Origin of the sequence: Psychrobacter sp. FME5 (genome assembly GCF_014861375.1) — a bacterium.
GTDB lineage: Bacteria > Pseudomonadota > Gammaproteobacteria > Pseudomonadales > Moraxellaceae > Psychrobacter.
Window position 1 is genome coordinate 1 of the sequence record NZ_RRYX01000017.1, and the last position, 43,107, is coordinate 43,107.

A 43,107-nucleotide genomic window follows, 5' to 3' on the forward strand; every position below is an offset into this window, starting at 1 on the left:
CTATAAATTTAATACTATGTTTTGCCCCTTTAAGGGCATAAATCTGGTATCGTTCACCTAGGCTTAGATGTGTATAGTTCATGGTTGCAATCTCACTTTGGTCGGTGGATAAAAACTTTGATGCTAGCGCATCTAGGTCTTTTTTTCACCTCGCATTTGATATTGCACTTCATGTGTTAATCTAAGAAGTATTTTAATTATAGTCTCAGCTAAAAAATAATCAGCAACGCAAAAAGCCTTGGCAATCACCAAGGCTTTTTTAGTATTTTGAGAGCTTATAAAGCGGCCATTAACGAAAGCAGCTATTCATAAAAGCAACTATCAACTCTAATCACTCAAGTTGTATCTCAATCGAGAGTACCCCAATAGATTAGTCATTGAACGGCTTAGTACTGTTGTTCTGCTTCTACTGCGTTTTCACTGGCTTTGTCCTCAACGGCCGATGCCCCATCAGCAACCACTTCCGCGGTATTGGCAACGGCTTCATTTGCACCTACTACAACCGCTTCGCCCGTGTTTTCTAGCGCATCTGTGGCGGCAGCACCAGCTGTTTCAGCGCCTTCAGCAACTTCAGTACCAGCATTCTGTGCAGCAACTTCTGCATCAGCAGCAGCGGCTTCAGTTTCAGCAGCAGCTTCTTCAGTGTTGGCAGCAGCATCATCGCCAGCCGACTCAGCAGCAGCTTCCGTTTTATCTTGTGTTTCTTGGCTACATGCGGTGATTGCAAAAGTACCAGCAAGTACGCTAGCAAGTAACAAATGACGTTTTAACATAATAAACCTCTCGTAAATAATGCATGTCAAAATAAATGGTTGCGCTATTTTATAGTGCGCAAGTGGGACATACAATAACAATTTTCAGTATATAGACAAATAATGATTACTTAACAATAAAGCAACCACTTGATAATAATAGTTGGCTATCAACACTTAATTAATCCGTATAAAAACGGACAAGAGTGATGACCAAAATATTATTTTCACAGACTACCCTAGATGCCCATCATTAGTTGTATGCCTAATGTTACTTAACTTCTGAGTATCGTTAAGCGCTTAAGCATCAATCTGTAATGCAGCAACAGCGGGAAGCACCTTGCCTTCTACAAACTCCAAAAATGCGCCGCCACCTGTTGACATATAGCTGACACCATCAGCGATTTGATATTTATCGATTGCAGCTAACGTATCACCGCCGCCAGCGATTGAAAAACCAGCGCTAGCCTTAACCGCAGATGCCAATATTTGCGTGCCATTACCAAAAGCATCGACTTCAAAAACGCCGACGGGACCATTCCATAAGATAGTTTTTGCATTGATAATGGCATCAGCCAACTGCTTTGCACTATCTGGTGCGATATCTAAAATCATGTCATTGTCACCAATGGCATCGACAGACTTAATGGTGGCAGTAGCCTGTTGTAAAGAGCCCATAAAATCATCAAAGTTAATGTCGTTCTTATCGGCAACCACGACATATTCAGGCAGTAGTATCTCAGTTTTACTCATAATGTCACGAGCAGTATCGACCAAGTCTGCTTCGTATAGCGAGGCACCAACGCTATGGCCTTGCGCGGCTAAGAAAGTATTGGCAATGCCACCACCCACGATAATTTGTGAGCACACTGTCGCCAAACTGTGTAAAACCTCTAACTTAGTCGACACTTTCGAACCACCAACGATGGCCAGCATCGGCTGCGCGGGTGTTTCAAGTGCTAAGCTTAGAGCATCAAGCTCAGCTGCCAATAAAGGTCCTGCGCAAACCGTTTTATTCGCTTGACGCATAGCTTGAGTGACGCCTTCCGTAGACGCTTGCGCTCGATGTGCCGTACCAAAGGCATCCATGACAAATACATCGCACAAATCGGCGTATTTCTGTGCTAAATCCACGTTATTTTTCTTCTCACCTTTATTGAAGCGCACGTTTTCTAATAAAACTACCTCACCGGCTTTAATTGACACACCTTGAGTCAAATAATCAGTATTAAGGCTCACTGGTGACTCTAGTTTATCGCTTAAATAATCAGCCACTGGCGCCAGTGAGTAGACCGCCTCAGGACTGCCTTCAGTTGGACGCCCTAAATGTGAGCAAACAATAACCGCAGCACCCTTTTCTAGCGCCATTTTTATAGTAGGTAAACTGGCTTGCAGACGAGCATCACTCGTGACTTTACCGCCTTTAATAGGTACGTTGAGATCCTCTCGAATCAACACTACTTTGTCGGTCAAGCTCAGCTCACTCATACGCAAAAAATTCATTACCTGCTCCTATTTAGCATCTATTATTAATCTACAATGTGACGGTTGACTGCCTGTTCTTAAATAATGGTTATCAAATCTATTTAATCTGTTTAATCGATTTATCTTACCGTTGGTTTTTTATAGTCAGCTCACTTAAAAAGAACGATAGCACAGCTGACCCAGCAAGAATTTAAGGCGGTGTATTCTAGCAGTTTTCTCTCAAAAACTCATAAATATCCATCGGCTCGATAAAACGATCAGTAACATTTCGTGGTGGTACTCAAAAATTATGACCTCTATGATAGAGGGACTCTTTATCACAAACCTTACTTATCATAAAAAAATCATCATAAAGAAGACAAACAATAAAAATAATCCACTAGGAGCATACGATGAGCATCGATTTAAATACTGCCAAGCAGAATCTACTAAAACTAAAAGATGAATATGAAAATCGAATCAGAAAAATCGAAGATCACATCCAAAACCCACAAGATGACCTTAATGAACACTGGGAAGACCAAGCGATTTCTTATCGTCAAAATGATATGCGCAAAAACCTAATGGGCGAAGCACGTCAAAGCTTAGTCTATGTCGAAAATGCCTTAAGCCGTATAGAGAACGGTACTTATGGAGAATGTGAGGTGTGCGGCAAGCAAATCGAAGAGCAACGCTTAGAAGCATTGCCCTACGCTACCCTATGTATGGAGCATGCTGAGTAAAGAGGCGCTTTTATAAAAGATAGTAGCTATCAAGCAGGGTTTTTTATTCAGAAGACCACTTAGAAAAGGTTGACTTAGAAAACACCTGCTGCCATTGCTGACAACGCTTAGCAATGCTTTTTACAGGCAAATCCATAATATCACCCACTACCGCTACATAGCTAATAGGCAAGCCTGCCAGCTCTGAGACGTTCTCTGCCGTTAGTCCCCCTATCACGCAAATATTGATACCTTGCTGACAGCCATTAATAAGCTGCTGACGCGAAATAGTATCAGCGTTTGGTTTGGTATTTGAGGCAAAAACAGCGCCCATTGCCGCGTAACTCGCCCCTTCATCTTGCGCCTTTTTGACCAACGTCACGCCGCCATGACAGGTACGACCAATAATCTGATTGGCTGCTATACGCTGCTTGGCGGCGTGAATACTGCCATCTTCTTGACCAAGATGAACCCCGATGCCAAGTTTTACAGCCAAATCGATATCATCATTCATGACAACTGGTACATTGTGCGCTTTAGCCAAATCTACTATTTTCAGTGCTTCCTTGTAAAGCCTGGACTCACCATCAGCTAGCGCCAAGGTTTGTTTTCGCCGGATTTGTAATAGCGCGATTAACCCTGTCCCCAGTGCTGCCTCTAATTTCTTATATAGAAGCGCAAACTCGTCGTCATTGGTCAACAGATACAGTTTTGGCACTCGAGAAGTTGATGTCTGAACCATTTAACGCTCCTTGCTCTCAATACATTACTCAGCACAATACATTTCTCCGTACAATGGCGCCACACAATAAAAAGGCTGTTATGTGAGATAACAGCCTTTTTATAAATGCTTACGCAATAACCTTACACCGTACGGCGTGTCGCTAAGCTGTTTAGGATATTTTTAGCATCGCCCCAACGCGTAGCTGAGCTATTCGCGCCTAGGATGACAATAATTGCTGGGCGGTTATTCACACGCGTTTCCATCACCACGCAACGGCCGGCTTCGTTAATGAAACCTGTCTTTGAGATACCGATAGGATAGTTACCTGCACGTACCAAACTGCTGGTATTATTGGCTTTATAAGTGCGATTACCACTCGAATAGTTTGAAACAAAGAAATCATAGCTCTTAGTAGTAGAGAAACGACGAATTACATCATAATTACCAGCGGCGCGTACCATTTTAACTAAGTCATTTGATGAAGCAACGTTACGCTTATCAAGTCCCGTGGGATCACCGAAATAGGCAGTGGTCATACCTAGATCTTCGGCTTTACGATTCATCGCACGTATAAAGGCTTTATAGCCACCTGGATAGTTACGCGCTAGACTCTTCGCTGCTGGGTTTTCTGATTTCATCAATGCCATCAATAGCATTTCAGCACGATTTAGTCGATCGCCTGATTTTAAGCGTGAGCTTGCACGTTTAGGACCGACGAAATCTTCTGGATCGAGCGTAATCTCTTCACGCATATCGAGACCCGCATCCAATACCACCATCGCAGTCATTACTTTACTAATACTGGCCATCGGACGGGCAATGTCGGCGTCTTTTTCATAAATAGACTCACCCGTTTCTGCATCAATGACGGCAATACTGCGCGAATCAGTGCTAATTGGAATCATATCACTGCTACCAAAAGCACCGCGATAAGTCGTGTTGAAAGTATTGTTGCTATTGTAACTGTTATTGCTGCTGCCAAAACTGTTGGTATTAGTGATATTGGTCGACCCATAACCAGTATCGACTTTTTTGATAGCAGAGCCTTTAGACTTATACATGATGTTGCGTGCTTCAGACAAGCTATCGGCTCCACCTCGGCTTATACGAGCACTAGAGCCATTGTCAGCGCTACCATTAATAGTCAATGCCGCTTGTGCAACACCGCCCAAACTCAATGAAATCATAGCAGCGATTAATTGCTGTTTGGTTAATGGTAGTTGCTTCATTATGCCTCCTGCTGCCGCGATGCCATTAATTAGTAACTTTACTTAAAAATCAGTAGTTAAAAAATCAGTTACATACTAACTAATAGCAACAACGTACGTAGCGTTTATGGATGTGTTTGTAAGTACTCATATAGAGTTTTTGTATTTTTAGTGTATCATGGTTTGCATTTAAGTTTAATCTATCAAACTGATTTAATGGTTTATTTTGACCTAATTCAAGTTTTGCTACAACTACTTTATATTATAGAAACATTGCTTCACATTGCAGCAATATAAATTAACTCTGAATGCTGTAATTATTCGTATTTTGTTATATTAAATAGTGAAATCCATATAACATGATAGCAGCATTTACCTTCTCAAAAATAAAAAAATGACATCAACGGCTCGGTTTTGCCGGTCATTTAACATCAATAAAAACCTTCATTCTGACAAATAATAAAGAGTATCGTTATGATTAAAGTATTGGTAGTAGATGATCATGATTTGGTAAGAATGGGTATCAGCCGTATGTTATCAGACAGTGCCGACATCGAAGTGGTTGGTGAAGCGGACAGCGGTGATATGGCCATTAAGCTGGCCAAACAGCTACATCCTGATGTGATTTTACTGGATGTTAATATGCCCAATATTGGTGGACTTGAAGCAACCAAACGCTTAATTCAACTGGATATGGGTATTAAGATATTGGCCGTGAGTAGTATGTCAGCACAGCCTTATCCCTCCATGCTTATCAAAGCGGGTGTCAATGGCTATATTACTAAAGGCACGCCTCTCGAAGAGATGATTCGAGCAGTCAAAAAAATCTATCAAGGCGGGCGCTACTTTAGCCAAGATGTCGCCGAGCAATTGGCGGATGTTTTATTGTCAGATAATGCCAACTCACCTTTTGACTTATTGAGTGATCGTGAAAAACAGGTAGCAATGATGGTCGTCAACTGTCAAAGCCCGCAACAAATCGCCGATCAGCTGTTTGTCAGTGTCAAAACCATTAATACTTATCGCTACCGTATCTACGAAAAAGTCGGTGTAGATAGTGATGTCAAGTTGACTCATTTGGCAATTCGTCACGGTCTGATTCAACCATAAGTCATTTAAGCACTTAAGCATCTATCCTTTTATGACGGTCAATTTATGAAGTCTGCTGCTGCTATCACTCACTATTTACATCGCGAAGATACCCTCCCTCTACCGCAACTGCGCAGACTAGGTCTCATTTATAGCAGTTATCGCTTTGTCCTTAGTTTATTTTCTATGCTAACGGTGTATATTACTGCTCGCACGGGTGGTAGCACATCCCTACCAAGCTTCCTGCAGCAGACTGCTCTCAGCTTTTATGTCATTCTTAGCTTAATCTTGCTTGGCTTGTTTTATGTTGTACATAAAAAAATGCAGCGGCAGCTGGCGCTTGGATTGGCATTAGATGTCATTATATTAAGCTTATTACTGTATACCGCAGGCGCACCTGATTTGCAGCTGACTATGCTTTATATGGTGGTCGTGGCAGCAAGCTTTATGCTATTGCAAGGCTCACAAGCATTAATCATTACCCTACTCGCTATTATCTTTGTCATTTATCAACAGTTTTTTTATGCCATTGCCAATAGCATGAACTTGGCCAATTTGGCTGATGCTTTACTCATGTCAGCAAGCTTTTTGGCGGTCGGTGGCTTGAGCTGGTCAATCTCGCACCGCTTAGTACAGCTTGAAAAAGTAGCCGCCAGTCATGCCAAAGAAGTCGAAAGACTGAATGCCATCAATCAAGAAGTGGTCACACAAATGGTTAACGGTGTTATTGTTATCGATACCCAGCATATCGTCTTGGCAAACCTTGCGGCTCACCAATTACTGAGCATTTCACATAATCCGCGAGAGTTGTTGCACAGCACCACCGTTGATAAACAAAATGGGCAAAATAACTCTCGTAACACCCTTTTATCTAACTTCCAGCAGCAGCTCAATGAGCAGCACTCGCAGCTATTTGAGGCCTGTTTGTCGGTAGCAGCTGGGCAGTCGCGCAGCTTTACTTATGACTTGCCTGCGGTAGCAAACGCTTCCATATTTGGCAAGCTACGAATACAAATCATCCCATTAAAAGATGGCAGTAAATTGATCCTGCTGGAAGACTTACGCCGTGAACAAGCCAGCGCCCAACAATTAAAACTGGCCTCTTTAGGACAATTAACAGCCAGTATCGCTCATGAAATAAGAAATCCACTAGCAGCTATCTCACAAGCCAGCCAGCTGCTGATGGAGGATAGCCTAGAAAGTACTACGGAAAACACAACAGATGACAGTATGGCAGCTAGTGCATTAAGCAGCGATACGACTGGTAATTACGAGCTTTATAAAATGATATTTTCACAAACGAAGCGGGTGAATCGTATCATCGAGGACATTCTAAAGCTGTCGCGACAACAAGCGGCAAAACAGCAGTCGGTTGCGTTAACCGAGTGGGTACCAACATTTTTAGAGAATTACTTTCAAGGACACGATATTTTTCTGCATATTAAGGCTCAACCCACCATCTCTTTTGATACCCATCAATTAGAGCAAATCTTAATTAACTTAATTAACAATGGCTTACGTCATAGTAGCTACGCTCACCCTCATGCCTTTGTGGAAATCGAAATTTATTGTGCAGATAACGATGTTATAATTGATATCTTAGATGGGGGTGCTGGTGTTAATATTGACGATATTCCGCATTTATTCAACCCGTTTTTTACCACAGATGAAGCAGGAACAGGCTTAGGATTGTATTTATCGCAAGCATTTTGTGAAGCCAATCAAGCCCGTTTACTTTGTATTCCTGAGCACGAAAAAACTTGCTTTCGTTTGATTGCGCCTGCGACCAACTCTGATACTACCTTTAAAAATACTGAAGACTCCCTTGATTAAAGTTTTTGTAAAGTAAGATGTTTGTCTTATGAAAAAGGTTGACCTCTTAAATATTTGCTATAAAAAAGCTGTATACGATTGATTCCTCGGTATTCTGCAAAAGGGCTTTACCCTTGTTTCGTTTAAAACCTTAATACTTTATAGCTGTTGAACACGATGAGATGATGTATGACAAAAACCGCACTAGTCGTTGATGATGAAGTAGATCTGTGCCGATTAATGCAGATTACTTTGAATAAAATGGGTATCAAAAGTGATGTGGCATATACACTGGCACAAGCAAGATCATACTGGCAAGAAAATGAGTATGATTTTTGCTTGACTGATCTAAAGCTGCCTGATGGCTCAGGACTGGAGCTGGTAAAAGAAGTTAGCAATAGCTCTAATACTCCGATAGCCGTTATTACCGCACACGGCAGTATGGACTTAGCTATTGAAGCATTAAAGATGGGCGCTTTTGATTTCGTTAACAAGCCACTTGAGCTGCCACGTTTACGTCAATTAGTCGAAAATGCCCTAAAGGTTATTCATCGAGATAGCGAAGCGCAAACCACACCTGAATCTACACCCGAACAAAAAATGTTAGACAGTAGACTCATCGGTGATTCTGCCGTGATGCATCCCCTCAAAAAAACTATTTTAAAATTGGCCCGCTCGCAAGCACCCGTGTTTTTGGCTGGGGCATCTGGTACGGGTAAAGAAGTAGTCGCCAGATTGATTCATGACTTAAGCCCGCGCAGGGATGGCAGCTTTGTGCCAGTGAACTGTGGGGCGATACCTTCAGAGCTCATGGAGTCGGAGTTTTTTGGTCACAAAAAAGGCAGCTTCACAGGTGCTGTCGCTGACAAGCAAGGTCTTTTCCAGCAGGCTAACGGTGGTACCTTATTTTTAGATGAGGTGGCCGACTTGCCTTTGGCGATGCAAGTAAAGCTGCTACGAGCCATCCAAGAAAAAACGGTACGTGCCATTGGCGATACAAAAGAAACGCCAGTCGATATTCGTATCTTATCTGCAACCCATAAAGATTTGAGCCAGTTGGTGCAGGATGGTACGTTTCGACAAGATCTGTACTACCGTATTAATGTTATTGAATTAAAGCTACCAACGCTTAATTCGCGTCGTGATGATATTCCTGTCTTGGCAGAATATTTTTTGGCCATGATTGCTGGTGAATGGCAGTTAGAGACGCCGCCATCATTAACGATGGAGGCTTGCCAGCGCTTACAATGCCATGATTTTGCTGGCAACGTCCGTGAGCTACGTAATATACTCGAGCGCGCTGTAACCTTAGCGGAAACGTCACATATTGATGTCAGTCATTTAGGCCTACCCGAGCTTGATGCTGACTTTGACGTTGCTAATCAAAGTACAATATCTCAAGGTCAAAATGGGCTCTCAAGTATTCCTAATATTCAGTTATCCGAGCAAAAAATACATGAGCCACTGGCAACGCAATCGATAGACAATCAAGAGCACATCTCTCAGCCTACAGACAGAACGACCACGGCAAAGATGCAGCAAACAACCTCTAATTTGCACCCCTATCGTACTAATATTCAGCACTACTCTTCTATGATACAGCGCTCAGTCGCTAACGAGGTAGAGCGACCTAATGCCACTATTACTAATAACGACCGTAAAAAACAATCTATCGATCGTCACTTTATTGAGACTGAGAACGACACGTCAGCCAACCCAAGTGCCTTCGCTGATGGCGAATTACCGTCTGAAGGTTTGGAGCATTACTTACAAGAACAAGAGACACAGCTGATTATCACTGCACTTAAACAAACTGGCGGGAATAAAACTCAAGCGGCAGAACTGCTTGGGACCACTTTTCGCTCTTTACGCTATCGCATGAAAAAGTTAGAAATCGATGAAAATTATTCTAAATCATGACCGGCAAAAACCACAATGTGGTTATGATATTTCGTTAGCTTATTTCTGTCAGCCAATCAAGCTTGATACAGCCTATTTTAGTTTTAGTATAGGCAGTTCTAAATAAAAACGATACTTTGTTAGCTACGTGCTCCTGTTATAAATTTTTATTGCTGGTTCCAGCCTTATCTTTTTCAGAGGGTTTTCGGACAAAACGAACCCCCGAATCAAGTGCTTGCTCTTGCAACAAGTCAAGCGCCTGCTGCTCCCATGTACGCTCACTACCTGATAATATCACATCAGGCTCTACCCCAATCCCGTCTATCTTCCTGCCTGATGCCGTCATATAGTTGGCGACGGTTAGCTTAACTGCCTGCTCATCATTGAGCGGTATCACCGACTGCACCGACCCTTTGCCATAACTGACCTCACCAACGATAGTGGCACGCTTTTGCGCTTGCAAGCTACTGGCCAACACTTCTGCTGCTGACGCTGAATATCTGTTTTGTAAAACAACTACTGGTAATGATTCGAGTAACGCCGTACCTTGAGTCGATAGCGTCCGTGAGTCACTTTGGCGGCCTTTTACTTGTACCACATCGGTATCATTTATAAACAAGCTGGCGACGCTTATAGCCGACGTTAACACCCCTCCTGGATTGTCACGCATATCTAATAAAATACCTGATACAGGGGCTTCTAAGTTGATTAAACTTTGTAGCAATTTTTCACGGCTATTATTTTGAAACGCGGGCAATCTAACAATAGCGATTCCATCCGTAAGCCTTGTTTCAATAATTTGTGGGTGGTTATTATTACGCTGTAAAGTCGTGGTATGTTTACGGCGACCCGCTTTAGAGGTCACAACATCCACTTGCGTACCAGCAATCCCAGTTAAAAGTTGCTCGATATCATTATTCTCTTTGTCCTGATCAAGTTTAAACTCGGCAACTTGATGCAAGTAATCACCAACAGCGATGCCTTTTTTATCGGCAGGTGAATCGTCAATGACCTCAGTAATGACCCAGTAGCCAATTTTTGACTGATATTCCACCTTGATACCGATATCGCCAACGTCCCCTTCGGTAAAAGCGCGCAGATTTTCATAAGCTTCGGCATCTAAGAACTCTGCATGACTATCGAGCTTAGTCAACATACCACTCATCGCATTGTTGAATAACTCCTCATCATTCACAGCATCAACATATTCACGGCGAACTAAATCAACCACGGCGACAAATGTTTTTAGCGTTTCAGGAGATATAGCTTTTAATGACACCTCCGCGACTTCTTCTGGAATATCCGTATTAATGTCATCTGAGTCGTTGTTCAACACGCTTTCATCAGGCACAGCATCTATTGAGTCATCGACTTGGTCTGCAGATTCTAACAAATCGGCGATATCTGATAAGTCATCAGCGCCATTGTTGATTGGCACATCATCTGCATTTAAGCTAATCAATTGCAAACTTGCCGTTGGATTACTGTCATCATTATTGAGAGCGGCATGGGCAGGGATATTCACTACAGTAAATCCCATCAAACCTGTAATAAGTGCCGGTTTTAATAAACGAAAGCTAAGAAAATTAGTATTAATAGATACTGTCATCGTTGATTTTTCCAATCTTTTAGACATTAATAAAAATAGAGGTTTGATAATATGCATAAAAAAATCACTACATTTTTGAAGTTATTGTATGGTCATTTATGAATAATATCCTATAAAATAGCACTAAGCCACTATCTAAGACTAGGCTAGTATTGCAAGTAACTTAGGCGAAATGTATCGTAAAAAACACATAAAAAAAGGAAGGATAATCACTATCCCTCCTTTCTACTTTTATTGTTTTAGCCGTACTAAGAAGCTGTCAACATATTAAATAACAGGCTTATGATGCTGGAATCAATAAACTCTCACCTGTCATCTCAGCGGGTGCTTCAACATCCATTAACGCTAAGATAGTCGGTGCCACATCACTAAGCTTACCACCATCACGTACTGTTACTTTTTGCTCACCAATATAAATGAGTGGTACCAGTTCTGTCGTATGCTGAGTATGGACTTGACCGCTCTCGTAATCTTGCATTTGCTCACAGTTCCCGTGATCTGCCGTGATAAGCATATCCCCACCCGCTGCACGAACTGCTGCTGCTACGCGACCAACGCTGACATCTAATGCTTCTACAGCTTGCACCGCTGCGTCGAATATACCGGTATGCCCGACCATGTCACCATTGGCGTAGTTGACCACCAGCACATCATATTTGCCAGACTCAATAGCCGCCACCAATTCATCGGTCACTTCTGGGGCGCTCATTTCAGGTTTTAGATCATAAGTCGCAACATCGGGAGAAGGTACTAAGATACGGGTTTCGCCTTTATACTCTTCCTCACGGCCACCACTAAAGAAAAACGTCACATGGGCGTATTTTTCAGTTTCCGCGATACGTAGCTGGGTTTTACCTTTATCCTGCAAATACTCGCCAAGCGTGTTGGTCAATGAGGTTGGATAATAAGCGATACTGGTTTTTGGGTTGTCTGCCAAAATATCTGAGTATTTAGTCAGCATCACAAATGCCGCAAGTTTTGGTTGTTTATGACGGGCAAAACCTGAAAACTCATGATCGGGCAATACAAAGGCTTGCGCAAGCTCGCGAGCACGGTCAGCACGGAAGTTCATAAAAATAAGCGCGTCATTATCATCAACGGTATATGGCACTTCATCACGACCAATCACCACAGTCGGGTTGATAAATTCATCGGTTTCGCGCGCTTTATAAGCCGCCTGCACCGCACCATCAGCACGGGTCGACAAACGATCCGCTTTACCCTCAGTGATCAGCTCATAAGCTTTTTGTACGCGATCCCAGCGATTGTCACGATCCATCGCATAGTAGCGACCAATGATACTGGCAATCTGTACGCGGCCCCCTTCATAATGCGCATTGAGCTTATTGATATGGTCGCGCAGACGATTGATGTACTTATCGGCAGATTTGGGCGGGGTATCACGGCCATCTAGGAAGCAATGCACAAAGACGTTTTTGGCACCATGTACCAATGCCGAGTGACACATCGCTTCGATATGGTCTTGATGCGAATGCACACCACCATCTGATAGCAGACCCATAATATGGACGTTACCACCAAGCTTGTTCGCCGCTTTTACGGCATTGACTAACGCTTCGTTTTTATAGAACTCACGATTTTCTACCTCACTTGAGATACGGGTCGAATCTTGATAAAGAACCCGACCAGCACCCAAGTTCATATGCCCCACTTCTGAATTACCAAACTGACCATCTGGCAATCCCACATCCTCTCCTGAAGCTGATATCAAGCCATGTGGATATTGTTGATAAATCTTATCTAAGTTTGGCATATTGGCGGCGGCGATCGCATTGTCCTTATCATCTTCTCGATACCCAAAACCATCTAATATCATTAAGACATGCGGTGTTTTTTTATCCTCTGCGCTATCTCGCTTATTATTAAGCTGCGCTTTATTATCATTAATAGCTTCTGATGGTTGCTGGGTGTTGGTCATTGATTACCGCTCCTCAAGTGAATGAACGCCTATGATGCTGTATTAGGATCTCTAAAGCCCTCTATATTAACACACATCTCAAAATAGCTGAAAAATTGACCTTTTAGGCTATCAATCAAGCGCTTTTTATGCTTCCATTTGAATGATTTTTTAGGAGGTGATGACCTCAATAATGCCAATTATTAAGTCTAAGTATCAATTTGTATAAGTACCAATCTGTAATTCGTACTTGCAATCCCTCAAGCCATTGGTTAAGATAAATGTATTCTGAAGTGTTGGCTAGTAGATGTTTATTCCCTGAGCCGATAATGCTTTACCAGGATGTGGTACCTATTACTTCATTGTGTATGCCTGCACCGCTTGCGGTGTATCAGGAAACCTGCCGAGGTAATGACGCATCCGCCCTGAACTTCACGGTTCATGGGTCACCATCTTACGGCGGCACTTCGGTTGTTATATTAGGTTAGTAGCTCTTCTATTTAGATTCATTTAGTTTATAATAAATGAGTGATAACCACTAAAAAGCCCCTTTTGTCATTGACGAAAGGGGCTTTTTTTATAGCTAATTTTCTTTATTATTAAACAATCACCACTATCAACTTACAACGTATGGACTATTCATCATTGGCTGATTTAGTAATCTTTTTCACATCTTTGGGGATGCTTTTGGCAGTACCATCAACGGTCGTATGCTGCTTGAATACATCACCAAATGGGTTTTGTTGCTGTTGACCAAATGGATTTTGACCATTCGTACCGCCTGCGCCGCCAAATGGGTTTTGACCACCCATACCACCAGCACCACCGAATGGATTTTGGCCGCCCATTTGTCCACCCATCTGCTTGGCCATCATTTCCATCATTTTTTGCTGATTATTCATGACGTAATTATTGGCAAAGTCTTTCAGTTTCTTTTGTACAGGTGGCAATATCACGAGTAACGCCAACAAATCACTAAGCACACCAGGAATCAGCAATAAAATACCTGCCGCCGCCATGGCCACACTTTTTATCATGGTTGACTCTTGCGGACGCATCGATGGGTTCATCATACCGCCAGCTTTCATCTGCTGTGCCATCGGATTGAGAGCGGCCAAGCCTTTACGCATGAGTGAGATGCCGATAACAGCAGCGATAATAAACCACATAAATACCCACCAACCACTCATAAACTGAGCAAGCAAATACCAAAGTAGCATTTCGATAATAAACCAAACGATGGCAATACCAACTATCTGACCCATAAAGTGTCGTCCTATAAGATAAAGTCTAAAAAATTGAGCGCCATGTAAATTTAAATGGCTAGCATATGATGTATATGGGGATTGATTGCTATACTATCAAACTTACGGCTAATTTTTAAGACATATAGTCAGTACAATATAATTTGGATACAAGGAAGGTGAGTAAAAGTACTACGAGTAGTAGGCTGAGCAAGTCTGACACCGTATCCGATTTATATAGGGTTGAATATAAAATAAAATGTAAGCAAGATGGAATACTATGGCAATTATTATTGGGATTGATCCAGGTTCACGCATGACCGGTTATGGCATCGTCCAACAGACAGGCGATAAACTCACTTATATCGATGCAGGGACCATTCGTACAGACACCAAAGAGATGCCTGAGCGCCTTAAACGTATTTTCAATGGTTTGACGCGTATTACTCAGCATCATATAAAATATGCAGAAGAGCCTATTTATACGGCTATCGAGCAAGTATTTATGGCAGAAAATCCAGACTCAGCGTTGAAGCTTGGCCAAGCACGTGGAGCGGCTATTGCTGCTATGGTGGCATTGGATTTGGAAGTATCAGAATATACCGCTCGCCAAATAAAACAAGCCGTTTGTGGCTATGGCGCAGCCGCCAAAGAGCAAGTACAAGAAATGGTTTGTCGCATACTGTCGTTAGACTTTATGCCGCAACAAGATGCTGCCGATGGTCTTGCTTGTGCCATTTGTCATGCGCATTCCAGCCATTCAATGAACAAATTGATACTAAACAGCGCCATGCGCGGACGCGGTGCTTCTAAGAAAAAGGGCCGCTGGCGTTTGACAGAAGAAGACTTAGGAAACTTACGTTAAAAAACAATATTTTTTACTGACTATAAACCAATAAATGATACTAAGTACAAAAAAACACGCACCATCTGGACGCGTGTTTTTTATTCTTGGTATTTAATCCGTTAAATACTTATTTTGCTACCGAACTTTCAATGACGGCATCCAATACATAAGCATAGTCTTCGGAACCATCACGATTAACACTTTCTGCCGTTTCACCATTGTCTAGCGGGTAGCGTTGTAGGCGTATCACCTCATCGTGCTTACCGTCATGCTGGTAACCGTCTATGTCACCCTTAAATGCTGCCCACTTACCTTCGCTGCTTTTAATACCTTGGTCGTCATAAGTAATGGGTCTAACTTGTAAGCACTTTTGTGAGCTATTGTCGTCACAAGGAACTTTCTGAGCATTTACGGCCCAAAATATGGTCTCACCTTTACTGTTGTATTTGGCTTGGGCTGTAAGCCTACCTTTCCATACCAAAGTTACAGAATCACTAGCAACTTGTGTCAATACTGGGTTTTCACCTTCATTAAGTTTTAGCTCACTACTACCCTGCATCATTGTGTTTAATTGACTCTCAGCGGCATCAAGATCACCACACGACATTTTAGTACTCATGCCATCTTCAATAGTCAAAGTATGCTTTTGTAATTGATAGGCAGCACTGATCGTATTACAGCCGACGCTATAATTTAGCGTATTTTGACCCTGATAGTGATTAAATGACAGTGTCACCTGATCTTTAATATCCATCAATGCACTTACTGGCTGCTCGGCAGAATCTTTCGCGCTGACCAACGTCCAGCGATGGCGAGACAAGTCAGTATTCAGCTTTTCTGTCGCGGTCAGTTCGGTGGTTTCGGAGGCATTAGTCGTCATATTAGTATCAGATTGCGCATTTTCACTCTCCGTCACATTGGTGTCTGCACCAACTTCACTCGTATCTGACATGCTATTTTCAGTAGGTGTAGCATCTTTTTGACACGCACTTAATGCCAAACTCGCTACCAATACGCTTGGTAATAAAAGCAACCTTAAAGCTGGTTTTGTGGTTCTAACTAACATAGTACATACCTATTAGAAAGCTTGTTCAACCTTCCTTCTCTAACGTCAATATTTTAAAGTAACCCATTTAAGTTTTTATCTTGATAGAAATTACTATAGCCCAGTCTAAATAAAAAAGAGTCATGCCTATTAACATAGCTACTGCTATAGTTTTAAATGGAATCGACTATATGTAGATGCCCACGGGCTCAGCTCATAAAACATACACGCCCTAGTCATCGAACGCTTTTAAAACATACTTTCTTGAATCAAGATAATTGAGTCACTATAACCTCGACCTCACTGTTTTATGTAATGAAATGTTTACTTTTATTATATATTTTAAAAAGGGCTTAATTTACTCATGGTTTAGTGCTAGCTATTTTAAGAGTCAAAAAAATAGCTAACATTTACTGTTAACTACCTTTTTACTCATTTTTGCTCATTGTTATGGTAAGCAGACTTTACGACAAGCTAAAATCAGTCGTTAGTCTCTGTTGGTTTGGCATTTGCCATATTTTTAATACTAAAACGCTCATTCATCATCTGATAAAAACGCGCTAAGTTCTCACCTTGCTCATTAGGATTCACTTTAAGGAGTTTGCCAAAATCTAAACCTAAATACAGCACAATGTCAGCAAAACTTAATTGTGCACCGACCAAGTACTCACGATCCTCTAAAATATTTTCGAAATAAGCGAGTGCTTTAACAGCACGGGCGATGGATGGCGCGACAAATTCTGGAACCTGCTCAACACGCTGGGCTTTAGATGGATGGCTGTGCTGAAAAGCCAGCATAAAATTATACAACACTTCAAACTCAGCAATACGGCGTAGAGAACACACTTGCGCACGTTGTACCACGTCGTTACCCATCACCGAGCGTTCACCGTAAACGCGATCTAGATATTCACATACTGCCTGCGAATCATTAAGTATGGTACCGTCATCTAACTCCAATACTGGCACTGTCTGCATCGGATTTATTTTAGTGAATGCCTCTGACATTTGCTCATTAGCAGCAAAATCAATATCGACCACATCAAGGTCATCGATATCATCAACATCAATACCTTTTGACGCTAATAAAATAAGGGCTTTACGGGGATTTGGCGCAGTACGGGTAACGTATAATTTCTTCATAACGAACTCCTGGTAAAATGGGCTAACAAGCGACCTACTCTTATCATCATAGCAAAACCATAACGCTGCTTGTTATGTGAATAGTAAAAAGCCCCATAACGTTACGTTATAGGGCTCTTTATTTTTAATCAACTGCAAATATCAAGTACGCTCAACTTATTTGTTAGGTGCAGGCGTGGTGCGTAAATACGGCTTAATTTCTGTATGACCTTTAGGATAATTTGCGGCAATATCTTCATTTTTAACACTTGGTGGAATGATAACGTCGTCGCCATCTTTCCAATCAACTGGTGTGGCGATGTTATATTCATCAGATAATTGCATTGCATCGATGACACGAACGATTTCATCAAAGTTACGGCCACAGCTGGCTGGATACGTCAGCGTTAAACGTACTTTTTTCTTAGGATCGATAATAAAAACACTTCTAACCGTCGCTGTGTTATCAGCATTTGGATGAATCATGTCATAAAGATCCGCTACTTTACGATCAGAGTCAGCGATAATAGGGAAGTTAACGGCAGTGCCTTGAGTTTCTTCGATATCACCTACCCAGCCTTTATGATCTTCTAAACCATCGACCGATAGTGCGATTGGTTTAACATTGCGCTTTTGGAACTCACCGCCTAATGCTGCGGTACGTCCAAGCTCAGTGGTACATACTGGAGTGTAATCTGCAGGATGTGAAAATAAAACCACCCAGTTATCTCCAGCCCAATCATAAAAATTGATATCACCTTCAGTGGTTGTCGCGTCAAAATTTGGTGCGCTATCACCTAAACGTAAATTTGCCATGTTTCATTCCTTATTTATATTAGTAATGAGCATTAAGACCTAAATCTATCCATACGCTCTATTATTATCAAACGTGCTCAGCTAATACTACACAATAACTTAAAGCACGTCAGCAAAAATTCTATTCTATCTTAGCAAACTGGTTATGAATGTCTTGTGATGGATTGTAATGCGGTTATTCCATTTATTACTAAGAAGAAAAGTAGATTTAATATAGTCAGTGAGAAGTAATATCGCTACATCACGTACTGCAGGTACCGTTTTTTCTAGCTTGCTGTGCCTACGCAGACAAAGGCTGCAAAAAAACTATACCCGCAGTATCGTAGCGTTTTTAAAGTATTTTGACTATAGTTTGACTGGACTACATTCTAAATCCCTCATTTTGAGAGAAAACATTATCATTTATAAAAAAGCCCATCTCCAGCGTACTAGAAATGGGCAAGCTTGCAAACCACTATTGTTTAGTAATACCTTAAATGAGCATTAGCGGCGCTAGCTTTTATAAGTTAAGCTGGTTTATAACTATCGCGCAGGCTGACGATTTGGTTGAAGACCGGCTTATCACCGCTGTGTTCTTCGCTATCAGAGATGAAGTAGCCTTCACGCTCAAACTGGAAACGCGTGCCAGCCTCAGCATTGGCAAGCGATGGCTCAACCACGGCCTCAAGCTCAGTCAACGAATTAGGGTTTAGCGCTTGATGCACATCAGCAACACTACTGGGGTCTTCAGCGCTGAATAGCTGCTCGTACATACGTACGGTGGCTGGCACGCCTTGACTGGCCGACACCCAATGAATCACGCCTTTAACCTTACGACCTTCAGGATTATTACCCAAAGTTGCTGGGTCAATCGTGGCTTTTAGCTCAATCACATTGCCAGCGTCATCTAGGATATGCTCAGTTACAGCCAACACATAGGTATTACGCAGACGAATCTCGTTTTTTTCTGGTGATAAACGCTTATAACCTGCTGGCGGCTCAATTTCGTAATCGCCTTGATCGATATAGAGCGTTTCAGTAAATGGAATCTCACGCTCGCCCATATCGACATTAGGGTGTTTCGGCTGAGTCAGCCATAAGGTTTGCGCGGCATCATCAAAACGCGCACTGACGCTATCAGCCTTTTGCGACTCCCAACTACTGACTGCTTCGGCAAAGTTAGTAATCGTCACTTTTAATGGTTTGAGCACTGCCATACCGCGCGCAGTGGTGGTTTCCAATGACTGACGAATGCTAAATTCTAATAAGCGAAAATCAACGACGCTGTCTACTTTGGTCACGCCGACACGCTCACAGAAGTCACGTAAGCCTTCTGGCGTATAACCACGGCGACGCATGCCAGCGATGGTAGGCATGCGCGGATCATCCCAACCGCTAACGATATTTTCATCAACCAGCTGCTTTAATTTGCGCTTACTGGTCATCGTATGATCGACATTTAAACGAGAGAACTCATACTGGTGCGGCGGTTGCTCAAAACCGATTTTTTCAACTGCCCAATCATAAAAGGGACGATGATCTTCAAATTCCAGCGTACACAACGAATGGGTAATACCTTCGAGCGCATCAGAGAGCGGATGGGCAAAGTCATACATCGGATAAATGCACCATTTATCACCGGTTTGATGATGTGCTTGATGCATGACGCGGTAGATAACGGGATCGCGCATATTCATATTTGGGCTTGCCATATCAATCTTGGCGCGCAATATCGCTTTACCTTCAGCGTACTTGCCATCTTTCATATCATTAAAGAGCTTGAGGTTTTCTTCGACACTAGCATCACGATATGGTGACGCTGTGCCTGTTTCGTTAAACGAACCACGACTCTCTTTGATCTGTTCAGGCGACTGCAAATCTACATACGCATCGCCCTGCTCAATTAATTGCACTGCCCATGCATACATTTGGTCAAAGTAGCCTGAGGCATGATGAGCTTCACCCGCCCACTCAAAGCCCAACCATTTCACATCGTTTTTGATATTATCAATATAGTCTTGCTTTTCTGCGGTTGGGTTGGTGTCATCAAAACGCAGATTACAGACACCGCCAAACTCTTTTGCCACGCCAAAGTTTAGGCAGATAGACTTTACATGACCGAGATGTAAATAACCGTTTGGCTCAGGTGGAAAGCGCGTGACAATTTGCTGATATTTTTGTGCACTGACATCTTCACGAATGATATTACGAATAAAATCGTTTTTTTGCTCGTCTTTTTGTGCATGGTTGCTTGAGTGCTCACTCATCGGGTATTGCTCCTAACGCAAATGGTCAATTCATGCGACGTGCCATCACGCCTCATGGAAAATTCAAACTAATCTATGAAATAAAACTAAGCCATTAAAACAACACTGGCTTATAAAAAACCTCAATCATGAAAACAACAGAGTATAAAAATCAAATTATTAGGGCGTGTCCTCATTTTGAAAATGGTGATAAAAATGAGATAAATTGCAGTCAAACAAGGAAAATAGTACAGATAATATCAAGATATTAGCCAGCTATTTAACGCAGTTTGGCAAGATTTAGCCATTTTTAGCCCATTTAGTTGATTTTGTTCAGATTGAGGACATGACCTAAGACGATATGTTTAAAAGTAATCAAAAATGGGTAAAGTTGCGTTATTCTATCAGCTTTTGCAAAGGCATTAACAGCCTGATACATGACACAGGATAAAAAAGCCGTTAGACTAGCCATAACTTTTTATTTACCAACTTTTTACCCACCACTTAACAGCGTCATTTTAGGCGCTGCAATCAAAAAGGAATATCTCATGGTAGACATGCCACCAGTAGTAGAGCTTGACACCAGTATGGGTGCGATCGTTATCGAACTCAACGAAGAAAAAGCCCCAAAAACGGTAGAGAACTTTTTAAACTACGTAAAATCTGGTCATTATGATGGCACGATTTTCCACCGCATCATTGACGGCTTTATGATTCAAGGCGGCGGAATGGACGCTGAGATGAATGAAAAAGCCACCAACAAGCCTATCGAAAACGAAGCTGACAATGGTTTAAAGAATGACAAAGGTACCCTCGCGATGGCGCGTACCCAAGACCCACATTCAGCAACCAGCCAGTTTTTTGTTAACGTAAAAGACAACGATTTCTTAAACCACTCTGGCAAAAACATGCAAGGCTGGGGCTATACCGTATTTGGTAAAGTCACAAGCGGTATGGACGTGATTGAAAAAATGCGCGGCGTACCTACTGGTCGTTTCGGCATGCATGCAGACGTACCAACAGAGCCAGTAACTATTAATTCAGCGACTATTATTTCTGAATAATCGTTAATTCTGAATAACAACTATTCGGTAAATTCTGATTATAAATCGTTACTTATGATTTATGAGGATAAAGATAAATGCAAAGTTTTAATCATTTAATCACAACCCGTCCTCATGAAGTGCGGCAAGTTTTGATTAGCGATTTGCATTTATCGCCTGAAGAGCCTGCCTTAGTGCAGGCTTTTTTGGCATTAGTTGATGACTGCATTGCTCTGCCAGCGCTAAAACGTCTGTTTATCTTAGGCGATTGGTTTGAGGTCTGGCTGGGTGATGACGTTTATTTATCGTTATCAGAAGATGAGCGCCAAACACATTGGCTTACACCGCTGATCGTTAAGTTAAAAAAGCTGCGGGTCGAAGGTTGCGAGGTACTAATCATGCATGGCAACCGTGATTTTTTATTAGGTCAGCCATTTTGTAGTTTATTCGGTGGTGAGCTTATTTATGAGCCTTATACTTTAGCTGTAGGTCAAGAAAACTATCGTTTAGAACACGGTGATGCACTCTGTACTGATGATAAAAAATATCAGTTTTTTCGTAAAATTATGCGCCATCGCTTAATCCAATGGTACTTGCTCAATAAATCGTTAGAGAAACGCTTGGCTATCGCTGATAACATGCGCCAAAAGAGTCAGGAAAACAATGCCAATAAAGCAGCATATATCATGGATGTTAATGAAGCGGCAGTGAACAAAGCTATTTATCACTTTGACGCCTTACTACATGGTCATACTCATCGTCCTGAAATCCACCAAAGTAATGAGGGTAAAACTCGCTATGTCCTTGGTGATTGGCGGCTATTAGATAGCGACACTCGCCAGCCAAAAGTCAGTGCGGTGATTGGTGCGATTACGACAGATATAAATGCAAATATTGACAGCCACTCTAATAATGCTGAATTTGGATTGTTCGAATTTAAACATTCAGTGTAGGGTGCGCCCTGCGCACCAAAGTCAGTGCGCGAGGCACACCCTACAACTTTCATAAAATAAGGGTCTACTAAACATTTAGTAGACCCTTATTTTATTCGGCTATTAATCCTGTGGCATCAATTTAAAAAAGTGCTGGCGATAGTGCTTTAGCTCACGGATAGAGTCGCGAATATCATCTAAAGCTAAGTGACTGCCACCTTTTTCAAAATTCTTTAGAATATCAGGACGCCAGCGGAAGCATAATTCTTTGATCGATGACACATCAAGGTTACGATAGTGAAAGAACCTCTCAAGCTCTGGCATTTGGCGCGCCATAAAGCGGCGGTCTTGGCAGATCGAATTGCCGCACATCGGTGATTTACCGCTGTCAACCCATTTATTCAGAAACTTGATGGTCTCAGCTTCAGCCTCTGCTAATGTCACCGTACTACGGCGCACACGGTCCACCAATCCTGACTGGCCATGTTGCTTGGTATTCCAATCGTCCATACCGTTTAGTTTACGATCAGATACTTTGATAGCAAATACAGGCCCTTCCGCAAGGACATTCAAATCCTCATCGGTAACGACAGTGGCAATCTCGATAATCTCGTCATTTAAGGTATCGAGTCCGGTCATTTCTAGGTCAATCCATACCAGCCCTTTTTTACCTTGGTTTTTGATTTTAATCTTGTTGGGGTGGTCACCGGTAGTCATAAAGTATCCTATGGTCAATAAAGTTTGAAGCAACTTTGGAGCAATTTTAATGAAACACATCAGATATAATTATTGATGCTTAAATCACAATATTTTGCATCTACGTTGTGCGCCCACTGATTTATAACCGCTAAAACGTTACAAAACCACTGTCTAGCGTAGGTGCTTTAAGCTGTATGTTAGCAAATTTTCACGCTACACTTAGCAATATTTTTTAATAGGTCACAAACCCATGGCATTAATCCGGCAACGTAAACTGACTAAACAGCAGATTCGGCGCATCGACAAACAACAACTGGCCAGTCAAGACAGCATCGATGATAGTTTGATGGATGGCGTGGTCATGGCGCATTATGGCAAGCAACTAGAAGTCCAAGTGACCAGCTTGCCTGCGGTGATACCAGTGCAACCAGAAATTGCACCCGATGATCCTGAGCCATTTTGGCAAGAGCTGGCGTTAGGCGATATCTGGCGTTGTCATGTACGTACCAATCTGCCGATGCTAGCCGCGGGCGACCAAGTACGCTGGAATGCGGACTCTAATACAGGATTTGGCCGTATCGAGTCAGTCAAACCGCGTACCTCTCTTGTCTCGCGTCCTGATCGCTATCATAAACTTAAACCTGTCGCCGCCAATGTCGATATTTTGGCCATTGTTTTTGCCCCGCTGCCTGCCGCTGCCCCAACCTTGATCGATCGCTACTTGGTTGTTTGTAATCATGCGGGCGTACAGCCGCTATTAGTGCTTAATAAAGCCGATTTACTGGCAGAAGAAAAGGGCGTCGATACCAATGAGTTATTAGCACAATATGCGGCGCTTGGTTATGAGAGCGTTTTGACCTCGGTCGATTGCCCTGAAAACGTCGCTGATAGCGATGAGCAAGAAGGCCTTGATGAATTAAAACGTTATATCGATAAAAAGCTGGTTATTTTTGCTGGTCAATCTGGCGTCGGTAAAAGTAGCTTAATCAATGCGCTACTACCTGAATCGGCTCAAAGCGTGAATATCATCTCTGATAACTCAAAACTTGGTCAACATACCACCACCACCAGCCGCTTATTGCCGTTTAATCCTGATGATTTAACCCAAGGTGGCATCGTCGACACGCCAGGTATACGCGAGTATGGTATTTGGCACTTAAGCCCTGATGATATTATTTCAGGCTTTGTCGAGCTTGCTCCATTGTCTGGTAACTGCCAGTTCCGCGATTGTCGCCATACCCATAACAGCAAAGGCTGTGCCTTATGGCAAGCGGTTGCTGATGGCGAAGTATTACAGCGCCGTGTTGAGAACTTGGTGACGCTAAGAGAAGAGGCGGATACCAAACCTTACTAATCGCGGCCTTATTAATTGTTAATCGCTAGGTTGACCATCGCACGTTTACTATGGTCGGGCTAATCGGTATAATAGCGCCTTGTTCAATATCATTAGGCTGTCTTCTCAGCTTAATCGAACGCTTAATTTTTTGGAGGTATGGTTTGGATCGTGCGCTGGAATTTGTGGGCAACCACCCGTTTTTATTTGGTATATTAGCCGTACTTGCTGTACTGTTTTTTGCGATTGAAAACAAACGTAGCGGCAAAAAAATATCGCCTAATACCCTTGGTATGATGGTTAACTCGCAAAATGCGCAGCTTATCGATATTCGCGCCAAAAAGAAATTTGAAACAGGTTATATCCAAGGCAGCCGCAACATACCCTTTACCAACCTCAAAGATCGCTTAGAAGAAATACGCGCCATTGAGCATCCTGTGATTATCATCTGCGATATGGGTGTACAAGCAGGTGCTGCCATTCAAATGATCGGCAAAAATAACGTCTATCGTTTAGAAGGCGGCATTGGCGGTTGGCAAGGTGCGGGTATGCCATTGGTTGGCTTAAAAGATGCCAAACCAAAAAGCAAAGGCAAAGCCAAGCCAAGTTTGCATAAATAATGAGTCTGTATAAACCATTAAATATAGTCTTAAGCTGATATTGACTGGTGGCTTATTAAGCCTAGCAAACAACCTAGCAAACAAAAGGCACCTTCTTCTAAGGTGTCTTTTTTTGTATGACATTTATGATACCGTCAGGTTTTTTCGGTTTGAACCGCTTGAATTTGCGAAGCTCATCCCCACTTTAAATAATGAGCCTCACCAAATATATTATTCATTTATTATTTGGTGGCTGGTTATAAGAATTATTATAAAATGATTGTTTATAATAAAACGCTTACCTCATAAACTTATAAATAAGGATTTATCATGACTGTATCTGTTAAAGTCTATACCACTCCTATCTGCCCATACTGCTCAAACGCCAAACAACTACTAAAAACCAAAGGCGTAGACTATGAAGAGATTGGCATGCATGACATGAGCAGCGAAGAACGCCAAGCACTGATGCAAAAAACCAATAACTATCGCACTGTGCCACAAATATTTGTTGGCGATACCTTTGTTGGTGGCTTTGATGAGCTCAATCAAATGAACCAACAAGGCAAACTTGACGAGCTATTGGCTGGTTAATTTGCTACCTTAGTCAACTGTCTGTCTTTATATTTGTAGAGATAGGCAGCATTACGGATAACATTCATTGGTAAAAATATCGAGATGAAATATCCAAACTCAGTCTCAATTTATATTACAATGATATTTTTCAATAACAATTTGCCCCATTATTTGATTCAATTTTAGAGGAATGACCATGGCTGAAGAACAAGCACAACCACAATTGGCACTAGAGCGCATTTATGTAAAAGACATGTCACTTGAGGTTCCAGGCGCTGGCGTATTTACCAAAGAGTGGAACCCAGAGCTTGATATCAATCTTTCTAGCAATGCTGAGAAGCTTGATGACGACCATTATCAAATCGTATTGACGGTCAGCGTTACGGCAAAGAATGCTGAAGAACCAGCTTTTATCGCTGAAGTTCATCAAGCGGGTATTTTCTTATTAAAAGATATCCCAGAAGATCAAATCGGTCAAATCCTTGGCGCTTATTGCCCTAATGTGCTATTCCCATATGCGCGTGAAGTCATCAGCGACATCGTAACACGTGGTAGCTTCCCGCAGTTATTGCTAGCACCAGTGAACTTTGACCAAGCTTATGCGCAAAGTCAGCAACAAGCACAAGTTGATGCCCAAGGTAATGCGTAAGTTTTAACCTTATAAAGTATTAGTTCATTAATACCTAAAAGCCGTTTACTTATTTGAGTAAGCGGTTTTTTTATGGGCATGTTTCAGTATGATTTTAAGTAATCCATAGATAAATTTTTTGCAGCCTCTGTCTGCGTAGGCACAGCAAGCTAGAAAAAACTGTACCAGCAGTACGTGATGTATCGATTTTACTTTTCACTGATTATATCTGTATTACTTTTCACCGACTTTATTATCATTAGACCTAAAAAAACCCTGCTCATTGGCAGGGTTCTCAAGCATTTCATCAATTGTCAAAAATCAATGATTAGCCTTTTAGAGCTGATAAGATTTGCTGTTTGACTTCATCGATGCCTTGAGTGCCATCAAATTTATCATAATTAGGCGCATCATCACCTTCTTTGGCTTTGTTTTGATAAAAACCAACAAGTGCTGACGTCTGCTCATGATAAGTGGCTAAACGGTCACGAATGGTCGACTCTTTGTCGTCTTCGCGCTGAATAAGTGCTTCGCCAGTCACATCATCGATGCCTTCTTGCTTTGGTGGATTGTGGTCGATGTGATAAACACGACCAGAACCTGCATGCTGGCGGCGACCAGACAGACGCTTAACAATTTCATCATCAGGAACACTGATTTCAATCACGTGATCAATTGCCACATTAGCATCTGCAAGCGCTTGAGCTTGTGGAATAGTACGTGGGAAACCATCTAAGATACAGCCATTGACACAATCAGGCTTAGCGATGCGTTCTTGCACTAGGTTAATGATAAGGTCATCAGAAACCAAACCACCAGCATTCATCACGTCTTTGGCTTGTTTACCAAGCTCACTGCCTTCTTTGATTGCGGCACGTAGCATATCGCCCGTTGAGATTTGCGGAATATCATATTCTTTAGAAATAAACTGAGCTTGGGTGCCTTTACCGGCGCCTGGTGGACCTAGCAAAATAATACGCATCATTACACGACTCTCCTTAATGGATAGGATTTTGGGACTAATAAAACTTAGGGATTGGTTGTTTGCCAAGCTACCTTACCTTGTGGCTTTAAAAAGCTCAAGTATTTTTAGCCTTGAGTCGGCAAGTTGCGATGACTTATCTGTTCATGGTTCATGTTGCGTGCCGTAGAAAATACCATGGCACGCATATATAAATCGCTTATATTTTTCTACTTATCCCTTAAGGAACCTGTTGATTAATCTCAACATTGGCCTGATTTTGGTCGGCGCTTATCACTACTGGATTGCCTGATAAGTCACCTGACTCTGCACTGGCATTGCCATTATGACTGACGCGAGCAATAACTGCTAATTGAACTTTATCAGCTCGAGCAGAGGCAAGCGTACGCTCAGGCATCATCGCATCTAAGTCACTTAGGCTAATCGTTACCTTCCCTTGCTTAATGACACTAATCGGTAAACGCTTAGCAGCAAACGGTGGGCCACCTTGCACGTCACGTATCGCTATAAATAATACATCATCGGCTTCGATTAATGGCAGTAGGCTAGAATTGATAGATACGGTCACTTCAACGCCTTCAGATGCTTGTTGCTGCTGAGCGGTCACATTGGCACTTAATTCATCTAAACTCGCCAGCGCTTGGGTATGTTCGCCAGGCTTAGCCGCAATACTGTCACGCAAACGCTTAATCCAGCCTTGTGCTTGCTCAAAGTTATTACTACGTGCCTCACCCATTGCCATGAGCATTTGCGCGCCTTCATGCTCTGGATTTTTGGCCAATACGTCTTTTAATACACGGCGACTCGTCGTATCCAGCTGACCTTTATTAGCAAAGAAACTAATCTGCGCATAGGTCGTGGCAATTTCTTCGTTGTCAGGCGATAAACGATAAGCGCGTGACAAGGCTTCTAATGCTGAATCGGTGGCCTCTAACGATAAGAAAAGCTCAGACAGACGCATCCAGCGATTGGGATCATCAGCATGACGATAAACGTTGGTCTGCATCGCACTGATTAGCTGCGTACCATCTTCAATCGCCCAGGCTGGCGGCTGATCAATCTTGCCTGTTAATAAATCATCGGCAACTTGACTGACTTTGTCCTCAGCGGTCCAAAGATCAAACACAGGTGTGCGGTCACCGATCATCAGATAGGCCATAGCCGCCAGAACAGGCACCCAAACCATGATAATCAATCGACTCTTAATACCAGGCGTGACCATCGGTGTGACTTCGCGTTGAGCATCTAGTAATTGACGTTCAAGCTCAAGTTTTTGGTTTTGATAGTGACTGTCATCGATAGTGCCACTGTCTTTATCCACCTTTAATTCTGCTAAACGCTCACGGAATACAGCGATATTGATATCTAATAGTTGATTATCGACAGGTTTTTCTTGCGAACGTGATGCTCGTAACCACGGCATGATAGTGATAACCGCAAGTATTAAGGCCAGAAATAAGCTTAGAGCAATAAATAAGCCAGCAGTAGAAAATAGGGTCATTTTTTGTCCTCGAGGCTTGTGATGTCATGATCATTTTTGTCCTTGCTATCATTGGAATCAGTACGTGATAACAAGCGATCAAGTTCGGCTTTCTCAGCAGCAGATAATGCAGTAGCGGTATTATTTGCCGCCCCTCCACTCTCACCACTAGCAACAAGCTGACGCCGCTTGCTGTGCCAAAACCAACCGATCAGCAGAATAATGAGTAACAATGGCGGAAAAAACCATAAAATCCATGTTGACGGGCGTACGGGCGGCTTATAACTGATAAAGTCGCCATAACGTTCTTGCATATAGTCGCGAATCTCGCCATCGCTACGACCATCTTTTACCAAGTCATACGTTTTTTGTTTTAAATCTTGGGCAATGGGGGCATCAGAAGCCGCCAAGTTTTGATTTTGGCATTTCGGACAGCGTAGCTCTTCGATCAGACCACGATACTGCGCTTCTTGTTGGACAGAATCAAAGTTATAAACTTCAATTGCCGCATAGCTTGTCATACTTAGTAAACAGGCAATAATTAGGCTCGCTACTTTTATCGTAACGGCCTTTATTGAATGGGCTATCATTTGCACACCTCTTCAACCTGAATAGGATCTGGACTGACGTTATTATCATTGGCTTTATTGAGTACCGTCAAGCAAGGCTCGATACGACTTTGCCAGTTGCTCTCATTGACCTCACCAATAATATGCTGGCGAATAACACCTTCACCATCGACAACGAAAGTCTCAGGCGCACCCGTCAAACCCAGATCCAGAGCAAACTGCCCTGACAAATCCTGAATAGACATCGAAAAGGGATCGCCACCTCGGTTCAGATAACCGAAGGCATCACCAATATCATCTTTATAATTAACACCCACCAAATTGACACCGCGCTCTTCTAATTGCATTAAAAAAGGATGTTCGATGATACACGTGGGGCACCAAGAGCCCCAAATATTCATCAAAAATGGCTCATCAGGTAGATTGTCATTGGTCATGATACGACTGGTATCTGATAACAATGGCAGCTCAAAAGTAGGCACTGGCCGCTCAAGTGCGGTATTGGTGACGATATCCGTCGGCTTACCCAAACGCATATACAGCATCACAAACAAACCAATAAAGACAATCAACGGAATTAAAAACCATATCTTCAGCTGATTTTTATTCATGGTCTTTGTGCCGCCTTGCTTAGCCTGTTTGTCAGAGGAATTATTTGATTGACTCATATTAATTATCCCCGGGCTTTACTGCTGATGTATCCAAATCAGCAGCCGTCGCAAAGCCTGATTTTTTGGCCGCTATTTGGGCCGCTGTCTTGGTTTTTTTAATACGATAACGACTATCAAGCATACTTAATACAGCACCGAACGCCATGATAAGTGCACCAAGCCATATCCAACGAATAAGCGGTTTGACATAAATACGCACTGCCCATTCGTTGCTATTTACAGCGATAGGCTCGCCCAGTGCTACGTACACATCGCGCAGCAGACTGTCATCAATCGCCGCTTCGGTCATTGGCATCATGCTAATAATATAGTTACGTTTTTCAGGGTATAACGTGGTCACAGCACGGCCATCTTTAGTCACTTCGACTTCAGCTTGGGTCGCATCATAGTTACTGCCTTTGACTTCACGGAAGCCTTTAACGGTGAAGTCGTAACCTTGGACATGGACACTATCATTTGGCCCCAATGCCACATCACGCTCGATACTTAAGGTGCTGGTAAATGCCACACCAATGACGGCAATGACCACACCGAGATGAGCAGTCTGTTGCCCCCAATAGCTCAGGCGTAATTGACCTAAGCCTTTGAGTCGACTTGGTGCATTTTTGGTTTTGTCTCTAAAGTCAACAACCATCCATAGTAACACCCAAAAACTGACTGCTAGCGTCACACCGATATTGAGCATCGCCGATGGGCTTGTAAAGTAAGTGATAATCGCCGCCAACACTAAGCTACTTACGGCGATGACCATACCAGCGCCCAATAGCGGTCGACTGTCTTTCTTCCAGCGAATATTAGAACCCATGCCCATCGCTACCAATAGCAACCACGTTAATGGCACAAATAGCGCATTGAAATACGGAGGGCCCACCGATACCTGACCTAGATTAAAGGCATCAGCAATAATAGGATAAAGTGTACCGAGTAGTACGACTAACGTTGAAATCAAAATGATAACGTTATTAATCACCAAAAATGACTCACGGGAAATCAACTGATATTGGCTTTCAACGGTCAAACGCCAGCCACGTAACGCAAACATCAGCAAACCACCACCAACGATGACGCCAAGAATGATTAAAACGACTAGACCACGCGTCGGGTCAGCGGCAAATGAATGCACTGAGGTAATAACGCCTGAACGCACAAGGAAGGTACCCAGCAAACTGAGTGCAAATGCAAAAATAGCTAGCATGATCGTCCATGCCTTAAAGACACCTCGCTTTTCAGTGACCGCAAGCGAATGCAGCAGGGCAATACCAACCAACCACGGCATCAACGAAGCATTCTCTACTGGATCCCAGAACCACCAACCACCCCAGCCAAGCTCATAGTAAGCCCACCACGAGCCAAGCGCGATACCAACGGTCAAAAAGCCCCAAGCCGCTAGTGCCCATGGTCGCGACCAGCGGGTCCATACCGCATCTAAACGACCTTCCCACAGCGCCGCCATACAAAAAGCGAATGGTACGACCAAGCCTACATAACCCATATAAAGCATCGGTGGATGAATAATCAAACCAAAATCTTGTAGCACAGGGTTTAGATCTGCGCCATCGACAGGAAGGTTAGGTAGCGTACGTTCAAACGGTGACGAGGTAAAGATAAGCATCGCCAGCATCATCATCTGCACGCCAGCCAATATTACCAAGACCCGCGCACGCATAGACAACGGCAGACCACGGCTGAAATAAGAAACCAGCGCACACCACGTGGCCATGATGGTCATCCATAACAATAGTGAACCTTCATGCCCGCCCCACGTCGCCGACAGCTTATAGTACCAAGGCAGCAACGTGTTGGAATGTTGAGAGACATAAATGAGGCTAAAGTCATTGTAATAAAAGCCTGCCATCAACGCGCCAAATGAGGTGATCATCGCCGCAAATTGCGCCCAGGCAAGACTTGGTGCCAGACGCTGCCAAGCAACGTGATCGCGCATGACGCCAATGGTTGGTAACACTACCTGCAAAATCGCCAATACAAGGGCGGCCAGCAAGGCAAAATAACCCAATTCTGTGATTAACATACGGTCTAACCTTGTTTACCTTAATACGGTCATTGTTTATTTTATAGATTGGACTTTTAGGATGTATTGAACAGTCAACTATGGCATTGCTGACTATGGGCACTGCTGATAATAACTGCCCAACACGCCCTAAGATCGGCAAAAGTATCCAGCATTTATCATTACTATTTATACTGTTACGATTTTGCCTCTAGCCATTGCAACTTGGGCGCTTACAGCATGGTACATTAGCGGCAACTTGTCACATTGATGTATCCACTCTGTATGTAATGTGTATAAAAAATATAAAAGCCTATTCATTATTGCATCGAGGGAAAAAACACCAAGACCAGATGTAACCAACCCGCCAAAAACCCTGTTAGCCCCCCCAAAACAATCAAAGTCATCTCGTCTTCCCGAAACGCTGGACGTAATAGGTTTTGAAATTCATTTGGCGTCAGAGCGCGAATCCGATCACGAAACAGCCCAAATATTTTACTGGCACGACTTTCATTGAGCTCAGGGTCACGCAGCGGTACCATCGTCGCGACAATAGACTTATCAATAATGGTGTTTTTTAATTGCCCATACTCACGGCGACCTAAGCCCACACGTAGCGTGGTACGAATCACTGGCGACTCTAGCACTTCGTATAAATGGGACTTCATTAAATCACGCGTTTGCGCTGCACGGTCACCATACATCATCTCATTCATGATGTTCTCAAGTGTCACCAAATCATTTACCACAATCTCTGCGAACACCTCAGAAACTTCCTCTTGGCGCTTCATAAAACCGCCTTGTAGACGATACTGCGCGATATGTGGCATCTGAAGCTTAATAAAGGGAAAACCACGCTGCACGGTAAAAAACTTCAAATAAGGAATAAAATGTGGTTCTACTGGATTAAAGACCATCCAGATAGCAATCCAGTTGGTCAGAAAACCCCAAATTGCGGCAAAAAATGGCACCGTCCAATGCTGCGGCACCACCAAAAATATAAACATTTGGATAATACCAAAGATCAAACCAATCAAGGCACTAATATGCCAAATAAAATTGATCTCTTTTTGGCCTACTTTTAAAAACATATCCACCATCAAACGGCGATCGTTTTCCATCGTATTGACAATCATTTTACGCATATCGACCAAGTCTTCGACATGATAGGTCAAATCAGTGACCAAAGACTGCATAATACTGGGCAGCTCTTTGTGCGCTTGGGCATAAACTCGGCGTTTTAGGGCATAAGGCAGATTGCCCCACAGCGCTGGCGAGTGCTCCAGCATGATTTCATCGATCAATGGCTCAAGGTTTTTATCCACGGTATCAGTGATAAACACTGCCATCTGCTCAGGCTCCATCGCCTGAAAAAACTCATCGAGCGAGCCAAGTTTTGAGAGCGTTTGGTCAACGATAACCCCAGATATCTTGCCCGCCTTTCTTGGGACAATACCCTGCCAGCCGATACCCGACAGCCCAAAAAATGGAAAGTTTGGAATACGAATACCCCAGAACTTAATCGGATAGAACAGCATTTTCAGCGCCATCCACACATGTATCCAAGTAACGAATGCCGTCACTGGTGGAATAGTCAGCATGGCAAGAAACTCTGGGTGTTCAGCTATCGTCTGCCACAATGAAGTTGCATCCATGACTTATCTTGTCCCTGACAGGTTAATTATCGTTGCTCATAAATAGCTTAAGAAAAACATCTTAAGCTAATAAGAACGCTTAAAAAAGACGTTCGGCCCATATAACTACTATGAAATAAATCGCCTGATTTTAGCATACTTGCTATTCATTAGCACACGGTGACCCTAGTCAAGTTGTGACTAGAGATAACACGTTTCGTCCGTTGCCCTCACAGTGAAAGCATTAAAATAGGTTAGTATTAAGACTTGTACTGCACACGACAAAACAATTGACCGACTACTGCGTCTTTTCAGTTGTTCTGTTATAATTTACAATACAACAATAGCAGATAATTGCATTCACATAGTGACATCATAATGTTAAGCCATATCAATCTATCTATTTGAAATTCTTTGTATTATTCTTTATGCTTACCGCCTTTTAATGAAACGCCCCGCCCACCTATCTATACTTTCTATACCTTTTTATTGACTCACTGACCGTTTGGGCCCTAACTTTATATGAATAAACCACTAACTCCCGCCGCCGAACAGGTCAATCGTATTTTTGCCAATCGTATTATTATCTTTGGGATTGTGATAGTTATTGGTTTGGGCGGCCTCATCATGCGTTATGGCTATTTGCAAGTCTACGCTCATGATAAATACACCACACAGGCTGATAATAACCGTATTAAACTGATATCGGCTCCGCCAAGTCGTGGTTATATTTACGACCGCAACGGGGTGATATTGGCAGACAACCAGCCTGTATTTACGGCAATGTTAAGTCCTGATGAAGTCGAAAACCCAGAGCGGACCTTAAATTTACTTGCCCCTATCTTTGAGCTAACGGATGAAAACATTACCGATATTTTAGCGCGGCTAAGTAAAAGTAAAAATGACCCAGTGACTATCAAGATTGACTTAACTGAAGCTCAATTAGCACAGTTCAGTGAACGTAAACCTTTTTTTCGCGGGGTGACCATTCAGAGTAAGCTGACGCGCTCTTACCCTTATGATGAATTATTCGCGCACGTTATCGGCTATGTCGGACGCATCAATGACAAAGAAACCAAGCGTATAGATAAAGATCGTTATGCGGGTACTGACCTTATCGGTAAAATCGGTATCGAGGATTACTATGAAGATATCTTGCTCGGTCAACCTGGTTATCAGTCGGTCGAGACCGATGCCTATGGCAATATTTTACGTCAATTAGATACCAAGCCACCCATAGCAGGTAATGATATTACCTTGAGCCTAGATTATGGCTTACAGACCGTCGCCCAGCAGCAGCTTGACGGTCGTCGCGGTGCGATTGTGGCAATAGATCCCCAAAATGGTGACGTATTGGCCTTTGTTAGTAATCCAAGCTACAACCCTAACCCTTTTATCTCGGGTATCTCATTTAAAGACTACGGCGCGCTGCGAGACGATCTTGATCAGCCACTGTATAACCGTGCGCTACAAGGGAATTACCCACCTGGCTCGACTATCAAACCTTTTGAAGGCTTAGGCGGCATTCATTACGGTCTACGTAACTGGGAAACAACTATTTATGATCCCGGTTATTTCAGCCTGCCGGGTGACTCACACCGTTTTCGAGATTGGAAGCGCGGCGGTCACGGTACTGTCAACCTAAAGAAATCTATCGTGATGTCAGTCGATACTTATTATTATAAGTTGGCGTATGAAATGGGCATTCAACGCTTGCACGACTGGATGGTGCGCTTTGGTTTTGGCGAAAAGAGCGGCATTGATTTACCTAACGAAAAACCAGGAATCATGCCCTCACCAAAATGGAAAAAGGATACCTACGATAAGGGCTGGCTACCGGGTGAGACGATCTCTGTCAGTATTGGTCAAGGTTATTTCTTAGCCACGCCGTTACAAATTGCAAATGCGACCGCCATGACGGCCAACAAAGGCAACCACATTACCCCGCATCTATTAAAAAGCAGCGACGGTGCGGCTGCAGTGAACGTCATCACCAAGCCTGATGGCAAAATCGAATACAATGGTCAGCCTTCTGATTGGACGCGCATGCACGATGCGATGGAAGAAACCGTCAAAAATGGTACGGCACGGCGCGCTTATAACCCACGCTATCGTACCGCCGGTAAATCCGGAACCGCGCAAGTAAAATCCATTGCCCAAGGTAAAAGTTACAATAAAGCAGCGTTAGATTCTCGCCACTGGGATCACGCTTGGTTCAATGGTTTTGCGCCCGTAGAAGATCCCCAGATCGCCATTGCTATTTTGGTCGAAAACGGTGGTGGTGGCGGTGCTGTTGCCGCTCCCATCGGTCGTGAACTGTTTGATTATTGGGTATTGCAACGTAAAACCAATCCTATTTTGCCACCATCAGCGGATGAGCTTAAAGCCATTAAACGTCAAAAAGCTTTTGACAAAGCCATCAGTGATGCGCTGCGTGACAAAGAAGACAAAGCGCTTGCCGAACAACAGGCACTGGCTGAGCAGGCACAAGCAACAACGCCCGAGTAAAACATTGCTAACGAGACAACATTATCGAAATTACATTATTGAGATTACATAATGAAAAAAAACTCAAGCGGCCGCACACCTAAAAGCCGCACACCAAAAAAAAGCCCTAAAGCAAAAAATGCGGCGGGTGATGTGCGCATCATTGGCGGTCAGTTTAAACGCCGAATTGTGAGCTTTATCGATGCAGAGGGCTTACGTCCGACGCCAGACCGTCTACGGGAGACCTTGTTTAACTGGTTACTGGCTGATATTCATAGTGCGCGCGTCCTAGATAGCTGTGCCGGTAGCGGCGTGCTGGGATTTGAGTCTTTATCACGTGGCGCGGCTCATTGCACTTTTATCGAGATGAATGCGACCCAGAGCCAAATGCTACGCCAAAGCGCCGAGCAACTGCGTCTTGAACCATCCACTTATCAAATAATTCACGGCACAGCTGAGCAAGTATTATCTCAGCATCAACCTACTCAGGCTCGTTTTGATATCGTCTTTATCGACCCCCCTTATGCCCAGGATTTGTGGCAGCCTATTTTGACCGCACTCATCACTCAGTCGTTAATCGACGCAGACACATTAATTTATTTAGAAGCGGATAAAGATTTAACCATTCAATTAAATAAATTGGCAGAAACTCTTGCGGCTGAAACAAAGACAACGCAAGGTATGATCGGTTTTGAGTGCCTAAAACACACCAAAGTTGGACAAGTTGTCGCTGGACTTTATCGTCTATCATCGTCATAATTGTCGGGTTAATGAAACCATTAATAAATTTCAAATGTTTAAAACCGCTAAAAACTGGCCAACGCTGCAGTTTAATGTATATAAGGCGAAAATAAACCCCAATGCAGCTTGCAAGCGTAGGCGCTACTGCTTATAATGTGCAGTCTGTTTTTTGAGAGCCCCGTTCCCAGCTAAACTCTCAACGAATTCTAATTTTAAGGTTTTATCATGAAAACACTTAGTGCAAAACCAGCTGAAGTGACCCATGACTGGTATGTCGTAGATGCTGACGGCAAAACCCTTGGTCGCTTAGCCACTCAAATTGCTACTCGCTTACGTGGCAAGCATAAAACTTCTTATACTCCGCACGTAGATACTGGTGACTTTATTGTTGTCATCAATGCAGAAAAAATCGCGGTAACGGGTAAAAAAGCGCAAGATAAAAAGTACTATCGTCACACTGGCTACCCAGGCGGCATTAAAGAAACCAACTTCACAAAGCTGCTTGCAAATAAGCCTGAAGATGTTCTACATAAAGCAGTTAAGGGTATGCTTCCAAAGGGCCCTCTTGGCTATGCGATGATCAAGAAGCTGAAACTATATGCGGGTACTGAACATCCACATACTGCACAGCAACCTAAAGAACTAGACATCTAAGGATATACTTATGGAACGCAATTACGGAACTGGTCGCCGCAAGACGTCTACTGCTCGTGTCTTTTTAGCGAAAGGTACTGGTGCTATCGTTATTAACGGTAAGCCACTTGAAGAATACTTCAGCCGCGAAACTTCACAAATGGTCGTTCGTCAGCCACTAGAGTTGCTTGAGTCTACTAACGCTTATGACGTTTATATCACTGTGAAAGGTGGTGGTATGACTGGTCAAGCTGGCGCAATCCGCCACGGTATCACTCGTGCACTAATTGAGTTAGACGACACCAACAAGCCTGCTCTTAAAGCAGCTGGCTTCGTGACTCGTGACTCACGTCAAGTTGAACGTAAGAAATTGGGTCTACGTAAAGCACGTAAACGTCCACAATTCTCAAAACGTTAATCAAAGCTATCTCTTACTTTTTTGCCACTGTTGTCTTTATCTCAGAGCGACAGTTGCAGTATTAAAGAAAAGAGTAGATTTGCAAAGCCTTATAAGCTGGTCACAGCTTATAAGGCTTTTTTATGCCTGATACTTTTATAAAAACAGTATTCTTATAAAAAATGGCTTTATAAAGATGATCGTTTTTAAAGGAAACTCACTTTCATTAAAATCAATTTTTACCTACGACTACTTTGGCGATAAATCTCCCATCACAAGGCACAAACCGCCTTGCAAAGCTGCGCTTATTACCCCATCATAATAATAACTTTTCAGTATTAGTAACCATGTTATGAAAGCGCCTGAACAATACGATCCCAGCAAACCTTCTGCAACAGGCAGTACGCCACCGCCGAATACGCAGAAACCTGCCAAGTCGCCAGCGATACCGGCTGGCATGCCGACGATTACCCAAAATCATAAGCGCACAGCACCCATAGAAAAAAAGCCCTTTCAATGGCAGTTTTTATTGCCTAAATATTGGGGTATTTGGCTGCTGGCAGCGATGGTTTTACCCCTGATATATTTGCCATTACGTTGGCAGTTTTGGTTAGGTCGTAAGCTCGGCATGTTAATCTATAATACAGTAGGCTCGCGTCGACGTGATACGCTCATTAATCTGAGACTGGCCTTTCCCGAAAAGCCCGAAGCTGAGCGAGAGCTGATGGCCAAGCAGGTTTTTGTCAATCAGGGCATTGGTGTGTTTGAAACCTTATGTGCATGGTTCCGACCAAATGTTTTTACCCGCACCGTTTCTATCTCTGGATTACAGCATCTTGTTAATGCCCAAAACGAGGGTCGCCCAGTTATTCTGCTAGGCGCTCACTACACCATGCTTGATTTGGGCGGTTTATTTTGTGCGCAATTCTTCCCTGTGGATTGCATGTATCGTCCACAAAACAATCCGCTTCTTGATTGGTTTATTTATAACGGTCGTACTAACATTTTTGGCAAGCAGATTGCCAGCCGTGACATGCGTAGCCTTGTTAATTCTATCAAAGCCAAACATGTGATTTGGTACTCGCCTGACCAAGATTATGGTCTTAAGCAAGGTGTCATGGCGCCGTTCTTTGGTGTGCCCGCTGCTACTATTACTGCTTCGCGGCGTATAGCTAAATTAGGCAACAAAGCACACCCACCAGCATTAATGGCACTGCATACTTATCGCCAAACACCTGATAACTTGCCTAAAGGCAAACGTCCGCATTATCATCTGACCATTACGCCAGAGCTTGACAACTATCCAAGTAATGACGAAGTGACTGATGCCACGCGCATTAATGAGTTACTGGAAGGTTTGATTCGTATCGATCCAACCCAGTGGATGTGGTTTCATCGTCGTTTCAAAAATGGCCCTAATGGTCGTACGGATACCTATAAGTAATTAGGGAAAATTTGCTATACTTTGTGCTAATATTTTGTGCTATTCATAATATATAAATAGCCACATAAATATCCTACATTGATAATAATCTGATAAACAAAAACTTTATAAATAAATAACGGATGTTCCATGAGTAATAACCGCACTTCTGATAAGCAGAATTCCAACAGCCAAACTTCTGATGATTCAACACAGAGCAAACGCATTTTAACGGGTATCAAACCGACCGGCACCCTACATTTGGGCAATTACGTTGGTGCTATTCGTCCAGCGATTCAGTCTATTCAAAATAGTGACGACGAAGCGTTTTTCTTTTTGGCAGATTATCATGGCATTATTGGCTGTTACGACCCTGCCGTTATTCATGAATCAACCAAAGCCATTGCGGCGACTTGGATTGCCTGTGGTCTTGACCCTGAGCGCGTGACTTTTTATCGTCAATCAGATGTGCCCGAAATTCCCGAACTGGCTTGGATTTTAAACTGTTCATGCGCCAAAGGCTTAATGAATCGTGCCCATGCTTATAAAGCGGCAGTCGATATCAATATGGAAAAAGAAGATGTCGATCCTGACCAAGGCATTAATATGGGGCTATTTGGCTATCCGGTACTCATGGCAGCAGACATCTTGATGTTTAACGCCACTCATGTGCCGGTTGGGCGCGACCAGATTCAGCATATTGAGATGGCACGTGACATCGCTGGTACCTTTAACCATCGCTACAAAACGCTGTTTACGCTACCCTCAGCGGTCGTTGATGATAATATCCCGCTATTGACTGGTCTTGATGGCCGTAAGATGAGTAAAAGCTATGGCAATACCATTCCTCTATTTGGTGAGCCTAACCCGCAAGTGAACCCTGAAAAACAGATGCATAAAGCCATCATGAAAATTGTAACCAACTCACAATTGCCTGCGGAACCAAAAGACGCTGACGATTCGGCTATTTTTGAGATTTATAAAGCTTTTGCTACTCCTGAAGAGATTGCCGATATGCGTACGCAGTTTGCTGCTGGGATTGGCTGGGGTGATGCCAAACAAGCCTTGTTTGATAAAATCAATGCCGAGATTGCCCCATTCCGCGAGCGTTATCAAGAACTGATGGCCAACCCAAAAGAGTTAGAAGAGATTTTACAAATGGGTGCGGACAAAGCCCGTCGCCACAGCCGTAAACAATTAGACAAAACTCGCCGTGCTATTGGTATCCGTCCCCTCGCCAAACTTAAATAATCATTTGGTTATGACAATAGAATACCATCATGCAAAGTGAACGATTAGCCGAACCTAGCGCAGAGGTTCAAGATATGTCTCTGCGCATCTACCAGACGCCTGTACAACATCTGCCAGAAGATCTGTATGTACCGCCGCAAGCATTTGCCATTTGGTTGGAGCAGTTTGCGGGGCCATTAGACTTTTTGTTATATCTGGTCAAAAAAAATAATGTTGATTTGACCCAAATGCAGATACTGCCCATCACTGAGCAGTATCTAGCTTATATTAGCGAGTTGGATACTGCTCATTTTGAATTGGCAGGTGATTATCTGCTGATGGCGTCGACATTGATTGCAATCAAAACTGAGCTACTGTTACCTAAGCCAGAAACGCCTACTGATGAGCGTGACCCAAAAGCTGAGCTGATAGAGCGTCTCGAAGAATATGCGCAAATTAAAGTAGCCAGTCAGCGCTTGGACAGTCTTATTCGTCTTGAGCGTGATGTGTTCTTGTCACTGGTTAGTATGCCCAATCAAGATATTATGAATGCTGAGCTACCCAACTATTCGCCTAATATGTTGATTGATAGCTTATTTAAAATGCAGCTACAGCCCGATTATCAAATGCATAGTATTAAAGCCGATACCGTTCCGCTCTCTGACCGTATCGCCAGTATCAGTCGCCAACTAAGCACTGATGGCACCTGCTCCTTTTATGAGTTACTAGATAAGACACAAGGCAAGATAGGTGTGGTGGTCAGCTTTGTCGCGGTGCTGGAGCTGATGAAGCGGCAACTGATTGGTGTAGTGGGCTCTGAGTTAGAAAGCACTCCCCCCACTGATGATGACGATATAAAAGACAATCAAATTAAACCGCTAAAATTACAGTGGCTGGCTTAATGGTTTTTAAAAGAGAAAGTTTCTAATGGCAGATATTGACGATATAACGCACGATGATAGAAAACAAAAACGGATATTAACCGCCGTAACGCCATCGACGATAGAACAGCATCAATATATTGAAGGTATAAGCAAGCATATCGAAGTATTATTACACGCCTCAGAATCACCGCTCACTACCAATACTCTAAAGAAGCACCTGTCCCTATCTACTAAAGAGCTAACTCAAGCTTTAGCGTTACTACAACAACGCTTAGACACGGGTGTGCTGAGCTTACATGAGACGGCCAGTGGTTATCGGCTGCAAGTCTCTGATAGCTATAGCAGCTTAATCCAGCGCGTGTTTCCGCAACGTCAAGAACGCCTGAGCCAAGCGTTGCTTGAAACGCTGAGCGTCATTGCCTATAAGCAGCCAGTGACACGCAGCGACATAGAACATGTGCGCGGTGTGACATTATCAAGCAATATTTTGCGCCAATTGTTTGATAAAGGTTGGATCATCGAGGACGGTTATAAAGAAACGCTAGGGCGTCCAGCGTTATTACACACCACCGCGCAGTTTTTAGATGCCTTTGGATTGAGTCATTTAGACCAGTTGCCACCGATGCCGGATATGAATGCCATCAAAGCGATGTCCTAGATAATTTAAAACAAGACTCGTATATCATATATATTGGCATAATAAAAAAGGACATACCATTTAGGTATGTCCTTTTTTATTATCCTAATCGCTAAAGTTTTGATTATACGTCAGCGACTGGCTCCTACCAATAAGCGCTTAATGATTACTTATTAACTGCTTATTGATTAATGACATCAACGCCTTTAGGCGGGGTGAATTTAAATTGGCTACTATTGATACTCGGATTCATTTTGATACCACTGAATTTAATCGTCGTGGTTTGACCAAGGCTATCATTCAATACCATCATGACTGGCTTACCACCATTAAAGCTCATAGATAAGCTTTTAAAGCTGGCACTATCTGACTTAGGATACAGCACATAATAGTTTTTATTGCCATACGGCTGAGTGATTTTGAAGTTTTTATCAATCTTATTTGGCTCGCCTGATAATAGTAGTGCTGGGGTATTACCAACTTGACTATCAACATTTTGCTTAGTGGCTTGCTCCAAATCCTTATCATAAACCCACATAGAGTTGCCATTGGCAATGATTAGTTGCTCTGATGGTGATTTGGTTTCCCAGCGAAAGTTATTTGGGCGCTGAACACTCATTGAGCCAGAAAAAGTACCACTATTGGCGCCTTTTGTGGTTTGGCTAAAGTTCGCCGTCATGCTTTTAGTGTTCGCCAACAGTTTATTTAAGCGTTTGGCAGCGGTTAGATTGTCAGCAGGTGCCGCTGTTGCTGATTGTGTTAATGCCATCATAGGAGCAGCAACACCGAGCGACGTCATCAATATGCCCGTTAACGCCCCACCCATCACTTTTTGTTTTAACGTTGTGTTCTGTTTAATCGATTTGTTCGTTGATAAAGTCATGATAAATCCTCTCTAAAAATGCAAAATAGCTTAAAAAATAAAATGTTTTATTAGGGGCTGTATAGAATTCAAATCAGCGGCAGCCAGATAAAGACACAAGCGAGAATTACGGCAGCCTCATAGCTGGCTTTAAGCTTATCAT

38 protein-coding genes and 1 other RNA gene are annotated in these 43,107 nt (G+C 42.9%); 20 read left to right on the forward strand and 19 right to left on the reverse strand.

From position 1 onward, the window contains the following. Positions 1 to 386: 386 nt before the first annotated feature. Both EI161_RS04185 and EI161_RS04190 read right to left on the reverse strand, forming a co-directional pair. Entirely contained in the window at positions 387 to 773 is a 387-nt protein-coding gene (locus EI161_RS04185; RefSeq protein WP_192523374.1) for a hypothetical protein, read from the reverse strand. 279 nt (positions 774 to 1,052) lie between these two features. Next, entirely contained in the window at positions 1,053 to 2,255 is a 1,203-nt protein-coding gene (locus tag EI161_RS04190) for a phosphoglycerate kinase (protein ID WP_192523373.1), read from the reverse strand. 374 nt (positions 2,256 to 2,629) lie between these two features. On the opposite strand from EI161_RS04190, the gene EI161_RS04195 reads away from it, so the two are divergent. Further along, positions 2,630 to 2,959, forward strand: coding sequence for a TraR/DksA family transcriptional regulator (locus tag EI161_RS04195; protein ID WP_192523372.1), 330 nt, complete (start codon positions 2,630 to 2,632; stop codon positions 2,957 to 2,959). Positions 2,960 to 3,002: 43 nt separating this feature from the next. On the opposite strand, the gene EI161_RS04200 is transcribed toward EI161_RS04195, so the two are convergent. Both EI161_RS04200 and EI161_RS04205 read right to left on the reverse strand, forming a co-directional pair. Further along, entirely contained in the window at positions 3,003 to 3,680 is a 678-nt protein-coding gene (locus tag EI161_RS04200; RefSeq protein ID WP_192523371.1) for a thiamine phosphate synthase, read from the reverse strand. A gap of 122 nt (positions 3,681 to 3,802) precedes the next feature. Beyond that, positions 3,803 to 4,891: a serine hydrolase gene (locus EI161_RS04205; RefSeq protein WP_192529046.1), complete on the reverse strand. Its 1,089-nt coding sequence runs from the start codon at positions 4,889 to 4,891 to the stop codon at positions 3,803 to 3,805. A gap of 453 nt (positions 4,892 to 5,344) precedes the next feature. Here EI161_RS04205 and EI161_RS04210 point away from each other — a divergent pair, with 453 nt between their 5' ends. The 3 genes from EI161_RS04210 to EI161_RS04220 all read left to right on the forward strand — a co-directional run bounded on the left by EI161_RS04210 (position 5,345) and on the right by EI161_RS04220 (position 9,691). Beyond that, positions 5,345 to 5,980 (forward strand): response regulator, encoded by a 636-nt coding sequence (locus EI161_RS04210; protein ID WP_192529047.1) that lies wholly within the window; start codon positions 5,345 to 5,347, stop codon positions 5,978 to 5,980. 45 nt (positions 5,981 to 6,025) lie between these two features. Next, positions 6,026 to 7,792, forward strand: coding sequence for a sensor histidine kinase (locus tag EI161_RS04215; protein ID WP_192529048.1), 1,767 nt, complete (start codon positions 6,026 to 6,028; stop codon positions 7,790 to 7,792). Between the two features lie 168 nt (positions 7,793 to 7,960). After that, the gene (locus tag EI161_RS04220; RefSeq protein WP_192523367.1) at positions 7,961 to 9,691 is read left to right on the forward strand and encodes a sigma 54-interacting transcriptional regulator; all 1,731 of its coding nucleotides are present in this window, start codon (positions 7,961 to 7,963) and stop codon (positions 9,689 to 9,691) included. 136 nt (positions 9,692 to 9,827) lie between these two features. On the opposite strand, the gene EI161_RS04225 is transcribed toward EI161_RS04220, so the two are convergent. Continuing rightward, complete coding sequence (locus tag EI161_RS04225; protein ID WP_225735218.1) at positions 9,828 to 11,279, reverse strand: S41 family peptidase; 1,452 nt, start codon at positions 11,277 to 11,279, stop codon at positions 9,828 to 9,830. 280 nt (positions 11,280 to 11,559) lie between these two features. Continuing rightward, positions 11,560 to 13,218: a 2,3-bisphosphoglycerate-independent phosphoglycerate mutase gene (gpmI, locus tag EI161_RS04230; protein ID WP_192523365.1), complete on the reverse strand. Its 1,659-nt coding sequence runs from the start codon at positions 13,216 to 13,218 to the stop codon at positions 11,560 to 11,562. A gap of 261 nt (positions 13,219 to 13,479) precedes the next feature. Here gpmI and ssrS point away from each other — a divergent pair. Beyond that, a non-coding RNA gene (gene ssrS, locus EI161_RS04235) (6S RNA) lies at positions 13,480 to 13,675 on the forward strand. 157 nt (positions 13,676 to 13,832) lie between these two features. On the opposite strand, the gene EI161_RS04240 is transcribed toward ssrS, so the two are convergent. Beyond that, entirely contained in the window at positions 13,833 to 14,462 is a 630-nt protein-coding gene (locus tag EI161_RS04240) for an FxsA family protein (protein ID WP_192524841.1), read from the reverse strand. A 259-nt stretch (positions 14,463 to 14,721) separates the two neighbouring features. Between EI161_RS04240 and ruvC the strand changes: the two genes are divergently transcribed. Then, on the forward strand, positions 14,722 to 15,306 hold the full coding sequence (gene ruvC / locus EI161_RS04245) for a crossover junction endodeoxyribonuclease RuvC (protein ID WP_192524840.1): 585 nt from the start codon (positions 14,722 to 14,724) through the stop codon (positions 15,304 to 15,306). A 109-nt stretch (positions 15,307 to 15,415) separates the two neighbouring features. On the opposite strand, the gene EI161_RS04250 is transcribed toward ruvC, so the two are convergent. From EI161_RS04250 to EI161_RS04265, 4 genes are all read right to left on the reverse strand, one after another. Continuing rightward, positions 15,416 to 16,354 carry an META domain-containing protein gene (locus tag EI161_RS04250; RefSeq protein WP_192524839.1) on the reverse strand — a complete coding sequence of 313 codons (939 nt, stop codon included), beginning with the start codon at positions 16,352 to 16,354 and terminating at the stop codon, positions 15,416 to 15,418. Positions 16,355 to 16,813: 459 nt separating this feature from the next. Continuing rightward, on the reverse strand, positions 16,814 to 17,476 hold the full coding sequence (locus EI161_RS04255; RefSeq protein ID WP_192524838.1) for a glutathione S-transferase family protein: 663 nt from the start codon (positions 17,474 to 17,476) through the stop codon (positions 16,814 to 16,816). Positions 17,477 to 17,632: 156 nt separating this feature from the next. Continuing rightward, on the reverse strand, positions 17,633 to 18,271 hold the full coding sequence (locus EI161_RS04260) for a peroxiredoxin (RefSeq protein ID WP_192529050.1): 639 nt from the start codon (positions 18,269 to 18,271) through the stop codon (positions 17,633 to 17,635). Positions 18,272 to 18,777: 506 nt separating this feature from the next. Further along, on the reverse strand, positions 18,778 to 20,517 hold the full coding sequence (locus EI161_RS04265; protein ID WP_192523364.1) for a glutamine--tRNA ligase/YqeY domain fusion protein: 1,740 nt from the start codon (positions 20,515 to 20,517) through the stop codon (positions 18,778 to 18,780). A gap of 527 nt (positions 20,518 to 21,044) precedes the next feature. Between EI161_RS04265 and EI161_RS04270 the strand changes: the two genes are divergently transcribed. Both EI161_RS04270 and EI161_RS04275 read left to right on the forward strand, forming a co-directional pair. Further along, positions 21,045 to 21,560: a peptidylprolyl isomerase gene (locus EI161_RS04270; RefSeq protein WP_192523363.1), complete on the forward strand. Its 516-nt coding sequence runs from the start codon at positions 21,045 to 21,047 to the stop codon at positions 21,558 to 21,560. A 77-nt stretch (positions 21,561 to 21,637) separates the two neighbouring features. Continuing rightward, complete coding sequence (locus EI161_RS04275) at positions 21,638 to 22,492, forward strand: UDP-2,3-diacylglucosamine diphosphatase (RefSeq protein ID WP_192523362.1); 855 nt, start codon at positions 21,638 to 21,640, stop codon at positions 22,490 to 22,492. 102 nt (positions 22,493 to 22,594) lie between these two features. Here EI161_RS04275 and orn read toward each other — a convergent pair whose 3' ends face one another. Then, positions 22,595 to 23,188: an oligoribonuclease gene (gene orn / locus EI161_RS04280; protein ID WP_192523361.1), complete on the reverse strand. Its 594-nt coding sequence runs from the start codon at positions 23,186 to 23,188 to the stop codon at positions 22,595 to 22,597. 232 nt (positions 23,189 to 23,420) lie between these two features. On the opposite strand from orn, the gene rsgA reads away from it, so the two are divergent. From rsgA to secB, 4 genes are all read left to right on the forward strand, one after another. After that, the gene (rsgA, locus tag EI161_RS04285; RefSeq protein ID WP_192529051.1) at positions 23,421 to 24,524 is read left to right on the forward strand and encodes a ribosome small subunit-dependent GTPase A; all 1,104 of its coding nucleotides are present in this window, start codon (positions 23,421 to 23,423) and stop codon (positions 24,522 to 24,524) included. A gap of 143 nt (positions 24,525 to 24,667) precedes the next feature. Next, the gene (locus tag EI161_RS04290) at positions 24,668 to 25,123 is read left to right on the forward strand and encodes a rhodanese-like domain-containing protein (RefSeq protein ID WP_192523359.1); all 456 of its coding nucleotides are present in this window, start codon (positions 24,668 to 24,670) and stop codon (positions 25,121 to 25,123) included. Positions 25,124 to 25,432: 309 nt separating this feature from the next. After that, on the forward strand, positions 25,433 to 25,696 hold the full coding sequence (grxC, locus tag EI161_RS04295) for a glutaredoxin 3 (protein WP_192529052.1): 264 nt from the start codon (positions 25,433 to 25,435) through the stop codon (positions 25,694 to 25,696). Between the two features lie 178 nt (positions 25,697 to 25,874). Further along, a complete protein-coding gene (secB, locus tag EI161_RS04300; protein WP_192529053.1) occupies positions 25,875 to 26,327 on the forward strand; it encodes a protein-export chaperone SecB in 453 nt (150 codons plus the stop codon). 307 nt (positions 26,328 to 26,634) lie between these two features. On the opposite strand, the gene adk is transcribed toward secB, so the two are convergent. The 6 genes from adk to EI161_RS04330 all read right to left on the reverse strand — a co-directional run bounded on the left by adk (position 26,635) and on the right by EI161_RS04330 (position 33,671). Beyond that, complete coding sequence (adk, locus tag EI161_RS04305; protein ID WP_192523356.1) at positions 26,635 to 27,291, reverse strand: adenylate kinase; 657 nt, start codon at positions 27,289 to 27,291, stop codon at positions 26,635 to 26,637. Positions 27,292 to 27,508: 217 nt separating this feature from the next. Then, positions 27,509 to 28,789: a c-type cytochrome biogenesis protein CcmI gene (gene ccmI, locus EI161_RS04310; protein WP_192529054.1), complete on the reverse strand. Its 1,281-nt coding sequence runs from the start codon at positions 28,787 to 28,789 to the stop codon at positions 27,509 to 27,511. Beyond that, a complete protein-coding gene (locus EI161_RS04315; protein WP_192529055.1) occupies positions 28,786 to 29,358 on the reverse strand; it encodes a cytochrome c-type biogenesis protein in 573 nt (190 codons plus the stop codon). Before EI161_RS04315 ends, ccmI begins: the two co-directional genes overlap by 4 nt. After that, positions 29,355 to 30,005 (reverse strand): DsbE family thiol:disulfide interchange protein, encoded by a 651-nt coding sequence (locus EI161_RS04320; RefSeq protein WP_192523353.1) that lies wholly within the window; start codon positions 30,003 to 30,005, stop codon positions 29,355 to 29,357. The genes EI161_RS04315 and EI161_RS04320 overlap by 4 nt, the downstream gene beginning before the upstream one ends. Before the next feature lies 1 nt (position 30,006). Beyond that, entirely contained in the window at positions 30,007 to 32,037 is a 2,031-nt protein-coding gene (locus tag EI161_RS04325; protein WP_192523352.1) for a heme lyase CcmF/NrfE family subunit, read from the reverse strand. 299 nt (positions 32,038 to 32,336) lie between these two features. Beyond that, positions 32,337 to 33,671 carry a hypothetical protein gene (locus EI161_RS04330; RefSeq protein ID WP_192529056.1) on the reverse strand — a complete coding sequence of 445 codons (1,335 nt, stop codon included), beginning with the start codon at positions 33,669 to 33,671 and terminating at the stop codon, positions 32,337 to 32,339. Positions 33,672 to 34,172: 501 nt separating this feature from the next. Between EI161_RS04330 and mrdA the strand changes: the two genes are divergently transcribed. The 8 genes from mrdA (at position 34,173) to scpB (ending at position 42,103) form a co-directional block, all read left to right on the forward strand. Next, positions 34,173 to 36,158 (forward strand): penicillin-binding protein 2, encoded by a 1,986-nt coding sequence (gene mrdA, locus EI161_RS04335; protein ID WP_192529057.1) that lies wholly within the window; start codon positions 34,173 to 34,175, stop codon positions 36,156 to 36,158. Between the two features lie 51 nt (positions 36,159 to 36,209). Then, positions 36,210 to 36,896, forward strand: a complete 687-nt coding sequence (rsmD, locus tag EI161_RS04340) for a 16S rRNA (guanine(966)-N(2))-methyltransferase RsmD (RefSeq protein ID WP_192529058.1) — start codon at positions 36,210 to 36,212, stop codon at positions 36,894 to 36,896. A 207-nt stretch (positions 36,897 to 37,103) separates the two neighbouring features. Further along, a complete protein-coding gene (gene rplM, locus EI161_RS04345; RefSeq protein ID WP_192523348.1) occupies positions 37,104 to 37,532 on the forward strand; it encodes a 50S ribosomal protein L13 in 429 nt (142 codons plus the stop codon). 10 nt (positions 37,533 to 37,542) lie between these two features. Further along, on the forward strand, positions 37,543 to 37,929 hold the full coding sequence (rpsI, locus tag EI161_RS04350; protein ID WP_192523347.1) for a 30S ribosomal protein S9: 387 nt from the start codon (positions 37,543 to 37,545) through the stop codon (positions 37,927 to 37,929). 331 nt (positions 37,930 to 38,260) lie between these two features. Next, on the forward strand, positions 38,261 to 39,352 hold the full coding sequence (locus EI161_RS04355) for a lysophospholipid acyltransferase family protein (RefSeq protein ID WP_192529059.1): 1,092 nt from the start codon (positions 38,261 to 38,263) through the stop codon (positions 39,350 to 39,352). A 129-nt stretch (positions 39,353 to 39,481) separates the two neighbouring features. After that, positions 39,482 to 40,582, forward strand: coding sequence for a tryptophan--tRNA ligase (locus EI161_RS04360; RefSeq protein ID WP_192523345.1), 1,101 nt, complete (start codon positions 39,482 to 39,484; stop codon positions 40,580 to 40,582). Positions 40,583 to 40,611: 29 nt separating this feature from the next. Then, positions 40,612 to 41,463: a segregation and condensation protein A gene (locus EI161_RS04365; protein ID WP_192523344.1), complete on the forward strand. Its 852-nt coding sequence runs from the start codon at positions 40,612 to 40,614 to the stop codon at positions 41,461 to 41,463. Between the two features lie 25 nt (positions 41,464 to 41,488). Further along, the gene (gene scpB, locus EI161_RS04370) at positions 41,489 to 42,103 is read left to right on the forward strand and encodes an SMC-Scp complex subunit ScpB (RefSeq protein WP_192523343.1); all 615 of its coding nucleotides are present in this window, start codon (positions 41,489 to 41,491) and stop codon (positions 42,101 to 42,103) included. 160 nt (positions 42,104 to 42,263) lie between these two features. Here the strand turns inward: scpB and lolA are convergent, their stop codons facing one another. Continuing rightward, entirely contained in the window at positions 42,264 to 42,965 is a 702-nt protein-coding gene (gene lolA, locus EI161_RS04375; RefSeq protein ID WP_192523342.1) for an outer membrane lipoprotein chaperone LolA, read from the reverse strand. Positions 42,966 to 43,107 lie beyond the last annotated feature (142 nt).

Coding starts and splice junctions, on each gene's coding strand:
- EI161_RS04190 (WP_192523373.1), bottom strand. CDS start 2,255: ATGAATTTTTTGCGTATGAGTGAGCTGAGCTTGACCGACAAAGTAGTG.
- EI161_RS04270 (WP_192523363.1), top strand. CDS start 21,045: ATGGTAGACATGCCACCAGTAGTAGAGCTTGACACCAGTATGGGTGCG.
- EI161_RS04260 (WP_192529050.1), bottom strand. CDS start 18,271: ATGGCAAATTTACGTTTAGGTGATAGCGCACCAAATTTTGACGCGACA.
- EI161_RS04185 (WP_192523374.1), bottom strand. CDS start 773: ATGTTAAAACGTCATTTGTTACTTGCTAGCGTACTTGCTGGTACTTTT.
- EI161_RS04355 (WP_192529059.1), top strand. CDS start 38,261: ATGAAAGCGCCTGAACAATACGATCCCAGCAAACCTTCTGCAACAGGC.
- rsgA (WP_192529051.1), top strand. CDS start 23,421: ATGGCATTAATCCGGCAACGTAAACTGACTAAACAGCAGATTCGGCGC.
- adk (WP_192523356.1), bottom strand. CDS start 27,291: ATGATGCGTATTATTTTGCTAGGTCCACCAGGCGCCGGTAAAGGCACC.
- rsmD (WP_192529058.1), top strand. CDS start 36,210: ATGAAAAAAAACTCAAGCGGCCGCACACCTAAAAGCCGCACACCAAAA.
- EI161_RS04325 (WP_192523352.1), bottom strand. CDS start 32,037: ATGTTAATCACAGAATTGGGTTATTTTGCCTTGCTGGCCGCCCTTGTA.
- ccmI (WP_192529054.1), bottom strand. CDS start 28,789: ATGACCCTATTTTCTACTGCTGGCTTATTTATTGCTCTAAGCTTATTT.
- EI161_RS04330 (WP_192529056.1), bottom strand. CDS start 33,671: ATGGATGCAACTTCATTGTGGCAGACGATAGCTGAACACCCAGAGTTT.
- EI161_RS04205 (WP_192529046.1), bottom strand. CDS start 4,891: ATGAAGCAACTACCATTAACCAAACAGCAATTAATCGCTGCTATGATT.
- EI161_RS04200 (WP_192523371.1), bottom strand. CDS start 3,680: ATGGTTCAGACATCAACTTCTCGAGTGCCAAAACTGTATCTGTTGACC.
- EI161_RS04220 (WP_192523367.1), top strand. CDS start 7,961: ATGACAAAAACCGCACTAGTCGTTGATGATGAAGTAGATCTGTGCCGA.
- orn (WP_192523361.1), bottom strand. CDS start 23,188: ATGACTACCGGTGACCACCCCAACAAGATTAAAATCAAAAACCAAGGT.
- mrdA (WP_192529057.1), top strand. CDS start 34,173: ATGAATAAACCACTAACTCCCGCCGCCGAACAGGTCAATCGTATTTTT.
- EI161_RS04365 (WP_192523344.1), top strand. CDS start 40,612: ATGCAAAGTGAACGATTAGCCGAACCTAGCGCAGAGGTTCAAGATATG.
- EI161_RS04210 (WP_192529047.1), top strand. CDS start 5,345: ATGATTAAAGTATTGGTAGTAGATGATCATGATTTGGTAAGAATGGGT.
- EI161_RS04315 (WP_192529055.1), bottom strand. CDS start 29,358: ATGATAGCCCATTCAATAAAGGCCGTTACGATAAAAGTAGCGAGCCTA.
- EI161_RS04215 (WP_192529048.1), top strand. CDS start 6,026: ATGAAGTCTGCTGCTGCTATCACTCACTATTTACATCGCGAAGATACC.
- EI161_RS04250 (WP_192524839.1), bottom strand. CDS start 16,354: ATGTTAGTTAGAACCACAAAACCAGCTTTAAGGTTGCTTTTATTACCA.
- EI161_RS04360 (WP_192523345.1), top strand. CDS start 39,482: ATGAGTAATAACCGCACTTCTGATAAGCAGAATTCCAACAGCCAAACT.
- EI161_RS04195 (WP_192523372.1), top strand. CDS start 2,630: ATGAGCATCGATTTAAATACTGCCAAGCAGAATCTACTAAAACTAAAA.
- secB (WP_192529053.1), top strand. CDS start 25,875: ATGGCTGAAGAACAAGCACAACCACAATTGGCACTAGAGCGCATTTAT.
- ruvC (WP_192524840.1), top strand. CDS start 14,722: ATGGCAATTATTATTGGGATTGATCCAGGTTCACGCATGACCGGTTAT.
- EI161_RS04265 (WP_192523364.1), bottom strand. CDS start 20,517: ATGAGTGAGCACTCAAGCAACCATGCACAAAAAGACGAGCAAAAAAAC.
- EI161_RS04275 (WP_192523362.1), top strand. CDS start 21,638: ATGCAAAGTTTTAATCATTTAATCACAACCCGTCCTCATGAAGTGCGG.
- rpsI (WP_192523347.1), top strand. CDS start 37,543: ATGGAACGCAATTACGGAACTGGTCGCCGCAAGACGTCTACTGCTCGT.
- EI161_RS04320 (WP_192523353.1), bottom strand. CDS start 30,005: ATGAGTCAATCAAATAATTCCTCTGACAAACAGGCTAAGCAAGGCGGC.
- gpmI (WP_192523365.1), bottom strand. CDS start 13,218: ATGACCAACACCCAGCAACCATCAGAAGCTATTAATGATAATAAAGCG.
- lolA (WP_192523342.1), bottom strand. CDS start 42,965: ATGACTTTATCAACGAACAAATCGATTAAACAGAACACAACGTTAAAA.
- grxC (WP_192529052.1), top strand. CDS start 25,433: ATGACTGTATCTGTTAAAGTCTATACCACTCCTATCTGCCCATACTGC.
- EI161_RS04255 (WP_192524838.1), bottom strand. CDS start 17,476: ATGAAGAAATTATACGTTACCCGTACTGCGCCAAATCCCCGTAAAGCC.
- EI161_RS04240 (WP_192524841.1), bottom strand. CDS start 14,462: ATGGGTCAGATAGTTGGTATTGCCATCGTTTGGTTTATTATCGAAATG.
- scpB (WP_192523343.1), top strand. CDS start 41,489: ATGGCAGATATTGACGATATAACGCACGATGATAGAAAACAAAAACGG.
- rplM (WP_192523348.1), top strand. CDS start 37,104: ATGAAAACACTTAGTGCAAAACCAGCTGAAGTGACCCATGACTGGTAT.
- EI161_RS04225 (WP_225735218.1), bottom strand. CDS start 11,279: ATGACAGTATCTATTAATACTAATTTTCTTAGCTTTCGTTTATTAAAA.